Genomic DNA, 41659 nt, shown 5'->3' with positions numbered 1-41659 from the left:
GGTGTAGGGGGCGGAGGCCGCGCCCCCCCCCCCCCCCCCCCCCCCCCACTCCGCTCACCACGTGGGGGTGCGGGCCAGGCCGAGCTGGCTGACCCCGAGGTAGCCGACGCGGAACCCCGCCTCGCAGTAGGCGAGGTAGAACTCCCACATCCGGCGGAAGGTGTCGTCGAACGCGCCCTCCAGCCGGCCCCAGTTGGCCAGGAACCTCTCCCGCCACAGCGCGAGGGTGCGGGCGTAGTGCGGGCCGAGCTCGCGGCGCTCGACGACCGACAGCGCGGTGTGCGCGGCCAGGGTGTCCTCGATGGCCTGCAGCGACGGGATGATCCCGCCGGGGAACACGTACTTGTGGATCCAGGAGTACCCGCGGCGGGTGGCCAGCATCCGGTCGTGCGGCATGGTGATCGACTGCAGCCCGACCCGGCCGCCCGGGACGAGCAGCTGGTCGAGCGCGGCGAAGTAGGTGGGCCAGTACCGCTCGCCGACCGCCTCGATCATCTCCACCGAGACGACGGCGTCGAACTGCCCGCGCACGTCCCGGTAGTCCTGCAGCCGGATGTCGACCCGGTCGGCCACGCCCGCGGCGGCGGCGCGCTCCAGCGCCAGCTTCCGCTGCTCGGCGGACAGGGTCAGCGTGGTGACGGCGGCGCCGCGCTCCTGCGCCGCGCGGATCGCCAGCGCACCCCACCCGGAGCCGATCTCTAGCACCCGCATCCCGGACCGCACGCGGGCCAGGTCGAGGATGCCGTCGATCTTGCGCAGCTGCGCCGACCGCAGGTCGTCGCCGGGCTCGAACCAGGCCGACGAGTAGGTCATCGTCTCGTCGAGGAACTCGGCGAACAGCTCGTTGGACAGGTCGTAGTGCCGCGAGATGTTGCTCCGGCTGTGCTGCCTGCTGTTCTCCTCGTGCGCGGGCTGCGTGCGCTCGACGACGTGCCGCAGCTTCTGCAGCGCCGGGTGCACCAGCCGGCCGACCCGGGCGGCGAAGGCCGAGAGCAGCTCGGCCAGGTCGGTGCCGGCACCGGTGGTCCAGTCGCCGGTCATGTACGCCTCGCCGAAGCCGATCTTCACGTCGGCGCCGAGCCGGGCGAAGAAGGCGTGCGGCCGGACCAGCCGCATCACCGGGGCGTCCTTGCCGCCGCTGCCCAGCACCCGCCCGTCGGGCAGGACGACGCGGATCGGCAGCGGGCCCACGGCGGAGCGGAACACCGCCTCGGCGATGCGCGCGCGGAACGGCGCCCGCGGGGGGCGGGCCAGCCCGGGCCAGTGCGCCTCGTCGGGGCGCGGCACGGGGAAGCGCGGCCGGTCGGTCCGGTCGGTCTGGACGGTGGTCATCGCCCGCTCCTCTCGCACGGACCGACGGCGCCGTCGATCGAGCTGCTGCGCGGATGGTGCGCGGTGGCGCCCCCGGTGGGCAACAGGCTCGCCCGTGCGAGATCGGCCCGGGCACCCGATCGGGTGCGCCACCCCCTGCCGGTCCGATCCCCCGTCCCGCCAGGACGGAAAACCGGACCGCGGGGAGCCGGAAACGGTCAGGCCGGGTCGGGGGCGAGCCGGACGACCATCTTCCCGGTGTTCCCGCCGCGCAGGAGGTCGAGGAAGGCCGGCACCGCCTCCTCGAGGCCGTCGCGGACCGTCTCCCGGACGACGAGCGACCCGTCGCGCAGCCAGCCACCGACCGTCTCGGCGAACTCCGGCCGCAGGTCGCCGTGGTCGCCGACGAGGAACCCGCGCAGGGTGATCCGCCGCCCCACCAGCAGCGAGAGGTTGCGCGGTCCCGGCGGCGGCTCGACGGCGTTGTACTGGGAGATCGACCCGCAGATCGCGGCCCGCCCGTGCAGCCGGAACGCGCCGATCGCCGCCTCCAGGTGCTCGCCGCCCACGTTGTCGAAGAAGACGTCGATCCCGTCGGGGGCGGCGTCGGCGAGCAGGTCGGCCACCCGGCCGTCGTGGTAGTCGAAAGCGGCGTCGAACCCGAGCTCCCCGGTCAGCCAGGCCACCTTGGCCGGGCTGCCGGCGCTGCCGACGACGCGTGACGCCCCGCGCAGGCGGGCGAACTGCCCCACCAGGCTGCCCACCGCCCCGGCCGCGCCGGAGACGAGCACCGCGTCGCCCTCCCGGAACGCGGCCACGCGGAACAGCCCCGCGTACGCGGTCAGGCCCGGCATGCCCAGCACGCCGAGGTGGTAGCTCGGGGGCACGTCGAGGTCGGGCAGCACGCGCACGGCGCCCGCGTCGAGGACGGCGACGTCCCGCCAGCCCGCGTTGGTCAGCACCAGCGCGCCCTCGGGCACGTCGGCCGAGCGGGACCCCACCACGCGGCCGACCGCGCCGCCCTGCATGGTCTCGCCGACCTCCCACGGCGGGGCGTACGAGGGGCCGGGGCGCATCCGGCCGCGCATGTACGGGTCGACCGACATCGCCAGCATGCGGACGACGACCTGCCCGTCGGCCGGGTCGGTGTGCTCGCGCTCGACCAGCCGGAAGTCCTCCGGCGTCGGCTCGCCGTGCGGTCGGGCGGCGAGCTGCCACTCACGGGTCGTGATCACCCGCTGATCCTGCACTCCGGACCGCTCAGCCGGTTGCCCGGGCGGCCTACGCTCGGGACATGGTCTTCTCCCGGTTCAAGACGCAGCCGGTCTCGGCCGCCGACGCCCTCCCCGGCCGCCCCACCCCGCTCCCGCACGTGCCCGAGGTGCACGCCGTCAACGGCAACCGCATCCAGCCCCCCTTCCCCGCCGGCCTGCAGACCGCCGTCTTCGGCGCGGGTTGCTTCTGGGGCGTGGAGAAGGTCTTCTGGCAGACGCCGGGCGTCTACTCCACCGCCGCGGGCTACGCCGGCGGCTACACGCCCAATCCGACGTACGAGGAGGTCTGCTCGGCGCGGACCGGCCACACCGAGGTCGTCCTCGTCGTGTTCGACCCCGCGCAGATCTCCTACGAGCAGCTGCTCAAGGTGTTCTGGGAGGACCACGACCCCACCCAGGGCATGCGCCAGGGCAACGACATCGGCACCCAGTACCGCTCGGCCGTCTACTACGACGGCCCCGAGCAGGAGGCCGCCGCCCGCGCCAGCCGCGACGCCTTCCAGCAGCGGCTGAAGGAGGCCGGGTACGGCGAGATCACCACCGAGATCGCCCCGCTGCGGGAGTTCTTCTACGCCGAGGACTACCACCAGCAGTACCTCTACAAGGTGCCCAACGGCTACTGCCCGGTGCACTCCACCGGTGTCTCCTGCCCGGTCGGCCTGCCCGGCGTCTGAGGCGGCAGCGAGCGAGGCATAGGAACCTATACATGCGTTCTCGAGCCCAGAACGCATGTAAAGGTTCCTTCGCCTGAGGGGCGGTGCGCGTCGTGGAGGTGCTGAGGACGCCGGACGACCGGTTCGCCGGTCTGCCGGACTTCCCCTACGCGCCGAGCTACGTCACGTTCACCACCGACGACGGCGACCCGCTGCGGGTCGCCGTCGTCGACGTGGGCCCGCCCGACGGCGAGCCGGTCCTGCTCATGCACGGCGAGCCCTCCTGGTCGTTCCTGTACCGGCACGTGATCCCGCCGCTCACGGCCGCCGGGCTGCGGGTGGTCGCCCCGGACCTCGTCGGGTTCGGCCGGTCCGACAAGCCGGTGGACCCGGCCGCCTACACCTACGCCCGGCACGTCGAGTGGATGCGGCAGACCCTGTTCGAGGGGCTCGGGCTCACCGGGGTCACCCTGGTCGGGCAGGACTGGGGCGGGCTGATCGGGCTGCGGCTGGTGGGCGAGCACCCCGACCGCTTCTCCCGGGTGGTCGTCGCCAACACCGGCCTGCCCACCGGCGACCACCCGGTGACCGAGGCGTTCCTCGCGTGGCAGCGGTTCGCCGCGACGGCGGAGGCGTTCGACGTCGGCCGGGTGGTGCAGAACGGGTGCGTCACGCCGCTGCCGCCCCCGGTGGTGGCGGCCTACGACGCGCCCTTCCCCGACGACCGGTACAAGGCCGGTGCGCGGGTCTTCCCGTCCCTGGTGCCGACCCGGCCCGACGACCCGGCGGCTGCGGCCAACCGGGCGGCCTGGGAGACGCTGACCCGCTTCGACAAGCCGTTCCTGACCGCGTTCTCCGACGGCGACCCGATCACCGCCGGCGGCGACCGGGTGTTCCAGCGGCTCGTCCCCGGGGCGCAGGGGCAGCCGCACACGACCCTGGCCGGCGGCGGGCACTTCCTGCAGGAGGACGTCGGCCCGCAGCTCGCCCACGTGGTCGCGGGGTTCGTCGCCGCCACCCCCGCCCGGTGAGCGACCTCTTCGCCCAGCTCTCCCGCGAGCCCGACGTCGAGGCCCCGGACCTCGTCGCGGTCGACGCCACCGACCGGCTGCTGCTCGACGAGGCCGCCGGGCTGATCGCCGGCGCCGGCCCGGGGGAGGTCGCCGTCGTCGACGACTCCTACGGGGCGCTCACCCTCGGCGCGGTCGCGCTGCACGGGGCCGACGGCGTCCGCGTCACCCAGGACCTGCTGGTCGCCGAGCGGGCGCTGGTCCGCAACGCCGAGCGCACCGGGCTCACGGGCTCCTTCGCCCGCACCGGCCTCGACGCCGCGCTGGCCGACGGCGCCCGCGTCGTCCTGGTCAAGGCGCCCAAGGCGCTCGACGCGCTGCGCGAGATCGCCGAGGTCGTCGCCGCGTCGGCCGCGCCGGACGTCACGGTGCTCGTCGGCGGGCGGGTCAAGCACATGACGCACGCGATGAACGACGTCCTGCGCGACTCGTTCACCGAGGTGTCGGCGACCCTCGCCCGGCAGAAGTCGCGGGTGCTGGTCGCCCGCGGCCCGCGCGCGGTGGCGTCGTCCTTCCCCCGGCGGCAGCACCACCCCGACCTCGGGCTGACCGTGTGCGCGCACGGCGCCGCCTTCGCCGGCACCCGGGTGGACCTCGGCACCCGGGCGCTGCTGCGGGCGCTGCTACACCGCGGGGACGGCACGGTGCTCGACCTCGGCTGCGGCACCGGCGTGCTGGCCGCCGCGCTGGCCCGCGAGGGGGTGCGGGTGGTCGCCACCGACCAGTCGGCGGCCGCGGTCCGGTCGGCCGCGGCGACCGCCGTGGCGAACGGCGTCGCGGTCGAGGTGCTCCGCGACGACGCCGCGGAGAGCGTGCCGGCCGGCAGCGTCGACCTCGTCGTCTGCAACCCGCCGTTCCACCTCGGGGCGGCCGTGGTGACCAGCGCCGCCGACCGGTTGTTCGCCGCCGCGGGCCGGGTGCTGCGGCCGGGCGGTGAGCTGTGGACGGTGTTCAACTCGCCGCTGCCGCACCCCGTGGCGCTGCGCCGGCTGGTCGGGCCCACCCGGGTGGTCGCCCGCGACCGGCGCTTCAGCGTCGCCGTCTCGACCCGCCGGGACGGGACGTAAGGCCCTGTCGGGCGGGAGCGGGGCGAGGCCACGGTCGGGGTCCGTGACGACGACCGAACCCGACGAACTGCAGCGGACCGCCCTGGCCGACCGGCTGGTCGCCGCGGTGGTCGGTGCCTTCGAGGCCGCCGCGGTCGAGCTCGGCGGGCGCCTGGGCTGGTACCGGGCGCTGGCCGCCGCCCCCGCCACGGCGCCCGAGCTGGCCGAGCGCACCGGCACCGACCCGCGCTACGCCCGCGAGTGGCTGGAGCAGCAGGCCGTGGCCGGCTACCTGACCGTGGACGACGTCGACGCCGCGCCGGACGACCGCCGCTACACGCTGCCGGCCGCGCACCGGGACGTGCTCGTCGACGAGCTGAGCCCCGCCTACACCGCGCCGCTGGCCCAGGTGGCCGTCGCCTTCACCCGCAACACCGGGCGGCTGGTCGACGCCTACCGGACCGGCGGCGGGCTGAGCTGGCACGAGATGGGACCGGACGCCTGGGAGGGGCAGGCCGCCGCCAACCGTCCGTTCTTCCTGCACTCCCTCGTGCCTGAGGTGCTCGCGATCCTGCCGGACGTCGACGCCGCGCTGCGCGCCGGCGGCCGGGTCGCCGACGTCGGCTGCGGCATGGGCTGGTCGTCGATCGGGATGGCGCTCGGCTACCCGGCGGCGCGCGTCGACGGCTACGACGTCGACGTCCCCTCGGTCGAGCAGGCGCAGCGCAACGCGCACGAGTCCGGCGTCGGCGACCGGGTGCGGTTCCGGGTGGTCGACGTCGGCGACCTCGCCGAGGACGACGCGTACGACCTGGTGCTGGCCTTCGAGTGCGTGCACGACCTGCCCGACCCGGTGTCGGTGCTGCGGGCGATGCGGCGGATGGCCCGCCCCGGCGGCACGGTGCTGGTGGCCGACGAGCGGGTCGCCGAGCGGTTCACCGCGCCCGGCGACGAGGTCGAGCGGCTGATGTACGGCTACAGCCTCTTCTGCTGCCTGCCGGACGGGATGTCCACCCGGCCCTCCGTCGGCACCGGCACGGTGATGCGCCCGGCGACCCTGGAGCGGTACGCGCGGGAGGCCGGGTTCGCCGGCGTGGAGGTCCTCCCGGTGGAACACGACTTCTTCCGCTTCTACCGGCTCCGCGCCGGGTGACCCAGGTCACGACCCGATCAAGACTTTCCCTCCTCGACCGTTCGGCTGTAGTCACTCCAACCAGCTGCCGAAGGAAGCGGCACGGTGGACCGCCCACCGGTACAGCCGGCCCGCTGGGGAGCACCGTGGCCCGTTCCTGGTCCGACCGTCCGCTGGGCACCAAGCTCGCCGTCCTCGTGGCCGCCGGCGCGGTGGCGCTCGCGGTCTTCGCCCTGATCACCGTGCGGGCGCTGCAGGACACCGGAGAACGGGCCGAGACGCTGCTGGACGCCAACGCGGCGACCGGGCTGGCGCTCGAGGCGGACATGATGCACGACGCGGTCCGGGCCGACGTGCTGCAGGCGCTGCTCAGCGGCGGGGTGGGGGACCGGTACGCGGGCGCCGTCGCCGACCTCGACGCCCACACCGCCAACTTCCACGACATCCTCGACCGGCTGGCCGCCGCGCACCTCTCCGGCGAGGTGGACGCGGCCGTGGCGCAGGTGGTGCCGGACGTCGAGGCCTACCTCGGCGCCGCCGGGCAGGTCGTCGCCCTCGCCGGGCGGGACCCGGCCGCGGCCGGCGCGCTGTACCCCGCGTTCGGCGAGCAGTTCGGCGCCCTCGAGGACTCGCTGCCCTCGGTGGGCGAGGCGATCGAGGCGCACGCCGGCGACGCGGTGGACCGGGCCACGGCGGAGCGCGGCACCGCGATCACGCTGGCGGTCCTGGTCGCCGCCGTCGGCGTGGCCCTGCTGGCCGGACTGGGCTGGGTCATCACCCGCTCCGTCGTCGGCCCGCTGCGCCGGGTGGGTGCGGTCGTGGCCGCCCTCGCCGAGGGCGACCTGCGCGGCGAGACCGGGGTGACCAGCCGCGACGAGGTCGGCCGGATGGCGGTGGCCCTGGAGGCCGCGATGGCCGACATGCGCACCGTGGTGGCCGCGATCGGCGACAGCTCGACCACCCTCGCCTCGGCGACCGAGCAGCTGTCGGCCAGCGCCCAGGACATGGCCCGCCTGGCCGGCGAGTCCTCCACGCAGAGCGGCGCCGTGGCCACCGCCGCCGGGCGGGTGTCGACGAACGTGCAGACGGTGGCGGCCGGCTCCGAGCAGATGGGCGCCAGCATCCGCGAGATCGCGCAGAACGCCGCCGAGGTCGCCCGGGTGGCCGGTCAGGCGGTCGAGGTGGCGGACGCGACCACCGTGACCGTGGCCAAGCTCGGGGAGTCGTCGCTGGAGATCGCCGGCGTGGTCAAGACGATCACCTCGATCGCCGAGCAGACCAACCTGCTGGCGCTCAACGCCACCATCGAGGCGGCCCGGGCCGGCGAGGCGGGCAAGGGCTTCGCCGTCGTGGCCAACGAGGTCAAGGAGCTCGCGCAGGAGACGGCGAAGGCCACCGAGGACATCGCGCAGCGGGTCGAGGCCATCCAGGCCGACACCGACGGCGCGGTGCGGGCCATCGGCGAGATCTCCTCGATCATCGCCGTCATCAACGACTCGCAGGGCACCATCGCCGCGGCCGTCGAGGAGCAGACCGCGACGACGACGGAGATGAACCGCAACGTCGCCGAGGCCGCGCAGTCGGCCGACCGGATCGCGGAGAACATCCAGGCCGTGGCCGGCGCCACCGGCTCCACCCAGCAGGCCATGGCCGACGCGCGGTCGGCCATCGAGGAGGTGGCGCGGATGGCGTCCGCGCTGCACTCCTCGGTCTCCCGCTTCCGGTACTGAGCGACCGGGAGGAGCGGCGCCGGCGGCGGAGGGTCTCCCGCCGCCGGCGCCCACTACCCGGCCCGCCGCACCACCGGCGGCAGCGTCGACCACGGGAAGTCGATCCACCGGTCGGTGCGCTTCCACACGTAGTCGCAGCGCACGATCGAGCGCGGCTTCTCGTAGATGACCGCCGTCCGCACCTCGGCGACGTACCCGGCGCAGAAGTCGCGGACGAGCTCCAGCGTCTTGCCGGTGTCGGCGACGTCGTCGGCCACCAGGACGGTCGCGCCGGTGAGGTCGACGACGTCGAGCGTCGGGGGCAGGACGACGGGCAGCTCGAGCCGCTCGTCGACGCCGGTGTAGAACTCCACGTTCATCACGAAGAGGTTCTTCACGTCCAGCGCGTAGCCCAGCGCCCCGCCGAGGAACAGGCCCCCGCGGGCGATGGAGAGGATCAGGTCGGGCCTGAACCCGTCGTCGGCCACGTGCTGCGCCAGGTCCCGGGCGGCGGTGCCGAAGGCCTCGTAGGTCAGCGTCTCCCGCGGTTCGCTCACCGGCCGATGGTGGCAGGGGCGGTCCGGCCCCTGGGCAGGCGGGCCGGGGAGGGGCAGGCTGGCGCCATGGGAGACCGGATGGCACGGATCGGTCGGCGGGTGCTGCCCTGGCTGGCCGCCTGGGTCGGGCTGCAGGTCGTCGTCGGGCTGGCCGGCCGGCTGGCCGCGCGCCGGCTCGACGAGGGCGACGAGAGCACCAAGAGCATTCGCCGGGTGCGCACCCTGGGGCCGCTCGAGCTGCGCCCGGTCAACCCGGAGCTGTCCCGCCTGCGCGTCGACCTGGCCATGGCCGGCGGGGAGATCGACCTCACCGGCATCCGCGAGACCGCCGGCGTCGACCTCACCGTGCGCGCGGTGATGGGCGGGCTGGCCGTGCGGGTGCCCGCCGACTGGCGGGTCTGGTCGCACTTCCGCGGCATCGGCGGTGTCGGCACCGACGGCGGGCTGACCCGCACCCACGACGAGCACGAGGCCGACCTGCGCATCCACGCCGTCGCCGTGCTGGGCGGGATCGGCGTCGAGGCCGGCTGAGCCGGTCTCAGCAGAAGCCAGGCGTGCCCTCCCACGCGCTCTCGGCGGCCGGGACGTCGTCGCGCTCGACGACCCCCTCGATCAGCCCGTACGGGCGGTCGTCGGCGTGGTAGACGACGTCGGGGTTGTCCAGCCCGTACGCCGAGAGGTCCTGCAGGAAGTGGTGCTTGTTCGGCATGGACAGCCGGATCTCGGCCACCTCGCCGAAGCGGGCCAGCACCGCCTCGCCCATCGCGTACAGCGTCTGCTGCAGGGCCAGCGAGTGCGTCGCGGCGAAGGCCTCGAGCAGCGCGCCCCGGACGCCGGCGAAGGAGTCGGCGAAGTCGAGGTCGGCGGTCGTGTAGCGCCAGCGGGCGGTCACCGCGGTGGCCAGGATGCGGTCGCGGGTCTCGGCCAGGGTGGTGTACCGGTCGCGGGGGAAGCCCCAGAACTCCGAGCCGGTGGTCTTGAGGACGACGAGGTCGGCGAGGCCCGCCAGCACGTGGACGTCGTCCCCGTCGACGGTCACCACCGCCGTCCGCACCTCGCCGCCGTCCCGCCGGAACGCGTGGTCGTGCGGGGTGCCGCCGACCGGGATCCGCGACCAGCCGTAGAACTCGACGGCCACCCGCGCGCCGGTGATCCACGGGTAGGAGCCGGCGAAGTGCCGGGCCAGGCGCAGGCCGAACTCCTCCGGCTGGCCGACCCCGTCGCGGGCGAAGGCGAACACGGTGTTCTTCTGCGCGTCCGTGGTCAGCACGTGCGCGTTGTCGCCCGCGGTGTGGGCCGCGGCGAAGTCGCCGCGCAGGCTGCTGCTGACGTTGAGGTCGACGAGGGTGTGCCGCGGGGAGCTGCGGTCGACCGCGACCACCCGCACCTCTGCCTTGCCGTACTGGTTGCGCCCGAGCCTGATCGCCATGCGCGCACTGTAGGAGCGGAGCGGATCCGTGCGTGTGACACCGACGGATCCCCTCCGGTCACGAGCCGCGGTAGGTGGAGTAGGCGAAGGGGGCCAGCAGCAGCGGCACGTGGTGGTGCTCGTCGGGGTCGCGGACTGCGAAGCTGAGCACCACCTCGGGGTAGAAGGTGTCGCGGTCCTGGTGGGCGAACCAGGCGCCGGTGGCGAACACGAGCCGGTGCCGCCCCGGCTCGGTGGCGCCCTCGAGCAGCCGGCAGCGGCCGTCGGCGTCGGTGACGCCCCGCGCCAGCAGCTCCTCGCCGGCGAACAGCCGGACGGCGATCCCCTCGGCCGGCCGCCCGTTCACCGAGTCCAGCACGTGCGTGCTGACGCTCATGAGACCAGTCCCCTCACCCGGAGGCCCGTGATCTGGGCCAGTTGCTCGACGACCTCGGCGCGCTCGCTCTCCTCGTCGTTACCCAGCCGGCGGCGGAGTTCGGCGAGCATCTCCTCGGGCGAGCGGCCGGCGGCGCGGACGAGGAACACGTGGTCGAACCGCTCCTCGTAGGCGCGGTTGCCCTCGAGCAGCGCCGTCCGCACGTCGTCGCCGGCGCCGGTCATCGAGCTCTGCTCCCGGCGCGACGCCTGCGCCTCGGCCGACGAGCCCTCCACCCGGTCGCCGATGCGCGGGTGGCCGGCCAGCGCGAGCTCCACCTCGGCCCAGGGCAGCCCGCGGACCACGTCCTCGGCGCGGGCCACCAGCGTGTCGACGTCGCGGTACGGCCGTCCGGCGGCCACCTCCGCGGCGAAGCGCGGGGCGGCGTTGCACGTGCGCAGCGCCTGGACCACCTGGTCGGGTGGATCGGCGTTGAAGTCGTCGAGGGCCACGGTGGGAGGATGCCAGCCCTGCTGGTCACCGGCCGGAGGCGAGGAGAGCCGTGATGCCCGACGTGCGCGTGGAGGGTCCCGAGGTCGAGCGCTCCGCCGAGGTGCTCACCCCCGAGGCGCTGGAGTTCGTCGCCGACCTGCAGACCCGCTTCGGCGGGCACCGCGACGCGCTGCTCGCCGCCCGCGCCACCCGGCGGGCCGAGATCGCCGCCGAGCGGCGGATCGACTTCCGCCCGGAGACGGCGGAGATCCGGGCCGGCGACTGGCGGGTACCGCCGCCCCCGCCCGGCCTGGAGGACCGCCGGGTGGAGATCACCGGCCCGACCGAGCCGAAGATGGCGGTCAACGCGCTCAACTGCGGCGCCGAGGTGTGGCTGGCCGACCTGGAGGACGCCAACACCCCGCACTGGCGCAACGTCGTCGGCGGGCAGGTGGTGCTGCGCGACGCCGTCCGCCGGACGTTGGAGTTCACCGCCCCCGACGGCCGCGAGTACCGGATCCGCGACGACGCCGTCCTGCCCACGATCGTGCCGCGGCCGCGCGGCTGGCACCTCGACGAGCGGCACCTGCTCGTCGACGGCAGGCCGAGCGTCGGCGCCCTGGTCGACGCCGGGCTGTACCTGTTCCACAACGCCGCCGAGCAGCTGGAGCGCGGCAGCGGGCCGTACTTCTACCTGCCCAAGATGGAGGGACACCTCGAGGCGGCGCTGTGGGCGCGGGTGTTCGACCACGCCGAGCAGGTGCTCGGCATCCCCGAGGACTCGATCCGGGCGACGATGCTCATCGAGACGATCCCGGCCGCCTTCGAGATGGAGGAGATGCTGCACGCGCTGGGCAGCCACGCCGCCGGGCTCAACGCCGGCCGCTGGGACTACCTGTTCAGCGTGATCAAGGTCTTCCGCGAGGCCGGGGCCGGGTTCGTGCTCCCGGACCGGGGCGCGGTGACGATGACCGCGCCGATGATGCGGGCCTACACCGACCAGCTGGTCGCCGTCTGCCACCGCCGGGGGGCGCTGGCCATCGGGGGCATGGCGGCGTTCATCCCGAGCCGGCGCGACCCCGAGGTCAACGAGCGCGCGCTGGCCAAGGTCCGCGAGGACAAGACCCGCGAGGCCGGCGACGGCTTCGACGGCTCGTGGGTGGCCCACCCCGACCTGGTGCCGGTCTGCCGGGAGGTCTTCGACGCCGTCCTGGGGGAGCGGCCCAACCAGCTGGACCGCCAGCGGCCCGACGTCGCGGTGACGCCGGAGCAGCTGCTGGACGTCGCCGGCGTGCCCGGCGAGCGGACCATGGCCGGCCTGCGGGCGAACGTCGAGGTGGCGATCCGCTACCTGGCCGCGTGGCTCGGCGGCAACGGCGCGGTCGGGATCCACGACCTTATGGAGGACGCGGCGACGGCGGAGATCAGCCGCTCGCAGGTGTGGCAGTGGGTGCACAACGGCGTCGTGCTCGACACGGGGGAGACCGTCACCGAGGAGCTGGTGCGCTCCGTCGTCGCCGAGGAGGTCGCGGGGATCGGCGAGCTGCCGCGGCTCGACGACGCCCGCCGGCTGTTCGAGCAGGTGGCCTTGGCCGACGACTTCCCCGACTTCCTCACCCTGCCGGCCTACGAGCTGATCGAGTAAGGACCCCGGTGCCCCCCACGCCTCGCACGCTCGACGCGGGCCCCTGCACCGGGCCACGAGACACCGGAGTGAACGCTGACCCTCCCCGAGGACGTCTACGCCGAGCTGGACCGGCGGCTGGAGCCGGTCGACGCCGCGCGGATCGCCGCCTACCCCGGCGAGCGGGCCGGCCGGCAGCCGGTGCACACCTGCTACGTGCCGGCCGACGCCGTCGCGCCGGGCCTGGCGCACGCGTGGGGCTCGGCCGCCCTCGCCGCGCTCGACGAGCACGGCCTGCCCGACCTCGGCCTCGACCCGGCGCTGGTCGAGGAGGTGCTGCCCCGGGTGCGGGCCAAGCTCGCCGCCGAGCCGGTGGAGGACCTCCGCGTCGACGCCGAGGACGGCTACCGCGGCAGCCCCGACCGGGAGGACGACGACGTCCTCCGCGCGGCGGCCGCGGTCGCCGGCGAGCCGCTGCCGTCGGTCGGCGTCCGGGCGAAGTCGCTGGAGGGGCCGACCCGCCGCCGCGGCGTCCGCACCCTCGACCTCTTCCTCGGGGCGTACGCGGAGTCCCACGGCGCGGAAGACGCGGCCCTGGGACTCCGCTCGACCGTGACGCTGCCCAAGGTGACCGACGTCGAGCAGGTGCGCGCCTTCCTGCCGGTGCTCGACGCCCTCGAGGACGCGCACGGCGTCGCGCTGGACCTGGAGCTGCAGGTGGAGACCCCGCAGGCGGTGCTCGGCCCGGACGGCGCGGCGACGGTGGCGCGCATGGTGCACGCGGCCGGCCCGCGGCTGACCGGCCTGCACTACGGCACCTACGACTACAGCGCCTCGCTCGGCATCGCCGCGGCCCACCAGTCCTCCGACCACCCGGCGGCCGACTTCGCCAAGCAGGTCGTGCAGGTGGCGGTCGCCGGCACCCGCGCCCGGGCGGTCGACGGCTCGACCAACGTGCTGCCGGTGGGCCCGCGCGAGCACGTGCACGCGGCCTGGCGGCTGCACGCCGGGCTGGTCCGGCGGGCGCTCGAGCGCGGCTTCTACCAGGGCTGGGACCTGCACCCGGCGCAGCTGGTGACCCGGTACGCGGCCACCTACGCCTTCTTCCGCGCGGCCCTGCCGGCAGCCGCCGCCCGGCTGGCGGCCTACCTCGACCGCACCGGGGCCGGTGTCCTCGACGAGCCGGCGACCGCCCGTGCGCTGGCCGGGGTGGTGCTGCGCGGGCTCGACTGCGGGGCGCTGGAGGAGACGGAGGTCACCACCGCGGTGGGAGTGCCGTGGGTCGAGGTCGTTAAGCTGGCCGGCCGGCGGCCTGGGGAGCCCTGAGGCGCCGCCGATCGTGCCGAAACGGCCCGCGGACGACGCGGTGCCGCCCGAGGACGAGAGGGACCCGATGACCGCTGTGGAGCCGACGACCGCGGTGCAGCCGCCCGTCGTCCGCACCGAGGCCGACCTGGAGTTCGACCGGCAGGTGGACGCGCTGGTGACCGCGGGGCTGCCGGCCTGGCGCGAGCTCGCCGACGAGTGCTTCCGCGCGTGGCTGGAGCCGCTGCGGGACCTGCTGCCGACCCTGCCGGGGAGCAGCGGCATCCCGTTCGTCGTCGTCGTCCCGGACGCGCCGGTCGTCGACGTGCTCGGCACGGTCCGGATGGTCGGCGGCGCCGGGTTCACCACGATGGAGCCCGGCGACCTCGCCGGCTTCCGCCCGCTGCCCGAGCTCGACGTCCCGGCGACGCCGTACCTGCTGCTCGACGTCGACCCGGGGCCGGACACGCTCGGGCTGCCGCCGACCCGGGCGACCGAGGAGATCGCCGCGGCCGGGCGCACCCCGCTGACCGTCGCTGAGGGCGTGGCGGTCCTCGTCTCCGACCACGGCGTCCTGCGGTCGCGCAACTGCTTCTCGCTGGCCGGCTCCCGGGCGGGGGACAAGCGGGTGCCGGCGCTGTGGGTGAGCGCCCGCCGTCCGCGGCTGGGCTGGTGCTACCAGGGCGCCCCGCACACCTGGCTGGGCACGGCCTCGTGCGCCGGCCGGCTGGCCGCTCCCCCTCCTGGTTCGTGACGCGGAACGCACCACCTCGTGTCAAGCTCGGGTGGGCAGCGGCCGACAATCGATGTGAGCGCTGACAGCAGCGGTGCGGGGCACCGCCAGGAGCACGGTCGAGGGGCCTGTGAACGGAACGTCTGAGGAGATCGCGCCCTCGGCCGTGCCCGGCGCCAGGTCGGCCCCGGACGACGCCGTGCCCGAGGGCCTGGGCTCCTTCCGGCACGGCGCCGGGGTGTTCGACTCCGACACCACCCTGCTCGAGCTCGCCGTCCCGTACCTGGAGGAGGGGCTGGCCGCCGGTGAGCTCACCGTGCTGGCCTGCACCCCCGAGACCGCGGACGCCGTCTGCCGCGCCCTGGGGTCCGCCGCCGGCTCGCTCGAGTTCGACCGGACGGTGATCCCCGACGGCACGCCCGGCCCCGACGTCTTCACCCACCTGCGGCAGTACACCCACCGGGCCACCCGGGGCGGCGCCGGCCGTGTGCGGGTGCTGGCCGAGGTGCCGGCGACCGACGACCCGCGGCGGGTGCGCGAGGAGATGCGCATCGAGGCCGCGGTCAACCACGTCGTGGCCGAGCTGCCGCTGACCAACCTGTGCATCTACGACCGGCGCCGGCTGCCCGCCGACCTGGTCGCCAGCGCCGCCAGCACGCACCCGCACCTGGCGTCCGGGACGGCGTGGGAGAGCAACGACGCCTACCAGAGCCCCGCCGACTACGTCCGCTCCCTCCAGCCCGTCCCCGAGCCGCTGCTGGACGGCCCCCCGCTGGTCGTGGTCGACGACGCCCCCACGCTGCCGGAGCTCCGGCACCGGCTCGTCGGCGCGCTGCCCGGGCTGACCGGCGACGAGGAGCAGCTGGAGGACCTCCGCCTCGGCATCAGCGAGGTCGCCGCGAACGCGTTCCGGCACGGCCGCCGGCCGGTCTCCGCGCAGCTGTGGAGCGACGGCGCCCGGCTGGTCTGCCACGTCACCGACAGCGGGACGACGTTCGCCGACCCGCTGGCGGGGTTCATCCCCGCGCACGGCTTCGACCTCGGCCGCGGCGGCATGGGCCTGTGGCTGGCCCGCAAGCTCTTCGACCACGTCGACCTGGTCCCCGGCCCGGCCGGGCTCACCGTGCGGCTCAGCACCGCGCTGCGCTGACGGGACAGCTGACCGGGACGGATCGACCGGGTGACGGCCCGCCGCGTCGCTTGACTGCCGAGATCCTTCACTGTTGAGGTACCGACTGTGATCGTGTTGACGGCGGCCGGCGGGACCACCGGCACCGCCGTCGTCCGGGCCCTGCGCGAGCGGGGCGAGGCGGTGCGCGCGGTCGTCTCCCGGCGCCGGTCGCGACCCGAGCTGCAGGCGCTGGGCGCCGAGGTGGTGCAGGGCGAGCTCACCCAGCCGCAGCCGTGGCGGGACCTGCTCGCCGGCGCCGACGCGATGTACCTGATCTGGCCCAACTTCGACCCCGGCGAGGCCGAGGGCGCCCGGGCGCTGTTCGCCGAGGCCCGCCGCGCCGGGCTGCCCCGGCTCGTCTACCACTCGGTGCTGCGGCCGCAGGCGCGGGTGATGCCGCACCACGCGGGCAAGGACCGCGCCGAGGAGGCCCTGGACGTCAGCGGGGTGCCGTGGCGGGTGCTGCAGCCGTGCGCCTACGCCGACAACTTCGACGGGCAGCTGCCCGAGGTGGCCGCCCGCGGGGTGCTGCGCAGCCAGTGGGGGCTGCGGCAGGCGCAGTCGCTGGTGGACGTGCGCGACGTCGCCGAGGCCGCGGCGGTGCTGCTCACCGAGGACGGCCTCGACGGCGGCACCTTCGAGGCGGTCGGGCCGGAGCCCCTCACCGCGCCGCGGCTGGCCGGGCTGATGGGCGAGCGGCTGGGCCGCGAGGTGGTGGCCGAGGACGTCGTCCCCGGGGGGGACGTGCCCACCTCCTACGCCGGGCGGTGCCTGCGCACCATGTTCGACCACTACCGGGTGCACGGGTTCACCGGGAGCCCGCGCGTGCTCACCGCGCTGCTGGGCCGGCCGCCGCGCACGTTCGCGGAGCACCTGGCCGACGTGGCGGACCCGGCGTGAGCGGACAAGGGCGTGAGCATCGCAGCGAGGAACGAGCGAGGAGCGGAGCGCCCCGCGGGAGCGAACGGTCGAGCACCGTGAGCGGCGAGGGGCGGGACGCCGTCGACCTGATCCTCGAGCAGTGGGCGCGGGAGCGGCCCGACCTCGACTGCTCGCCGATGGGCATCATCGGGCGGATCACCCAGGCCCAGCGGGAGGTCCACCTCGCCCAGCGGGCCACCTTCGCCCGGCACGGCCTCGACGCGCCGGCCTTCGACGTGCTCGCGGCGCTGCGCCGGGCCGGCGAGCCCTACCAGCTCACGCCCACGGCGCTGATGCGCACGGCGCTGGTGACGTCGGGGGCCATCACCCAGCGGCTGGACCGGCTGGAGGAGAAGGGGCTCATCACCCGCGAGCGCAGCGAGGCCGACGGGCGCGCCGTCGTCGTCACGCTGACCGACGCGGGCCGCGCGGCGCTGGACGCCGCCCTCCCCGACCACCTGGACACCGAGCGGCGGCTGCTCGCGGGCCTCTCCGCGGCGGAGCGGGCACAGCTGGGCGACCTGCTGCGCCGCTTCCTGGTGGCCCTCGGCCGCACCCCGCAGGAGCCCTAGAGCTCCGGGAGGTCCTCGGGGCGGAGGTCGGCCCGTACCCGGACGAAGCGCATCGGGTGCCGGAAGACGCCGGCCTGCAGCGCCGCGTCGGCGCTGACCTCGACCACGACGTCCGGCTGCACCTTGGTCAGCGGCACCGAGAGCCGGCCGCCGCCGAACCGGCCGGTGCCGATCCGGTCGGGCCACGGGTGGTCGGGGCCGGCCGGGCGCAGGACGGCAGCCAGCTCGGCGGCCTGCCGCGGCGAGAGCGGGCTGGTGCGCCCGACGACCACCAGCTCGCCGTCGCGCACCAGGCCGGCGACGAGCTGGCTGGGCTTCTCGATCGAGCCGATCACGCCGCCGGCGATGATCTCCGTCGTCTCCCAGGACTTGACCTTGAGCCACTCGCGGCGGCCCGGCGCGTAGCGGCTGGAGGCGCCCTTGACCACCAGGCCCTCGACGCCGGCGGGGCGGAAGTCGGTGAACCACTGCCGGGCCTCGTCGACGTCCGCGGTCAGCGGCGACAGCTGCAGCGGCGGCGCCCACCGGGCGGCCAGCGCCTCCAGCTGCTCGCGGCGGACGCGCAGGGTGCGCCGGCGCAGGTCGGTGCCGCCGGCGGCCAGCAGGTCGAAGGCGACGTACGAGGCCGGAGCGGTCGCGACCAGGGCGGGGATCCTGCCCGGCGCCGTCGAGATGCGCTGCTGGAGCAGGCCGAAGTCCAGCCGGGAGCCGTTCCAGACCACCACCTCGCCGTCGACCACGCTGCCGGCCGGGACCTGGGCCACGGCCGCGGCGGCGATGTCGGGGAAGCGGTCGGTGAGGTCGCGGCCCTGCTTGGACCACAGCCGGGTGGAGCGCGCCGAGCGGACGACGACCAGCCGGTAGCCGTCCCACTTGGGCTCGTAGCGGCAGCCGCCCGGCAGCCCGCTCGGGGGCGGGATGTCGCGCACCGGCTTGGCCAGCTCCACCGCCACCGGTCCGGCGAGGTCGGGCGGGAGGTCCGGCAACCCAGGGACGAACGACGACGGCACCCGGACAGGGTGCACGGACCGTCATCGGCGTCGCGCCTCCCCGACGAGGCGTGTCACCCGATCGTGGCAGGTCCCTACGCTGCGCGAACGCCCCCGCGAGGGGCAGCAGCGGGCCGCTCGGGCAACCGGAACCGGCCGGTCGTCGCCGGATCGTGACTCGAGCGCGCTCACCCTGCGTGACGACGGAATCGGTTGCGCGTTCCTACTGTTGAGAGGTCAAGCAAACTGAGAGTCTTCCCGAGGAGCACCACCGTGAGCCGTCCGGTCCTGCAGATCGTCTCCGCCAGCACCCGCGCCGGCCGCAAGGGCATCGCCGTCGCCCGCTGGTTCCAGCGGTTCGCCGAGCAGCACGCGGGCTTCGACGTCGAGCTCGTCGACCTGGCCGAGGTCGGCCTGCCGGTCTTCGACGAGCCGAACCACCCGCGCCTGCGCCAGTACGTGCACCGGTCGACCAGGGACTGGAGCGCCACCGTCTCCCGCGCCGACGCCTTCGTGTTCGTGACGCCGGAGTACAACCACTCCTTCCCCGCGTCGCTGAAGAACGCCCTGGACCACCTCTCGGTCGAGTGGGCCGACAAGGCGGCCGGGCTGATCAGCTACGGCGGCGTCTCGGCCGGCCTGCGCGCGGCCACGGCGATCAAGCCGGTGCTCGCCTCGCTGCGCATGCTGCCGGTGGTCGAGGCGGTGCCCGTCCCGTTCTTCGCGCAGTTCCTCACCGAGGACGACGAGTTCGCGCCCGGCGCCGAGCTCGAGGCGGGCGCCAAGGCGATGCTCGACGAGCTGGCCCGCGTGACCCCGGCCCTGCGGTCGCTGCGCACCGCCGCCTGAACCGGGTATCAACGAGGGGGATGACCGAGCGCAAGCCCCGCGGCATGTCCTTCGAGACCTGGATCGACCACCAGATCACGCAGGCGCAGGCCCGGGGCGCGTTCGAGCAGCTCGAGGGGGCCGGCCGGCCGCTGCCCCGCCGGGACCGCGAGCAGACCAGCTACGACTGGGCGCTGGAGTGGGCGCGGCGGGAGAACGGCGGCACCGACGGCATGCTGCCGCCGGGCCTCGCCCTGCGGAAGGAGCGCGACGGCCTGCCGGAGGTCGTCGCGCACCTGCCGTCGGAGGCGGCCGTGCGGGCGCTGGTCGAGGACTTCAACGGCCGCGTCGCGGCCCACTGGCGCCGTCCCGCCGACCGGGCGGACGCCGTCCCGGGCATGGCCGACCTCGACGCGCTCCTCGAGCTCTGGCGGACCACCCGCCCGCCGCCGTCGCCGGACCCCGCCCCCGTGATCGTGGCGCCGGAACCACGCCGGGGGCGCCGGAGGTGGTTCCGGCGCCATGATCACCGCTGACTGGGGCAGCTGATCAGAGGACGTCGAACTCGTTGAAGGCAGCGCCGCCGGAGAGCTGGGCGTAGCCCGGGCCGCGGTCGAAGAACGGCTCGTCGCCGGTGCGGGCGGCCCGCATGTCGGCGCGCAGGGCCTCGGTCGCCGCGAGGTCGGCCTCGCCGGACTCCAGCACGACCACGCCGTAGTCGTCCCGGGCACCCGAGACGCTCACCTTGCGCCACGCGATGTCGCGCAGCACCTCCTCGACCGGCCGGTCCAGCGGGTCACCCCAGCCGCCACCGCCGGTCGTCCGGATCCGGACGACGGTGCCGGCCTTCAGCGGCTCGGCGTCGGCCAGCGCGTCGACGTCGTGCTCGTCGGGGCCGCCCGGGTCGACGGTGATCTGGAACGGCCGCCCGGCCTTGCCGCCCTTGACACCCCAGCACGCCAGGATCGAGCGGTCGGCGATCGACATGAAGTGCGCGTCGCGGAGCACCCGGATGTGCTTCTCGTAGCCGCAGCCGCCGCGGTAGCGCCCGGGCCCGCCCGAGTCCACCGCCAGGCCGAGCCGCTCCACCCGCAGCGGGAAGCGGCCCTCGGTGAACTCGGTCGGCAGGTTCCGCGAGTCGGGGACGACGTGGATGGTGTCCTCGCCGTCGGCGTAGTACCGGCCGCCCGAGCCGCCGCCGAGCACCTCGCGCATGAGGTACGGGTTGCCGTCGAGGTCGGTGCCGTAGACGCCGGTGTATCGGATCGTCTCCTGGTCGGCCGGCATCCGGCCGCCCGTGGCCTTGGCCAGCACGCCGGCGAGCACGCCGAGCAGCCGCAGGATGACGAACGTCCGGGCGTTGGTCGGCGCCGGGAAGATCGGCGTGAGCAGCGTGCCCTTCTCGGGGAAGCGCATCTCGATCAGCGGCACGACCCCCTCGTTGACGTCGAGCTGCGCCATCCGCTCCGGCGTCCCGGCCAGGTTGCGCAGGATCGGCGCCAGCCACTTCTTGAGGAAGTTGCCGTCGGCGTAGTCGCCGCAGTGGTTGATCGGGCCCTTGGCCTGCGGGCCGGTGCCGGTGAAGTCGATGACGAGGGGCACCTCCGCGGAGGAGTCCATGGTCAGCGTGATCCGCTGGCGGTGCAGCTTGGGCTCCTCCACGCCGTCGTGCTCGGCGTAGTCCTCCCAGACGTAGGTGCCGTCGGGGATCTGCGACAGGATCTCCCGTCGGTAGACCTCGGTGGAGTTCGCGAGGATGGCCTCGAAGCACGCCTCGACCGCGGCCACGCCGTAGCGGTCGAACAGCTCACCCAGGCGGCGGGCGCCGGCCAGGCAGGCCGAGCACTCGGCGTCGAGGTCGGCGGCCAGCGAGTCGGGCATCCGCGAGTTGCGGGTCATGATCTTCAGCGCGCTCTCGTTGGGCACGCCGCGGTCCCACAGCTTGATCGGGGGGACCATCAGGCCCTCCTCGTACACGCTGGTCGCCGCCGACGGCATCGAGCCGGGCACCGCGCCGCCGATGTCGTCGTGGTGGCCGAACGCCTGGATGAAGGCGACCACCTCCGGCTCCCCGGTCTCCGGGGACGCCGCGAACACCGGCACCGTCACGCACAGGTCGGGCAGGTGGCCGATCCCGCCCTCGGAGAGGTAGACGTCGTTGTGGAAGAAGACGTCGCCGACGTCCATCGTCTCGATCGGGTAGTCCCGGACGACGGGGTGCACGAGCGCCGAGTACGAGCGGCCGGTGAGCTTGCGCAGCTTGCGGTCGTGGATGCCGGCCCGGAAGTCGTGGGCGTCGCGGATCATCGGCGAGCGCGAGGTGCGCCCGATCGACGTCTCGACCTCCTTCTCGATCGCGGCCAGCGTGCCGGCGACGATCTCGACGAGGACCGGGTCGGCCTCGACCTTGCCGTTCGGGGAGGTCACTGGTCCGACTCCTTCGTGAGCAGCAGGTTCCCGTAGGTGTCCACGGTGGCGCGGAAGCCGGGGTGCACCGGCACCGTCGAGCCGAACTCCTCGATGATCGCCGGGCCGCTCACCACGTCGCCCGGCCCGAGGTCGGGCCGGTTGTACGTGGGGGTGTCCACCCAGTCGTCGAAGAACACCCGGCGTGAGCCCGTGACGGCCCGGTCCGTCCCGCCGTCCCGGGCGTCCAGCTCGACCATGTCCGGACGGCGGATCGGCCCGATCCCGCTCACCCGCAGGTTCACCCACTCCACGGCCTGGCGGGGGTCGTCGGCGAAGTCGTAGCCGTAGAGCTGCCGGTGCGCGGCGTGGAACGCCTGGGCCACCGCCTCGGCCGCCCCGCGGTCGAGGACGCCGTCGGCCACCGGCACGCGCACCTCGAAGGCCTGGCCGACGTAGCGCAGGTCGGCGGTGCGCTGCATCCGCTGCACCTCGCGGCCGAAGCCCTCGCCGTCCAGGGCCGCCTGCGCCTGGTCCTCCAGCTCCGCGTAGACGGCCTTGACCCGGTCGAGGTCGAGGTCGGCGTGCTTGGAGACCACCGTCTGCACGTAGTCGTTGCGGACGTCGACGGTGAGCAGGCCGAACGCGCTGACGTTGCCGGGGTTCGGCGGGACCAGCGTGCGCGGCAGGCCGAGGATGTCCATCAGCCGGCAGGCCAGCAGCGAGCCCGACCCGCCGAACGTCGTCAGGGTGAAGTCGCGGACGTCGAGGCCCTTGGCCACGGTGACCTGGCGCAGCGCGTTGGCCTGGTTCCAGGCGGAGATCTCCAGGATGCCGGTGGCCGTGCGCTCGAGGGAGAGGTCCAGCTCCGCGCCGAGCCGCTCGAGCCCGGCCGTGGCCGCCTCCACCGACAGCGGGATCTCCCCGCCCAGCAGGTGCGGGGGGATCCGGCCGAGCACGACGTGCGCGTCGGTGACCGTGGGCTGGTCGCCGCCGGACGGGTAGCACATCGGGCCGGGGTCGGCGCCGGCCGACTTCGGGCCCACCTTGAGCGTGCCCTCCGGCGAGAGCCAGGCGATCGAGCCGCCGCCCGCGCCCACGGTGACGACGTCGATCATCGGGATCTTCGACGGGTAGTCGCCGACCGAGCCCTCGGTGGTGAGCGTCGGCTCGCCGTCGATGACCACGGTGACGTCGGTCGAGGTGCCGCCGCCGTCGCAGGTGAGCACCCGGTCGAAGCCGGCGGTCCCGGCGATGAGCGCCGCGCCGAGGGCGCCCGCGGCCGGGCCGGAGAGCATCGTGGTGATCGGCTGGTGCACGACCTCCTGCGCCGACAGCACGCCGCCGTTGCTCTTCATCACGTAGAAGGGCACGCCGGGGGCGATCTCGTCCAGCCGGGTGCGGATGTTGGTGACGTAGGCGCCGACCTTCGGCTTGACCGCCGCGTCGACCAGCGTCGTCACCGACCGCTCGTACTCGCGGTACTCGCGCAGCACCTCGCTGGAGAGCGAGACCACCGCCTCGGGGTACTCGGCCTCGATCACCTCGAGCATCGCCCGCTCGTGCGCGTCGTTCGCGTAGGAGTGCAGGAAGCAGACGCCGAGGGTGCGGATGCCGGCGTCCTTGAAGAAGCGGACGGCGGCGACGGCGTCGTCCCGGTCGAAGGGGCGGACCTCCTCGCCGCGGAAGTCCAGCCGGCCGCGCACGGTGCGGACCAGGTCGGCCGGCACGATCCGCGGTGGCTTGACCCAGAAGTAGCTGTTGCCGTAGCCGTCGGGCACCGACTGCCGGGCGATCTCGAGCACCGACTCGTAGCCCTCGGTGGTGATGAAGCCGATCCGGTCCAGCTTGCCCTCGAGCAGCTGGTTGGTGGCCACCGTGGTCCCGTGGCTGACCGCGGTGATCGACCCGCCGTCGAGCTCGAGCAGGCCGAGCACCTTGCGGACGCCGGCCAGGAAGCCCTCCGCCGGGTCCGCGGGGGTGGACGGCGTCTTGGTGGTCGTCGTCCGGCCGGTCCCCTCGTCCACCGCGACGACGTCGGTGAACGTCCCCCCGGTGTCGATCCCGATGCGAACCCGGCGGGACGGCGCACTCATGGGGCGATACCTTAGCGCTGAGATACCGGTGGGGACCAGGTCTGCAGGGCGGTGAGTTGCCGACCCGCGGCGGCGTCCGGGGTGAGCCGCAGGGCGGCGTCGCGCAGCGCCGCCGGGACCGGCCGGCGCCACTGTGCCACCCGGCCCAGCGCCCGTGCGCGGCGGGCGATCCGCTGGGTGCGCGGCCGCCGCAGCCGGTCGTAGGCGCCGAGCGCGGCGTCCAGGTCACCGCCCTGCACGAGCCGCACCAGCGTGGCGGCGTCCTCGAGCGCCTGGTTGGCCCCCTGGCCGAGGTCCGGCGTCATGGCGTGGGCGGCGTCGCCCAGCAGCACGCAGCGGCCCCGGCGGAACGTGGGCAGCGGCCGGGCCAGGTCGTCGATGTCGAGGCGGGTGACGGCGTCCGGCGGGGTGGCGGCGACCAGCGCCGGGACCGGGTCGTGCCAGCCGCCGAAGAGGCGCCGGACCTCGCCGTGCTCGTCGGCGATCGCCGTGCGCGCCGGCATCGAGGCGACGGCGAACCAGTAGACGCGGCCGTCGGCGAGCGGCGCGATGCCGAACCGCAGCCCGCGGCCCCAGGTCTCCCCGGCCCCGCCGAGCAGGTCGACCGGCGCGGCCGTCACGCCTCGCCAGGCGGCGTAGCCGGAGTAGCGGCGGCCGGGGTCGCCGGGCCAGCCCGCCCGCACGCGGCTGGCGATGCCGTCGGCGGCGACCACGAGGTCGAACCGCTCGGTCCCGCCGCCGTGCACCACCTCGTCGCCGGCGGCGGAGACCGCGTCGACCGGGCAGCCGAGCCGCAGCGTCCCCCCGGCCAGCGCGCCCACCAGCACGCGGTGCAGGTCGGCCCGGTGCACCACGCGCAGGCCGGCCACGGCGGCGGCCGGGGTGCGGGCCAGCCAGGTGCCGTCCGGCCGCCGCTGCCCGGCCACCAGGCCGGTCGGGGCGTCGCCCGCCACCGCGCGGACGGCGTCGCCGAGCCCCAACGCGTCCAGCGCGGCGAACCCGTTGGCCCACAGCGACAGCCCCGAGCCGCCCGGCCGCAGCTCCTCCGCCCGCTCGAAGACGGTGACCTCGGCCCCGGACCGCTGCAGCCCGGCCGCGACGGCCAGGCCGCCGACCCCGGCGCCGACCACGGCTACCCGCACAGCGCACCGTCCTGCACCCGCAGCATCGGCAGCAGCAGCTCCAGCCGGCCGACCTCCTCGACGTTGTGCGTGACCCAGGCGTCGACCATGTGGTCAGGGAACCGCCGCTGCAGCACCCGGTTGACCGGCGCCATCGCCGCGCTGCGCGCACCGAGGTCGAGCACGCTGACGTAGTGCGTCCGGTCCCGGCCGGCCGACCAGGTGTGCTCCAGCTGCAGGACGGCGACGCCGCCCACCCGCTGCACCAGCCGGATGCCGGTCTCGTCCAGCTTCTCCACCCGGTCGACGACGTCGATGCGGTACTCGGGGCGACCGGCGAACTGCTCGACGATCCGGAAGCGGGCACCCTCGGCCGCGCCGCCGCCGGGCGCCGGGCGGGCCAGCGCCCAGGCGAGGTGGTCCAGCGGGTGCCAGGCGAGGTAGCGGGGGACCTGCGCGCCGTCGTAGTCGATGGTCCGGCCGATCGAGCGGAACCAGCCGAGGACCTCGGCGGGCGTCACGCCGGCCAGCGGCTGGTGGTCGATGGTCACCCGCCGGCGGCCGTGCGCGAAGGACGCGACGGCCACCCGCGCGGAGTCGTGCGGGCGGAGCGGGGTGAGGAGGGGGAGGGGCATGTCGGACTCCGGTGAGATACGGAAGCGTTTCTTGTGTCGGGCACGCTAGGGTGGCCGAGCAAGATACGCAAGCGTTTCTCTTGCGGGAGGTGGCATGGCGGTCGCGCGCCGGCGCGGTGCCGAGCTCGAGGCCGCCATCGCCGACGCCGTCGTCGGCCTGATCGTGACCGGGGGAGCCCGCGCGGTGACCATGGAGGCGGTCGCCGCGCGCGCCGGCACCAGCAAGCCCGTGCTGTACCGGCGCTGGCCCGACCGGGCGGCGCTGCTGCGCGACGTGCTGCTGCGGCAGGCCACGGGCGTCATCCCGGCCGAGGACACCGGCAGCTACCGCACCGACATGCTGGCGATCCTGCGCGGCTGGGCTGCCGTCCTGACCGGGCCCGGCAGCCGGGTGGTCCAGGCCGTCGTCACCGCGATGGCCGAGGACCCGGACTTCGCCGCCGCCTTCCGCGAGGGCGTCATCGGCTGGCGCAAGCAGGAGATGGCCGACCTGCTGGCGCGGGGCGTCGCCCGCGGCGACGTCCGGCCCGACGTGCCGGTCGAGATCGCCCGGGAGCTGGGCCAGGGGGTGCTCTGGCACCGCTTCCTGGTCACCGGCGACCCGATCGACGACGACGTCGTCGTGCAGATCGTCGACGAGGTGCTGGTGCCCTTCGTCGCCCCCCGCCCAGCGGGGCACTAGCCCGCCCCACGTGCCGCTGCGCGGGGTCGGGCCGTGGGAGCAGCCCGCGCCGCACCCCTGCTCGCCTGCCTGACCCTGCTCGCCGCCTGCTCCGCCGAGTGGACCCGCGACGGCCGCCCCGTACGAGGTCGCCGACGCCGCCGCGCAGTTCCGCGACGGCGCACCGCCCGGCTCCGACCCGGTGCACGTCGTCGGCTCCGACGCCGTCGTGCACGTGCTCGGCAGGTACTCCTCCGACCACGACCGCGACGACCCGCCGATCCCGCCCGACGTGCTGCTCGCCTCCCCCGTCACGCCGGACGCCTCGGCGCGCCGGGGTCTGGACCGAGCGGGCGGACTTCCCCGCCACGACCGGTGCGTTCGCGAGCAGCCTGGCGATCGCGGCCGACGGGACCGCCGTCCTCCTCACCGAGCGCGGCGCGGGCGACCTCGACGGGGGGACCGGCAGCCGCGCAGCTCGGCGACGGCCACTTCAACAGCGCGGTGATCCGCTTCGACCTCGACACCGGCGCGGTCACCGGCCTGGAGCCGGGTGCCGGGCTGTCGCCGGCCGGGCGGCCCAGGGCCGATCCCGACCTGTTCGTCGTCTTCGGTTCCGACGGGGACGACGGACCGCCGTGGGTGGAGTTCCGCTCGGCGGACGGCGCGGTGGTTGCTCCCCGCCTGCCGCCGGCGGCGACCGGCGCCGAGTTCGGGGCCGTCGTGCTCGCCGAGTTGCTCGGCGCCGTCCGACCCGGGGGCCCGGTCGCCGCCGAGGCGAGCGGCTGGGTGCACGCGCTGACCGACGACGACCTCGTCCCGTTCGTCGTCCCCACCGACCTCGCCACCGGGGAGTCGGCCGTCTCGGGACCGGTCTGCCCGGGGCACGGCACCCTGGAGCGGCTCGTCCTCACTTCCGCCGGCGCGGTCGTGGTGGGAACCTGCGAGGGGCCGAACGAGACGGGGCTCTGGCTGGTGCGGCCGCGGTCGTGACCGTTCCCCAGGTCGCCTGCAAGGCGGCTGCAAGCGACGTCCGGAGGCTGGAGCACGACCGGCCCGGGAAGGGCCGCCCGCCGAGGAGGGATCCCCCGATGCCCGTGCAGCACACCACCGACGCCACCTTCGCCGACGACGTCCTGGCCAGCCCGAAGCCGGTGCTGGTCGAGTTCGGCGCCGCCTGGTGCGCCCCCTGCAAGATGATGGCGCCGGTGCTGGAGAACCTCTCCGTCGACCAGGCGGCGCGGCTCAAGGTGGTCGCCCTCGACGTCGACGAGAGCCCGTCGACCGCGTCGGCCTACAAGGTCATGGGCATGCCGACACTGGCGCTGTTCGTGCGCGGCCAGATGGTGACGACGATGGTGGGCGGCCGGCCGGGCTGGTCGATCATGCAGGAGATCGAGCCGCACCTCGCCGCCCTCGTCTGAGACCCAGGCGCTTCATCGCGATGGAGCACCGCGCTTCATCGCGATGAAGCACGTCCGCATGCTTGCGCGGTAGCTGGATCCAGGGTCTAGACTCAGGACCGTGGCGGACGGCGTGGCGCAGGTGCTGGCCCTCGTGGGGGAACGGTGGGCGCTGCTCGTCGTCCGCGAGGTCTCGCTCGGCCTGCGCCGGTTCGACGAGCTGGCGGCGGCGACCGGGGCGCCGCGGACCGTGCTGTCCGACCGGCTGCGCCGGCTGACCGCGGCGGGCGTCCTCGCCACCCGCCCCTACCGGCTCCCCGGCAGCCGGGAGCGCACGGAGTACGTGCTCACCGACGCCGGGGCCGACCTGCTCCCGCTGCTCGCCGCGATGTCCGACTGGGGGGAGCGCCACCTCGGCGCCGGTGCCCCGCAGGAGGTCGTGTACCGCCACGGCGGCTGCGGCGGCCGGGTGACCGCCCGCCTCGTCTGCGAGTGCGGCGCGGAGACCGGCCCGCACGACCGGCTGATCGCCCAGGTCAACCGCTGACCCGTCGTCCCCCGGAGGTCCCCGTGTCCCTGCCCCGCACCACCGACGCGACGTTCGCCGCCGACGTCCTCGGCAGCGAGCGCCCGGTGCTCGTCGACTTCACCGCCGACTGGTGCCCGCCCTGCAAGATGATCAAGCCGGTGCTCGAGCGGATCGCCGCCGAGCAGGCCGGCCGGATGTCGGTCGTCACCCTCGACGTCGACGAGAACCCCGAGGTGACCCGGCGCTACGGCGTCATGGGGATGCCGACGCTCGCCCTGTTCGTCGGCGGCGAGCTCGTCACCACCGTCGTCGGGGCGCGGCCGCAGGCGGCCCTCGTGGCCGCACTGGAGCCGCACCTGGCCCTGGCCGCCTGAGGCGGACCGGCGCGCTCAGCGGTCGAGCAGGAGCTGGACGTAGGGGTCGCGGCCCGCGGGGGTCAGCGACCGGTACGCCCGGAAGTCCCGGACCGCCGCGCCCGACGACCCCCCTGTATGCCTTGACAGGCATATGCCTTGCGGGGCATGCTCGGCGGCGTGCATGAGGCGACGTGGGCGGCGCTGACCGATCCCCACCGGCGGGCCGTGCTCGGCCTGCTGCGGGAGCGGCCACGGGCCGTCGGCGAGCTCGTGGGGGCGCTGGGGCTGACCCAGCCGGCGACGTCCAAGCACCTGCGGGTGCTGCGGGAGGCGGGGCTGGTCACGGTCCTGCCGGATGCGCAGCGGCGCATCTACGCGCTCGACCCGGCGCCGCTGGCCGAGCTGGACGAGTGGCTGGCCCCCTACCGCTCGCTCTGGAACGACCGCCTCGACGCACTCGGCAGGCACCTGGACCGGATGGAGGAGCGCTCGTGAAGGACGACCTGGGCACGTACGTGGAGCACGAGGGCCGCCCGGCGGTGCGCTTCGTGCGGACCTACCGGCACCCGGTCGAGCGGGTGTGGACGGCGGTCAGCGACCCCGCGGAGCTGCAGCACTGGTTCCCGTCGAAGGTGGAGATCGAGCCGCGCGAGGGCGGCCGGATCGCCTTCGCCGACGATCCCTACGCAGCGGCCGCCGACGGCACGATCCTGGTCTGGGACCCGCCGCACCGGCTGGCGTTCACCTGGTACGAGGACGAGCTGCACCTCACCCTCGAGCCGACCGGCGACGGCTGGTGCCGGCTCACGCTGGTGGACGTGCTCGACGACCGCTCCGCGGCGGCCCGCAACGCCGGCGGCTGGTACGTCTGCCTGGACGTGCTGGGCAAGCGGCTCGACGGCGTCCCCACCAGCGGGCCGCACGGCGACGTGGCGGAGTGGGAGCCGATCCTGCAGGCGCACGTCGACGCCGGCCTGCCCTCGGGCGCGCCGATCCCCGACCCCGTCGACCGCTGACCGCTTTCGGTGCGGAAAGCGGTCACGCTGTCCGCACCGAGAGCGGAGGGGGGTCAGCTCTGCGGGCCGGCGGCCGCGACGGCGACGTCCTCCCACGCCCGCCACTCGGCGAGGCGGGACTCGTAGTCGGCCGTGGCGATGCGCAGCGGGGTGCCGCCGAGGAAGATCCGCAGCGGCGGGTCCTCCGCGTCGACCACGGCGAGCACGGCCGCGGCGCTGGCGGTGGGGTCGCCGGTGCCGGCCACCCGCGCGCGGCGCTGCTCGGCGGCCTTGACGCGGAACTCGTCGTAGGCCGGGTTCGGGGCGGCGTGCCGGGCCGAGGCGCCGCCCCAGTCGGTGGAGAAGGCGCCGGGCTCGATGAGCGTGACGCGGATGCCGAAGTCGGCGACCTCCTGGGCCAGTGCCTGGCTGAAGCCCTCCAGCGCCCACTTCGACGCGTTGTAGATGCCGATGTTCGGGAACGCGCTGATCCCGCCGATCGACGAGACCTGGAGGATGTGGCCCGAGCGCTGCTCCCGCAGGTACGGCAGCGCCGCCTGGGTCACCCACAGGGCGCCGAAGACGTTGGTCTCGAACTGGGCGCGCGCCTCGGCCTCGGTGATCTCCTCGATCATCCCGAACTGCCCGTAGCCGGCGTTGTTCACCACGACGTCGAGCCGGCCGAAGTGCTCGTGGGCCTGCTTCACCGCGGCGATGTCGGCCTCGCGGTCGTCGACGTCGAGCTGGACGGGCAGCAGCCGGTCGCCGAAGCGCTCGACCAGGTCGTCGAGGGTCGAGGTGTTCCGGGCGGTCGCGGCCACCGAGTCGCCCCGCTCGAGGGCGGCGACGGCCCACTCGCGGCCGAAGCCGCGGGAGGCGCCGGTGATGAACCACGTCTTGGGCATGTGTGCTCCTCGCTCGCCGGCTGTCGGAGGGACGGCGCAAGCGGATGCGCCTCCTCTTCCGGCCCCAAGTGCGGGCGGGCGGGTTCTGTTCCCGGGGGGTGCGGGCTCAGGCGGTCAGCGCGGCCTCGGGGGCGAGCAGCGCCTCGACCGGACCGGGCCGGCCGAAGTGCCAGCCCTGGCCGAGGTCGACGCCCAGCGCCAGCAGCGCCGCGGCCTCGGCGGCGGTCTCCACGCCCTCCGCGACCACCTGGGCCGAGCAGCCGTGCGCGAACTCGACCAGCGAGCGCACCAGCGTCGACAGCACCGGGTCGGCGTCCACCCCCGACACCAGGCTGCGGTCGAGCTTCAGCACGTCGGGGGAGGTGACGACGATGTGCCGCAGCGAGCTGAAGCCGGCGCCGACGTCGTCGATGGCCAGCCGCAGCCCGCGGGCGCGCAGCGGGTCGAGCACGCGGGCGAGCGCGGCGTAGTCGTCGACGGGGTCGTGCTCGCTGAGCTCCAGCAGGACCCGGCCGAGCGGGAGGCGGTCGAACAGCGCCGCCGCCTCGTCGGTGAGCAGCGTGGCGGGGGAGAGGTTCATGCCGACGTAGCCGCCGACCCGGTCCAGGTGGGCGGCGGCGCGCTCGAGGGCCAGCAGCTCCAGCCGGTGGCCCTCGCCGACGGCGTGCGCCTCGGCGAAGACGACGTCGGGCGTCGTCCCCCACTCGGCGGGGAAGCGGCTGAGCGCCTCGGTGCCGGTCCGCTCACCGGTGAGGAGCCGGACGATCGGCTGCAGGACCACGGTCGGTCCGCCGGCGGCGATCACCGGGCCGATCCGCCCGAGGACCTCCGTGCGGCGCTCCTGCGCGCGGACCTCCGGCTCGACGATGACCGCCGCGGCCGAGGCGAGCACGTCCATGAGCGCCTCGTCGCGCTTCGTCAGCTCCTTGTCGGAGGTCAGCCCGGCGGCGCAGAACGTCCCGTAGAGCGAGCCGTCGGACAGCCGGACGGGGACCGAGACGTAGCTGCGGATCCGCGGCATCCGGGCGGCGGGCAGCGCCATCGCGGCCGGGAAGGCCTTGAGGTCGGCGATGACCGGGGGCAGCCTCCCGTCGAGGACCGCCTGGCACAGCGAGGTCTCCTGGTCCTGCGTGACCTTCTCCTGGAACAGCACCGGGATGCTCGACTCGACGACCTCGAGGTGCTGCGTCGTCCCGTCGAGCCGGCTCAGGAACGCGACCGACAGGCGCAGCGACTTCTTCGCCGTCTGCAGCAGCTCGGCGATCTGCCGCTCGGAATCGGTGCGCTGCCTGCCCATGGTGCTCCATCGGCACGCGCGACCGGGGGCTGGAGGAAAAAGTTCCGCGGCGGTGTCGATGAGCGGCGGTCCCGTTCGACGTCTTGACGACGGAGCCCCACGAACCCCGCAGGAGGAAGCCATGCGTCCGCTCGTCGTCACCACGTTCCTGACCCTCGACGGGGTCATGCAGGCCCCCGGCGGGCCGGAGGAGGACCCCTCGGGCGGCTTCGCCTTCGGCGGCTGGTCGTTCCCGTACGCCGACGAGGTCTTCGGTCAGCAGATGGACGAGTGGTTCGCCGGGGCGCAGGACTTCCTGCTCGGCCGGACGACCTACGAGATCTTCGCCGCGCACTGGCCCCGGGTGGAGAGCGACGACAACGTCACGGTGGGCCTGCAGACCAAGACCAAGCACGTCGCGTCGCGCACGCTGACCTCGCTGGACTGGGACACCGCGCGGCTGCTCGAGGGCGACGTCGCCGAGGCGGTGCGGGCGCTCAAGGCCCAGGACGGCGGCGAGCTGCAGGTGCACGGCAGCGCCGGGCTGATCCAGACCCTGCTGCGCGAGGACCTGGTCGACGAGCTGCGGCTGATCATCGACCCGGTGACGCTCGGCCAGGGCAAGCGGCTGTTCGGCGACGGCACGATCCCGCGCAGCTGGCGGCTCACCGGCTCGAAGGTCACCACGACCGGTGCGCTGATCGCGAGCTACCAGCGCGCCGGGGACGTCGAGACGGGCTCCTTCGCGCTGGAGGACTGAGCCGGCCGCCGGGCCCGAAATCGGGTGCGGGCCCGGCCCCCGTGCTGGTGCACTCCACCGCATGCGCGAGCGGACCGTGATCTCGGGCGACGTGCCGCTGCACGTCGTCGACCCCGGCGGCACCGGGACGGCCGTCGTCCTGCTGCACGGGGGCGCCCGGACGTCGGAGGACTGGGAGGTCGTGGCCGACCGCCTGGTCGCCCTCGGCCACCGGCCGGTCGCGATCGACCTGCGCGGGCACGGGGGCACACCGGTCGCGCCGTGGACCTGGGACGCCGTGGTCGCCGACGTCGAGGCGGTGGTCGGTGAGCTGCGGCTCGGGCGGCCGGCGGTGGTCGGGCACTCCCTGGGCGGGATCGTCGCGGCGCTGTGGGCGACCGGGCACCCCGAGTGCCCGCTGGCGGTGAACCTCGACGGGCACGGCAACCCCACCCACCGCGACCAGTACGCCGGCCTCGCGCCGGACGACCCGTCGGTCGACGCCCTGGTCACCTGGCTGGCCGAGGCCGCGACCCTGCTGCTCGGCGAGCACATGGCCGACGTCATGCGGGCCATCGACGAGCTCGACGTGCTCGCCGTGTACCGGCGGGCGCGCTGCCCGCTGCTGCTCACCCGGGCCGGCGAGTCGATGGCCGAGCTCGTGCCCGCCGAGGCGCAGCCGGCCTGGGTCGCCTACGAGCGGTGGACCGACCAGCAGCTGGCGGCCCTCGCGGCCGAGGTGCCCGAGGTGGACGTCGTCGTCACCCCCACCGGCCACTTCGCGCACGTCGAGGCGCCCGAGCTGCTCGTGAACCTGGTCCACGAGCGGCTCGAAATGGTGACGTGAGGGAACGGCCCTGCTGCAGGGTCCCGCGCCGAGCCTGCGAGGCGTGGGTGGGGGGCAGCGGGGTCCTTCTAGTCCAGGTCGGCCTGCCAGAGGTCCGGGCCGAAGACCTCGTACTGGATGTCGGCCGCCGGCACGCCCCGGTCGAGCAGGACGCTGCGGATGCCCCGCATGAACGGCAGCGGCCCGCACAGGTAGTAGAAGGCGCCCTCGGGCAGCTCGACGTCGTCGAGGTCCATGATCCCGGCGTACCGGCCGTCGACCGGCAGGTCGCCGTGCGCGCCGTGCTCGTACCAGACGTGCAGCCGGGCGTTGGGCAGCTTCGCGACGTCGCGGGCGATCTGGTCCCGCAGCGCGAAGGACCCCTCGTGCAGGTCGGCGTGCAGCAGGGTGATCGGCAGGTGCGAGCCGGCCTTGGTCAGGTGCGAGAGCATGCCGGCCATCGGGGTGACGCCGATGCCGGCGCTGGCGAAGACGACCGGCCGGCCGGAGTCGTCGAGGACGACGTCGCCGTAGGGCAGCGACATGGTGAGCCGGTCGCCGACGCCCACCCGGTCGTGCAGGTGGTTGCTCACCTCGCCGTCCGGCTTGCCCCCACCGGTGACCCGCTTGACCGCGAACGACCGGTGCTCGCCGTCGTCGGCCTGGGTCAGGCTGTACTGCCGCGGCTGGCGGACGCCGTCGGGCATGGGCACCTGCACGGTGACGTACTGCCCGGGCAGCGACGTCTTGACCAGCCGGTCGTCGACCCGGCGCACGGTGAAGGTGACGACGTCGTCGGTCTCCCGGCGCTTCTCCACGACCTCCCACTCGCGCCAGACCGTCTCGGGCCGGACGCCGCGGGCGCTGTAGAGGCCGCGCTCCTGGTTGATCAGGGCGCGCGCCATGAGCCAGTAGACCTCGTCCCAGGCGGCGACCACCTCGGGCGTGACGGCGTCGCCGAGCACGTCGGCGATCGCCCAGAACAGGTTGTCCCGCACGACCTGGTACTGCGCCGGGGTGATGCCCAGCGAGGCGTGCTTGTGCGCGATCCGGCTGAGCAGGTGCTCGGGCAGGTGGTCGGGGTGGCCGACCAGCGCGCTGGCGAAGAGCGCGACCGAGCCGGCCAGCGCCTGCTGCTGGGTGCCCTCGGCCTGGTTGCCGCGGTTGAACGTGCCGTCGAGCAGCTCGGGGTGCTCGCCGAACAGGTGCTGGTAGAACCGCTCGGCGATCTTGCCGATGTTCTCGCCGACGACGGGCAGGGTGGCCTCGATGACGGGCCGGGACTTCTCGGTGAGCATCTCTCCCCCTGGTGCGGTCTGCGATGGGCCCCGTGCTCGGCCCCTGCCCGATCGGCGCCCGGCCTACCCATCGATGTCGGGTGCCAGGATGCTGGGCGTGACGACGGCGACGGGTGCGCTGGAGGAGTTCGAGGCCGCCCGCGGCCGGCTCTTCGGCATCGCCTACCGGATGCTCGGTTCGGTCGCCGACGCGGAGGACGTGCTCCAGGACGCCTGGCTGCGCTGGCAGGGCGTCGACCAGGGGCGGGTGAGCGACCCGGCCGCCTTCCTGGCGCGCACGGTCACCAACCTCAGCCTGAACGCGCTCACCTCGGCCCGCGCGCGCCGGGAGGTGTACGTCGGGCCGTGGCTGCCGGAGCCGGTGGTCACCGCCGACGGCGCGCTCGGCCCGCTGGAGGACGCCGTCCAGCGGGAGTGCGTCTCGTTCGCGCTGCTCGCCGTCCTGGAGCGGCTGCCGCCGGCCGAGCGGGCGGCGTACGTGCTCCGCGAGGCGTTCGCCTACAGCCCCCGGGAGGTCGCCGAGCTGATCGGCGTCTCCGAGGCCAACGCGCGGCAGCTGCACTCGCGGGCGCGCAAGCACGTGGCCGCCGAGCAGACCCGCGAGGTCGAGGCCGAGCGCTGGCAGGAACTGGTCCTCCGGTTCCTGGCCGCGGCGCGGGACGGCGACGTGGCCGGCCTCGAGGCGCTGCTGGCCGACGACGTGGTGGCGCGCAGCGACGGCGGCGGCGTGGTGAACGCCGCCCGCATGCCGGTGACCGGCCGCGACAAGGTGGCGCGCTACCTGGCCGGGATCTTCGCCAAGTTCACCGCCGGGCTCACCGGGGCCTTCGCCGAGGTCAACGGGGCGCCGGCGGTCGTCTCGTTCCGGGACGGCGCGCTGCAGAGCGTCCTGGTGGTGAGCACCGACGGCGAACGCATCACCGGCCTGGACTTCGTGCTCAACCCGGTCAAGCTCGCCTTCGCCGACGGGCAGCTGTCACGGATCGGAGGGCTGCGTGGTCTGAGCGGGTGAGGAAGGGAGACCCCACCATGACGACCACGTTGGTCACCGGAGCCACCGGCACGCTCGGCGTGCCCACCGTCGCCCGCCTGCGCGCCACGGGCCACGACGTCCGAGCCCTCAGCCGGCGCAGCGGACCCGGTCTCGTCACCGGGGACCTGGTGTCCGGTGACGGCCTCGACGCGGCGCTGGACGGCGTCGACGTCGTCCTGCACCTGTCCCACAGCCCGCGGACGAAGGGCGGTGACGTCGCCCAGGCGCGGACGCTGCTGGCCGCCTCGGCGCGCGCCGGGGTGCGGCACCTGGTGTACGTGTCGATCGTCGGCGTCGACACCATCCCGCTGGCCTACTACCGGGCCAAGCGGGAGGTCGAGCGCATGGTCGAGCAGTCGGGGCTGCCGTCCACGATCCTGCGGGCCACCCAGTTCCACCCGTTCGTGACCTCGATGTTCACCTCGCAGCGCCGGCTGCCGCTGCTAGTGGTGCCCACGATCGACCTGCAGCCGATCGACGTCGGCGAGGTGGCCGACCGGCTGGTCGAGCTCGCGTCGGCGGCACCGGCGGGCCGGGTGGCCGACATCGGCGGGCCGGAGCAGCGCTCGCTGCCCTCGCTGGCGCGCGCCTGGTCGCGGTCGGCCGGCGTGCGGCGGCCGGTGGTGCCGCTGTCGCTGCCCGGGAAGCTGTTCGCCGCCTACCGGTCGGGCGCGGCGATGGTGCCCGGCCCGGCGTACGGGCGGGTGTCCTACGAGCAGTGGCTCGCCGGCCGGGCGGAGGCCCTGCGGTGAGCGGGCTGCTGCGGCCGGGGCTGGTGCTGCTGGCCGCGGTCGAGTGGGTGCTCGGGTCGTGGACGGCGTTCGCCCCGCGCAGCTTCTACGACGACGTGCCGACCGTGGACCTCACGCCGCCGTTCAGCGAGCACCTCATGCGCGACTTCGGCGGCGCGACGCTGGGGCTGGCGATCGTGCTCACCGCGGCCGCCGTCTGGACGGAGCGGCGGCTCGTGGTCACGGCGCTGCTGGCGTACCTGGCGTTCGCGGTGCCGCACCTCGTGTTCCACGTGACACATCTGCACGGGGCGACGGAGCTCGAGGCGTCGGTGCTGGTGCTGCTGCTGATCGGCTCGGTCGCGCTGCCGCTGGCCCTGCTGGCGGCGGCGCTGCTCGCACCGAGGACGCTCCCGCGGGAACGCGACGACGTCCTCGTCTGAGTCGTCGGTGTGCGCCGGAGGCCCTTTCCCGCCGGGCGAAGGGCACCGGGCGCACGACGATCATGGACGCCGTCGCGGACTCCGTGGTCTGATCCGGGCGGCGCGACACCGGGGTCGCGCCGTTCGCGAGGAGGCGGCATGGCCGAGGTCCACGGCACGTTCGACGACCGGTTCGCGGGGGTGCGCGACGCGCTCGCCACCCAGCTCGAGGGCGACGAGCTGGGCGCCTCGATCGCCGTCGACGTCGACGGCGAGACCGTCGTCGACATCTGGGGCGGCCACCGCGACCAGGCCCGGACGACGCCGTGGACCCGGGACGCGATCGTCAACGTCTGGTCGACGACGAAGACGATCACCGCGCTGGCGGTGCTCACGCTGGTCGAGAAGGGGCAGCTGGACGTGCACGCCCCGGTCGCCGAGTACTGGCCGGAGTTCGGCGCGAACGGCAAGGAGGACGTGCGGGTCCGGCACCTGATGTCGCACACCTCGGGCGTGGCCGGCTGGGACCCGCCGTTCGAGGCCGCCGACATGTACGACTGGGAGTCCTCGACGGCCCGGCTCGCCGCCCAGGCCCCCTGGTGGGAGCCCGGGACGGCGGCCGGTTACCACGCGCAGAACCAGGGCCACCTGCTCGGCGAGGTGCTGCGCCGCGTCGACGGCCGGTCGCTCAAGCAGTACGTCGCCGAGGAGCTGGCCGCGCCGTTCGGGGCCGACTTCCAGATCGGGGCCGAGCCCGAGGACGACGACCGGATCGCGCCCGTCGTCCCGCCACCCCCGCTGCCGATCGACTTCGCCGCGCTGGACCCGCAGAGCGCGGTCTTCCGCTGCTTCACCGGGCCGGTCGCCGACGCCGCCAACGCCAACACCCGCGCCTGGCGCGACGCAGACATGGGCGCGCTCAACGGGCACAGCAACGCCCGCGGGGTGCTCGACATCATGCGCGTGGTGTCGCTGGGCGGGGAGGCCGGCGGCGTGCGGCTGCTGTCGGAGAAGACGATCGACCTCGTCTTCGACGTCCAGGCCGACGGCGTCGACCTCGTGCTCGGCGTGCCGTTCCGCTACGGCGTCGGCTTCGCGCTGTCGCCGTCCGGCGGCGTGCCCTACCTGCCCGACGGGCGCGTCTGCTTCTGGGGTGGCTGGGGCGGCTCGCTGATCGTCATGGACCTCGACCGCCGCGTGACCACCAGCTACATGATGAACCGGATGGCCCCGGGCATCGTCGGCTCGCCGCGGGCGCAGGCCTACCTCGAGGCCGTCTACGCGGCGCTGTGATCTCCCGGACCGGCATCGCCTGCACCACCGGTGGGGACGGCGACGACCTGCTGCTCCTGCTGCACGGCCTCGGCGCGACCGGCGCCGTCTGGGAGCGGCTGCTGCCGCTGGTCCCCGGCCGCTGGGCGGCCCCGGACCTGCGCGGCCACGGTCGCTCGCGCGCCGAGCCGCCGTACGGCTACGCGGTCCACGCCGCGGACATGGCCGAGCTCGTCACGGAGCTGGGCGCGGCACGGGTCACCGTGCTCGCGCACTCCTTCGGCGGGGTGGTCGGTGCGCTGCTCGGCGGCGGCGAGTACGGGGTGGCGGTCGACCGGGTGGTCGCCGTCGGCACGAAGATCGAGTGGACGGCGGAGGAGGAGGCCGGCGCCCGCGCGCTCGCGGGCAGGCCCGGCAAGGTCGTCGCCACCCGCGAGGAGGCCGCGGCCCGGCACCTGGCCCTGGCCGGGCTGCGCGGGCTGGCCGAGCCGTCGGGCGACGTCGCGCTGGCCGGCGTCCGCGAGGTGGAGGGCGGCTGGACCGTCGCGCTGGACAACCGGGCGTTCTCCGCCGTCGGCCCGTCGGTGCCCGGCATCCTGCGGCGGTGCGCCGCGCCGCTGCACCTGGCGGCCGGGGACGGCGACGCGATGGTGTCGCTGGAGGCGATGCGCCGGATCGACCCGGAGGCAGAACTCGTCGAGGGCGCCGGCCACAACGCGCACTGGGAGCGCCCCGATGCCGTGCTGGCCCTCCTGGGGTCTTCTTCGGGCTAAGGCTGCTCGACGAGCGTGCGCAGGATCCGCTCGAGTGCGGCGCGGTCGGCGGCCGGCAGCCGGCCGAACAGCTCGCGCGAGTCGGCGGCGCGGGCGGTGTCGACCTCGCCCCTGACCCGCCGGCCGGTGGCGGTGGGCCGGACGACGACGGCCCGCCGGTCCCGCGGGTCGGCGGTGCGCTCCACCAGGCCGCGCTCCTCCAGGCCGTCCACCACCTCGGTCGCCGAGCGCGGCGCGATGTGCAGGGCCTCGGCGAGCTCGGAGAGCCGGGTGCCGTCGCGGCCGGTAACCACGCGCAGCGCCCGGGCCTGGTGGGGCGTGAGGTCCCAGGGCGCCAGGGCGTCGCGCCAGCGGTGCCGCTGCAGCCGGCCGAGGCGCAGCACGAGCTCGCCGAGCACGGCGGGGTCGTCGTCGGCCATGCGGGAAGAGTAGCGACACCGCTGTGGTTCCCACATGATGAGGTAACCTCAGCATCCATGGGAGGTGGCGCCGTTCTGGACCCCGTGAACTCCCCCGGCGGTGGCGGCCGCGGCGGCTCGGGCCGCACCGTCGACCCCGCCGACCGCGCACAGCTCGACCGCTCGCCGGTCTCCCTGCGGCGGATCGCCGCGCTCTTCCGCCCGTACCGCTGGCAGGTCGCCGTGGTCGTGGCGCTGATCGTCGTCTCGTCGGTGGTCGCGCTCGCCTCGCCGTTCCTGGTCCGGCTGGTCATCGACGACGCCCTGCCGCACCAGGACGTCGGACTGCTCGCCGCCGCCGTCGCCGGCATGCTCGCCGTCGCCGCGGTGACCTCCGTGCTCGGCGTCGTCCAGACGTGGCTGTCGACCACGGTCGGGCAGCGCGTCATGCACGGGCTGCGCACCGCCGTCTTCACCCACCTGCAGCGGCAGTCGCTGGGCTTCTTCACCCGCACCCGCGGCGGCGAGGTGCAGTCGCGGCTCACCAACGACATCGGCGGCATGCAGTCGGTGGTCACGTCGACGGCCACGTCGCTGGCCTCGAACGCCACGACCGTCGTCGGCACCGTCATCGCGATGGTCGCGCTCTCGTGGCGGCTGTCGCTGCTCTCGCTGGTCGTCCTGCCGCCGGCGATCTGGCTGACCCGCAAGGTGGCGCGGATGCGCCGCGCGGTCACCGCCCAGCGCCAGCGCGCGCTCGCCGAGCTGCACGCGCAGGTCGAGGAGGGGCTGTCGATCTCCGGCGTCCTCCTGTCGAAGACCATCGGCGCCGGCCCCGCGCAGTCCCGCCGGTTCACCGAGACGTCCGACGGCCTGGTCGCGCTCGAGGTCCGCTCGCAGCTGGCCGGCCGGTGGCGGATGGCCACGATGAACGTCGTCTTCGCCGGCATCCCGGCGCTGATCTACCTGGCCGCAGGGCTGCCGGCGACCTCCGGCGGCATGACCATCGGCACGCTGGTCGCCTTCACCACGCTGCAGGCCGCGCTGTTCCGCCCGCTGACGGGGCTGCTCGACGTGGGCGTCTCGGTGACCAGCTCGATGGCGCTGTTCAGCCGCGTGTTCGAGTACCTCGACCTGCCGGTCGACATCGCCGACCCGGTGTCCCCCGTGCCGCTGGACCCGGCCGCCGTGCGCGGCGAGGTGCGGTTCCACGGCGTCTCGTTCACCTACCCCGACGCGCACCGGCCCGCGCTGGCCGACGTCGACGTGCGCGTGCCCGCCGGGTCGACGGTGGCGCTGGTGGGGCAGACCGGTTCGGGCAAGAGCACGCTGGCCTCGCTGGTCTCCCGGCTGGCCGACCCGACGTCCGGCCGGGTGCTGATCGACGGCGTCGACGTCCGGGACCTGCCGCTGGCCACCCTCGCCCGCATCGTCGGCGTCGTCTCGCAGGAGACCTACCTGCTGCACGCGACGGTGCGCGAGAACCTGCGTCACGCCAAGCCCGACGCCACCGACGCCGAGATCGAGGACGCCGCCCGCCGGGCGCAGGTGCACGACGTGATCGCCGCGCTGCCCGACGGCTACGACACCGTCGTCGGCGCCCGCGGGCACCGGTTCTCCGGCGGGGAGAAGCAGCGGCTGGCCATCGCCCGCACGCTGCTGCGCGACCCCCGCGTGCTGGTGCTGGACGAGGCCACCAGCGCGCTGGACAACAGCACGGAGCGGGCGGTGCAGGCCGCGCTCGACGAGGCCAGCCGCGGCCGGACGACGCTCACCATCGCCCACCGGCTCTCGACCGTGCGCGACGCCGACCGGATCGTCGTCCTGGACGGCGGCCGGGTCGCGGAGCAGGGCACGCACGAGGAGCTGCTCGCCCGCGGCGGGCGCTACGCCGAGCTGGTCGGCGCCGCCTCCCGCGCGGTGGTGCTGGCCGCCTGACGCGGGAGCCGGTCCCAGGCCGGTGTGCCGAGTGCCGGCGCGGTCTTCATCGTGCTCGTGATCGCCAGCTTCTCCACACCGTCGACACCGGCGAGCGACGAGGCCTCCGAGGTGATCGCCGAGGCCGTCGTGGCCGATCGCGCCGGTCACCGGTGGTCGTTGTTCCTCACCTTCCTCTCCGACGTGGCGTTCCTGTTCTTCCTCGCGGGCGTGTGGGGACGGCTGCGGCGCGCCGAGGGCCGCCGGGGGCCTGTTCGCCGGCGTGCTCGCCATCGCCGCGGCGGCCTTCGTGGCGGTGACCGCGGTGTCCGCGGGGCTCTCCCTCGCCCTGGTCCAGAGCGCCGGCACCGCGGACGACGAGCCGGCTGTCACCCGGACGCTCGTCGTCCTCAACGACTGCTTCGCGGGCGTGTTCGACGACGACATCGACGACAGCTTCGCCGGCATCGCCGGGTTCACCGGGTTCCTGCTGCTCCTGGTGTGGATCCTGGCCGCGACCGTCCTGCTCCTCCTGCGGGGACGGCACAGCCCGGAGGTGCACGCCTAGCTGTACTGATCGGGCAGGTTGGTGCACCGTGTCCGACGGATTCGGATCTTGATGTAGGGAGGGACCTCCGGGTTTGGTTTGGGAGCCGCCAAGCACCCAGCCAGACCCAGGAGGTCCCTCGTGGTTCA

The 41659-nt window shown here is 74.8% G+C and carries 45 protein-coding genes; 30 read left to right on the top strand and 15 right to left on the bottom strand.

Annotated features, from left to right (window positions below; genetic code table 11):
* Positions 1-54: 54 nt before the first annotated feature.
* Together ACI8AF_RS23810 and ACI8AF_RS23805 are read right to left on the bottom strand one after the other, a co-directional pair.
* Positions 55-1332, bottom strand: coding sequence for a class I SAM-dependent methyltransferase (locus tag ACI8AF_RS23810; RefSeq protein WP_456542247.1), 1278 nt, complete (start codon positions 1330-1332; stop codon positions 55-57).
* A gap of 197 nt (positions 1333-1529) precedes the next feature.
* Positions 1530-2546: an NADP-dependent oxidoreductase gene (locus ACI8AF_RS23805; protein WP_456542246.1), complete on the bottom strand. Its 1017-nt coding sequence runs from the start codon at positions 2544-2546 to the stop codon at positions 1530-1532.
* A gap of 59 nt (positions 2547-2605) precedes the next feature.
* Between ACI8AF_RS23805 and msrA the strand changes: the two genes are divergently transcribed.
* From msrA to ACI8AF_RS23780, 5 genes are all read left to right on the top strand, one after another.
* Complete coding sequence (gene msrA, locus ACI8AF_RS23800; protein ID WP_456542245.1) at positions 2606-3259, top strand: peptide-methionine (S)-S-oxide reductase MsrA; 654 nt, start codon at positions 2606-2608, stop codon at positions 3257-3259.
* Between the two features lie 92 nt (positions 3260-3351).
* Positions 3352-4269 (top strand): haloalkane dehalogenase, encoded by a 918-nt coding sequence (locus ACI8AF_RS23795; protein ID WP_456542244.1) that lies wholly within the window; start codon positions 3352-3354, stop codon positions 4267-4269.
* Positions 4266-5375, top strand: a complete 1110-nt coding sequence (locus ACI8AF_RS23790) for a class I SAM-dependent methyltransferase (RefSeq protein ID WP_456542243.1) — start codon at positions 4266-4268, stop codon at positions 5373-5375. The genes ACI8AF_RS23795 and ACI8AF_RS23790 overlap by 4 nt, the downstream gene beginning before the upstream one ends.
* A 43-nt stretch (positions 5376-5418) precedes the next feature.
* Positions 5419-6507 carry a class I SAM-dependent methyltransferase gene (locus tag ACI8AF_RS23785; RefSeq protein ID WP_456542242.1) on the top strand — a complete coding sequence of 363 codons (1089 nt, stop codon included), beginning with the start codon at positions 5419-5421 and terminating at the stop codon, positions 6505-6507.
* A 125-nt stretch (positions 6508-6632) separates the two neighbouring features.
* Positions 6633-8216, top strand: coding sequence for a methyl-accepting chemotaxis protein (locus ACI8AF_RS23780; protein WP_456542241.1), 1584 nt, complete (start codon positions 6633-6635; stop codon positions 8214-8216).
* Positions 8217-8269: 53 nt separating this feature from the next.
* Here the strand turns inward: ACI8AF_RS23780 and ACI8AF_RS23775 are convergent, their stop codons facing one another.
* Complete coding sequence (locus tag ACI8AF_RS23775) at positions 8270-8752, bottom strand: phosphoribosyltransferase (RefSeq protein WP_456542240.1); 483 nt, start codon at positions 8750-8752, stop codon at positions 8270-8272.
* A 78-nt stretch (positions 8753-8830) separates the two neighbouring features.
* Between ACI8AF_RS23775 and ACI8AF_RS23770 the strand changes: the two genes are divergently transcribed.
* Complete coding sequence (locus tag ACI8AF_RS23770) at positions 8831-9283, top strand: hypothetical protein (protein WP_456542239.1); 453 nt, start codon at positions 8831-8833, stop codon at positions 9281-9283.
* Between the two features lie 7 nt (positions 9284-9290).
* Here the strand turns inward: ACI8AF_RS23770 and pucL are convergent, their stop codons facing one another.
* Genes pucL through uraD form a run of 3 tightly spaced genes read right to left on the bottom strand, consistent with a single transcriptional unit; the run spans position 9291 to position 11048 of the window.
* Positions 9291-10181, bottom strand: a complete 891-nt coding sequence (gene pucL / locus ACI8AF_RS23765) for a factor-independent urate hydroxylase (RefSeq protein ID WP_456542238.1) — start codon at positions 10179-10181, stop codon at positions 9291-9293.
* Positions 10182-10239: 58 nt separating this feature from the next.
* On the bottom strand, positions 10240-10557 hold the full coding sequence (gene uraH / locus ACI8AF_RS23760; RefSeq protein WP_456542237.1) for a hydroxyisourate hydrolase: 318 nt from the start codon (positions 10555-10557) through the stop codon (positions 10240-10242).
* Positions 10554-11048 carry a 2-oxo-4-hydroxy-4-carboxy-5-ureidoimidazoline decarboxylase gene (gene uraD / locus ACI8AF_RS23755; RefSeq protein ID WP_456542236.1) on the bottom strand — a complete coding sequence of 165 codons (495 nt, stop codon included), beginning with the start codon at positions 11046-11048 and terminating at the stop codon, positions 10554-10556. The genes uraH and uraD overlap by 4 nt, the downstream gene beginning before the upstream one ends.
* 53 nt (positions 11049-11101) lie before the next feature.
* On the opposite strand from uraD, the gene aceB reads away from it, so the two are divergent.
* The 6 genes from aceB (at position 11102) to ACI8AF_RS23725 (ending at position 17354) form a co-directional block, all read left to right on the top strand.
* Complete coding sequence (aceB, locus tag ACI8AF_RS23750; protein ID WP_456542235.1) at positions 11102-12673, top strand: malate synthase A; 1572 nt, start codon at positions 11102-11104, stop codon at positions 12671-12673.
* 75 nt (positions 12674-12748) lie between these two features.
* On the top strand, positions 12749-13978 hold the full coding sequence (locus tag ACI8AF_RS23745; RefSeq protein WP_456542248.1) for a DUF6986 family protein: 1230 nt from the start codon (positions 12749-12751) through the stop codon (positions 13976-13978).
* Positions 13979-14045: 67 nt separating this feature from the next.
* Positions 14046-14711: a DUF5701 family protein gene (locus ACI8AF_RS23740; RefSeq protein WP_456542234.1), complete on the top strand. Its 666-nt coding sequence runs from the start codon at positions 14046-14048 to the stop codon at positions 14709-14711.
* Positions 14712-14820: 109 nt separating this feature from the next.
* On the top strand, positions 14821-15840 hold the full coding sequence (locus ACI8AF_RS23735; protein WP_456542233.1) for an anti-sigma factor RsbA family regulatory protein: 1020 nt from the start codon (positions 14821-14823) through the stop codon (positions 15838-15840).
* Positions 15841-15927: 87 nt separating this feature from the next.
* Positions 15928-16761, top strand: a complete 834-nt coding sequence (locus ACI8AF_RS23730) for an SDR family oxidoreductase (protein ID WP_456542232.1) — start codon at positions 15928-15930, stop codon at positions 16759-16761.
* Positions 16762-16838: 77 nt separating this feature from the next.
* Complete coding sequence (locus tag ACI8AF_RS23725; RefSeq protein WP_456542231.1) at positions 16839-17354, top strand: MarR family winged helix-turn-helix transcriptional regulator; 516 nt, start codon at positions 16839-16841, stop codon at positions 17352-17354.
* Here the strand turns inward: ACI8AF_RS23725 and ACI8AF_RS23720 are convergent.
* Positions 17351-18364: an ATP-dependent DNA ligase gene (locus ACI8AF_RS23720; RefSeq protein WP_456542230.1), complete on the bottom strand. Its 1014-nt coding sequence runs from the start codon at positions 18362-18364 to the stop codon at positions 17351-17353. The genes ACI8AF_RS23725 and ACI8AF_RS23720 overlap by 4 nt on opposite strands.
* A 252-nt stretch (positions 18365-18616) precedes the next feature.
* Here ACI8AF_RS23720 and ACI8AF_RS23715 point away from each other — a divergent pair, with 252 nt between their 5' ends.
* Complete coding sequence (locus ACI8AF_RS23715; protein ID WP_456542229.1) at positions 18617-19192, top strand: NADPH-dependent FMN reductase; 576 nt, start codon at positions 18617-18619, stop codon at positions 19190-19192.
* Between the two features lie 20 nt (positions 19193-19212).
* Positions 19213-19707, top strand: coding sequence for a DnaJ family domain-containing protein (locus ACI8AF_RS23710; protein WP_456542228.1), 495 nt, complete (start codon positions 19213-19215; stop codon positions 19705-19707).
* A gap of 13 nt (positions 19708-19720) precedes the next feature.
* Here ACI8AF_RS23710 and ACI8AF_RS23705 read toward each other — a convergent pair whose 3' ends face one another.
* From ACI8AF_RS23705 to ACI8AF_RS23690, 4 genes are read right to left on the bottom strand one after another with little or no spacing between them, the layout of a single operon-like run.
* Positions 19721-21598: a hydantoinase B/oxoprolinase family protein gene (locus tag ACI8AF_RS23705; RefSeq protein WP_456542227.1), complete on the bottom strand. Its 1878-nt coding sequence runs from the start codon at positions 21596-21598 to the stop codon at positions 19721-19723.
* Complete coding sequence (locus ACI8AF_RS23700; protein ID WP_456542226.1) at positions 21595-23673, bottom strand: hydantoinase/oxoprolinase family protein; 2079 nt, start codon at positions 23671-23673, stop codon at positions 21595-21597. Before ACI8AF_RS23700 ends, ACI8AF_RS23705 begins: the two co-directional genes overlap by 4 nt.
* A gap of 11 nt (positions 23674-23684) precedes the next feature.
* On the bottom strand, positions 23685-24815 hold the full coding sequence (locus ACI8AF_RS23695) for an FAD-dependent monooxygenase (protein WP_456542225.1): 1131 nt from the start codon (positions 24813-24815) through the stop codon (positions 23685-23687).
* Positions 24806-25429: a hypothetical protein gene (locus tag ACI8AF_RS23690; RefSeq protein ID WP_456542224.1), complete on the bottom strand. Its 624-nt coding sequence runs from the start codon at positions 25427-25429 to the stop codon at positions 24806-24808. Before ACI8AF_RS23690 ends, ACI8AF_RS23695 begins: the two co-directional genes overlap by 10 nt.
* A gap of 94 nt (positions 25430-25523) precedes the next feature.
* On the opposite strand from ACI8AF_RS23690, the gene ACI8AF_RS23685 reads away from it, so the two are divergent.
* The 7 genes from ACI8AF_RS23685 to ACI8AF_RS23655 all read left to right on the top strand — a co-directional run bounded on the left by ACI8AF_RS23685 (position 25524) and on the right by ACI8AF_RS23655 (position 29394).
* Positions 25524-26111 (top strand): TetR/AcrR family transcriptional regulator, encoded by a 588-nt coding sequence (locus tag ACI8AF_RS23685; protein WP_456542223.1) that lies wholly within the window; start codon positions 25524-25526, stop codon positions 26109-26111.
* Between the two features lie 483 nt (positions 26112-26594).
* A complete protein-coding gene (locus tag ACI8AF_RS23680) occupies positions 26595-27083 on the top strand; it encodes a hypothetical protein (RefSeq protein ID WP_456542222.1) in 489 nt (162 codons plus the stop codon).
* A gap of 98 nt (positions 27084-27181) precedes the next feature.
* Positions 27182-27514, top strand: coding sequence for a thioredoxin family protein (locus ACI8AF_RS23675; protein WP_456542221.1), 333 nt, complete (start codon positions 27182-27184; stop codon positions 27512-27514).
* A 100-nt stretch (positions 27515-27614) separates the two neighbouring features.
* The gene (locus ACI8AF_RS23670; protein ID WP_456542220.1) at positions 27615-28040 is read left to right on the top strand and encodes a winged helix-turn-helix transcriptional regulator; all 426 of its coding nucleotides are present in this window, start codon (positions 27615-27617) and stop codon (positions 28038-28040) included.
* A gap of 23 nt (positions 28041-28063) precedes the next feature.
* A complete protein-coding gene (trxA, locus tag ACI8AF_RS23665) occupies positions 28064-28396 on the top strand; it encodes a thioredoxin (protein WP_456542219.1) in 333 nt (110 codons plus the stop codon).
* Positions 28397-28555: 159 nt separating this feature from the next.
* Entirely contained in the window at positions 28556-28873 is a 318-nt protein-coding gene (locus tag ACI8AF_RS23660) for an ArsR/SmtB family transcription factor (protein WP_456542218.1), read from the top strand.
* A complete protein-coding gene (locus ACI8AF_RS23655; protein WP_456542217.1) occupies positions 28870-29394 on the top strand; it encodes an SRPBCC family protein in 525 nt (174 codons plus the stop codon). The genes ACI8AF_RS23660 and ACI8AF_RS23655 overlap by 4 nt, the downstream gene beginning before the upstream one ends.
* Positions 29395-29447: 53 nt before the next feature.
* On the opposite strand, the gene ACI8AF_RS23650 is transcribed toward ACI8AF_RS23655, so the two are convergent.
* Together ACI8AF_RS23650 and ACI8AF_RS23645 are read right to left on the bottom strand one after the other, a co-directional pair.
* Entirely contained in the window at positions 29448-30278 is an 831-nt protein-coding gene (locus ACI8AF_RS23650) for an SDR family oxidoreductase (protein WP_456542216.1), read from the bottom strand.
* A gap of 106 nt (positions 30279-30384) precedes the next feature.
* Complete coding sequence (locus tag ACI8AF_RS23645) at positions 30385-31575, bottom strand: EAL domain-containing protein (RefSeq protein WP_456542215.1); 1191 nt, start codon at positions 31573-31575, stop codon at positions 30385-30387.
* Positions 31576-31696: 121 nt separating this feature from the next.
* On the opposite strand from ACI8AF_RS23645, the gene ACI8AF_RS23640 reads away from it, so the two are divergent.
* Complete coding sequence (locus tag ACI8AF_RS23640) at positions 31697-32314, top strand: dihydrofolate reductase family protein (RefSeq protein ID WP_456542214.1); 618 nt, start codon at positions 31697-31699, stop codon at positions 32312-32314.
* Positions 32315-32375: 61 nt separating this feature from the next.
* Positions 32376-33140, top strand: a complete 765-nt coding sequence (locus ACI8AF_RS23635; RefSeq protein ID WP_456542213.1) for an alpha/beta fold hydrolase — start codon at positions 32376-32378, stop codon at positions 33138-33140.
* 68 nt (positions 33141-33208) lie between these two features.
* On the opposite strand, the gene ACI8AF_RS23630 is transcribed toward ACI8AF_RS23635, so the two are convergent.
* Positions 33209-34417: a globin domain-containing protein gene (locus ACI8AF_RS23630; RefSeq protein WP_456542212.1), complete on the bottom strand. Its 1209-nt coding sequence runs from the start codon at positions 34415-34417 to the stop codon at positions 33209-33211.
* Between the two features lie 97 nt (positions 34418-34514).
* On the opposite strand from ACI8AF_RS23630, the gene ACI8AF_RS23625 reads away from it, so the two are divergent.
* The 5 genes from ACI8AF_RS23625 (at position 34515) to ACI8AF_RS23605 (ending at position 38648) form a co-directional block, all read left to right on the top strand.
* On the top strand, positions 34515-35429 hold the full coding sequence (locus ACI8AF_RS23625) for an RNA polymerase sigma-70 factor (protein ID WP_456542211.1): 915 nt from the start codon (positions 34515-34517) through the stop codon (positions 35427-35429).
* Positions 35430-35446: 17 nt separating this feature from the next.
* A complete protein-coding gene (locus ACI8AF_RS23620; RefSeq protein WP_456542210.1) occupies positions 35447-36202 on the top strand; it encodes an SDR family oxidoreductase in 756 nt (251 codons plus the stop codon).
* Positions 36199-36624: a hypothetical protein gene (locus tag ACI8AF_RS23615; protein ID WP_456542209.1), complete on the top strand. Its 426-nt coding sequence runs from the start codon at positions 36199-36201 to the stop codon at positions 36622-36624. The genes ACI8AF_RS23620 and ACI8AF_RS23615 overlap by 4 nt, the downstream gene beginning before the upstream one ends.
* A gap of 138 nt (positions 36625-36762) precedes the next feature.
* Positions 36763-37896: a serine hydrolase domain-containing protein gene (locus tag ACI8AF_RS23610; protein ID WP_456542208.1), complete on the top strand. Its 1134-nt coding sequence runs from the start codon at positions 36763-36765 to the stop codon at positions 37894-37896.
* Entirely contained in the window at positions 37893-38648 is a 756-nt protein-coding gene (locus ACI8AF_RS23605) for an alpha/beta fold hydrolase (RefSeq protein ID WP_456542207.1), read from the top strand. The genes ACI8AF_RS23610 and ACI8AF_RS23605 overlap by 4 nt, the downstream gene beginning before the upstream one ends.
* Here the strand turns inward: ACI8AF_RS23605 and ACI8AF_RS23600 are convergent.
* Complete coding sequence (locus tag ACI8AF_RS23600; RefSeq protein WP_456542206.1) at positions 38645-39067, bottom strand: MarR family winged helix-turn-helix transcriptional regulator; 423 nt, start codon at positions 39065-39067, stop codon at positions 38645-38647. The genes ACI8AF_RS23605 and ACI8AF_RS23600 overlap by 4 nt on opposite strands.
* 57 nt (positions 39068-39124) lie before the next feature.
* Between ACI8AF_RS23600 and ACI8AF_RS23595 the strand changes: the two genes are divergently transcribed.
* A complete protein-coding gene (locus ACI8AF_RS23595; protein WP_456542205.1) occupies positions 39125-40984 on the top strand; it encodes an ABC transporter ATP-binding protein in 1860 nt (619 codons plus the stop codon).
* Between the two features lie 262 nt (positions 40985-41246).
* Entirely contained in the window at positions 41247-41531 is a 285-nt protein-coding gene (locus ACI8AF_RS23590) for a hypothetical protein (protein WP_456542204.1), read from the top strand.
* Positions 41532-41659: the final 128 nt, after the last annotated feature.

The sequence above is a fragment of the Blastococcus sp. SYSU D00669 genome (assembly GCF_054050715.1).
Note: the sequence above shows the minus strand (reverse complement) of the source record. Positions and strands in the feature narration are given on the sequence as shown.

What these genes read in the sequence shown, in the direction of transcription:
- ACI8AF_RS23600 (WP_456542206.1), bottom strand. Translation starts at nt 39,067, where the DNA reads ATGGCCGACGACGACCCCGCCGTGCTCGGCGAGCTCGTGCTGCGCCTC.
- msrA (WP_456542245.1), top strand. Translation starts at nt 2,606, where the DNA reads ATGGTCTTCTCCCGGTTCAAGACGCAGCCGGTCTCGGCCGCCGACGCC.
- ACI8AF_RS23640 (WP_456542214.1), top strand. Translation starts at nt 31,697, where the DNA reads ATGCGTCCGCTCGTCGTCACCACGTTCCTGACCCTCGACGGGGTCATG.
- ACI8AF_RS23620 (WP_456542210.1), top strand. Translation starts at nt 35,447, where the DNA reads ATGACGACCACGTTGGTCACCGGAGCCACCGGCACGCTCGGCGTGCCC.
- aceB (WP_456542235.1), top strand. Translation starts at nt 11,102, where the DNA reads ATGCCCGACGTGCGCGTGGAGGGTCCCGAGGTCGAGCGCTCCGCCGAG.
- ACI8AF_RS23630 (WP_456542212.1), bottom strand. Translation starts at nt 34,417, where the DNA reads ATGCTCACCGAGAAGTCCCGGCCCGTCATCGAGGCCACCCTGCCCGTC.
- ACI8AF_RS23595 (WP_456542205.1), top strand. Translation starts at nt 39,125, where the DNA reads ATGGGAGGTGGCGCCGTTCTGGACCCCGTGAACTCCCCCGGCGGTGGC.
- ACI8AF_RS23645 (WP_456542215.1), bottom strand. Translation starts at nt 31,575, where the DNA reads ATGGGCAGGCAGCGCACCGATTCCGAGCGGCAGATCGCCGAGCTGCTG.
- ACI8AF_RS23770 (WP_456542239.1), top strand. Translation starts at nt 8,831, where the DNA reads ATGGCACGGATCGGTCGGCGGGTGCTGCCCTGGCTGGCCGCCTGGGTC.
- ACI8AF_RS23740 (WP_456542234.1), top strand. Translation starts at nt 14,046, where the DNA reads ATGACCGCTGTGGAGCCGACGACCGCGGTGCAGCCGCCCGTCGTCCGC.
- ACI8AF_RS23610 (WP_456542208.1), top strand. Translation starts at nt 36,763, where the DNA reads ATGGCCGAGGTCCACGGCACGTTCGACGACCGGTTCGCGGGGGTGCGC.
- ACI8AF_RS23810 (WP_456542247.1), bottom strand. Translation starts at nt 1,332, where the DNA reads ATGACCACCGTCCAGACCGACCGGACCGACCGGCCGCGCTTCCCCGTG.
- ACI8AF_RS23700 (WP_456542226.1), bottom strand. Translation starts at nt 23,673, where the DNA reads ATGAGTGCGCCGTCCCGCCGGGTTCGCATCGGGATCGACACCGGGGGG.
- ACI8AF_RS23635 (WP_456542213.1), top strand. Translation starts at nt 32,376, where the DNA reads ATGCGCGAGCGGACCGTGATCTCGGGCGACGTGCCGCTGCACGTCGTC.
- pucL (WP_456542238.1), bottom strand. Translation starts at nt 10,181, where the DNA reads ATGGCGATCAGGCTCGGGCGCAACCAGTACGGCAAGGCAGAGGTGCGG.
- ACI8AF_RS23685 (WP_456542223.1), top strand. Translation starts at nt 25,524, where the DNA reads ATGGCGGTCGCGCGCCGGCGCGGTGCCGAGCTCGAGGCCGCCATCGCC.
- ACI8AF_RS23710 (WP_456542228.1), top strand. Translation starts at nt 19,213, where the DNA reads ATGACCGAGCGCAAGCCCCGCGGCATGTCCTTCGAGACCTGGATCGAC.
- ACI8AF_RS23675 (WP_456542221.1), top strand. Translation starts at nt 27,182, where the DNA reads ATGCCCGTGCAGCACACCACCGACGCCACCTTCGCCGACGACGTCCTG.
- ACI8AF_RS23690 (WP_456542224.1), bottom strand. Translation starts at nt 25,429, where the DNA reads ATGCCCCTCCCCCTCCTCACCCCGCTCCGCCCGCACGACTCCGCGCGG.
- ACI8AF_RS23650 (WP_456542216.1), bottom strand. Translation starts at nt 30,278, where the DNA reads ATGCCCAAGACGTGGTTCATCACCGGCGCCTCCCGCGGCTTCGGCCGC.
- uraH (WP_456542237.1), bottom strand. Translation starts at nt 10,557, where the DNA reads ATGAGCGTCAGCACGCACGTGCTGGACTCGGTGAACGGGCGGCCGGCC.